Consider the following 40,514-nt stretch of genomic DNA (forward strand, 5'->3'; position numbering starts at 1 on the left):
TAAAGAGTCAGGAGTGGCGAATATATCCGTATCAAGTAACCAATGACTAAGCATAAAAATACCCTCATAATCAAAAGATGATAAGGATATTGTGAAGCAACCAAAAGATCGGTCAACCGATCAAAAACACCTTAACTGATCGGTGTTAGCCCAAGAGCGACTTTTAATATTTACTATATTTGAGCTATGAGCGCTTAAATGCAATTTCACCGTCGATATGAATATCACGCTGCGGAAAAGCAATCACTACATCATGCTTTTCAAATACAGCGTAAATACTAAAACGAATATCACTGCGTACTTTTCTAAGCATGGTTTCAGACTCGGCACATACCCAAAAAATAGCATTAAAGACGAGCGAGTTATCTGCAAAGTCATCAAACAATACCGACGATTTTGGATTAGTCAAAATAGCCTCATGGTCATCAAGTACTTGCTGAATTAACTTTTTAACCAGCAGCACGTCTGATCCATATGCAACGCCTACACTTACCGATGATCGTGCATTACCATCAATCAGTGTCCAATTTGTTACTGTGTTTTCTAAAAGCTGAGAGTTAGGTATAAGCATATGAACACCGTCATTTCGACGAATACGTGTAGAGCGTGTATTAATCGTCTCTACCACGCCTTTTGCATTGCCCACTTCTAAAAAGTCGCCAATACGTATTGGTCTCTCCCACATTAATATCCAGCCACTAATGAAGTTATTAATTATATTTTGCGCACCAAAGCCTACACCAATGGCTATTGCACCTGACACAAAAGCAAATGCAGTCAGCGGTATGCTTAATACCTCTAAAGATGTAAAAATTAAAATTGCGATACTTAAAATAAAGTAAATACGTGTGAATAAATGCACGGCATCTTGGCTTAATTTTTTTGCCAATAACGTTTTTGTTATTAGCTTGCCAACGCGTGTAACAATAAACCAAATAGCGAAAAGTATTAAAGGCACTTGAATAATTTTTGCTACGGTAATGTGTACATCGCTGTAACTAAATACAACAAAGGCAAGAATTTGGTTTATGTGTTCTAAGGTCATTTATTTTCCAAAACAAGCAAAGGAGCGCTTTAAATTTAAATCACTGTAAAGTAAAAGCGGTTCAGTGTTGGGTAAGTTTAGCAGTCATAATATAACTAAAACGCCAAGTTAATAAGTTCAAAATGCTTTTTATGAACAATTTATTAACTCTTTATTGCACCGAGTGCTATATAAATAGTGTACAAGCACTGGAGATCACATATGACACAACTTACTTTAAATCAAAGACTCGCTACTTTGCAGCCACAGGTAGACTTACATTTATTTGAGAGCAGCCTAGATTATCGAAATAAAATTTTGTGCCTTCTTGCAGAGCAAGAGCAAACATTGGCATCTATTAACAAAGAGTTTGGCCAACAACAACCTAGCAACTTTGGCTCTGAGAGAAAATTTGTACTTGGATATAATTAAGCAAATTATTACTCAACGACTTGATTAAGTAGCTCAAGTGTTTACTTTTAGAGCTACTTTTACCTCCCTTAAAGCTAAATATTAGCTAATTTGCGTTCAAATCCCGCTTAATACCGATAAACTTTATTGTATAAACCCCAAAATTTGATAAGTTAACTAGGTTTTTCGACTCGCAAAGCCTATTCCGGCTAATCTTTCTATGGAGTTATTATGCGTAAAACCCTGATCGCCACTACTATTGCTAGTGCTTTAATATTATCTGCCTGTTCATCTAACGATACACAAAACATGGCAAAAGAAGGCTCAGCACAAGTGCAAGACATGAACGCAAACAATGTTTTATTTAAGCCAAGCCCATTGCAGTATATGGCACCAGAATTTGATAAGTTTGGTACAAAAGATTACGAAGCTGCATTTGATGCAGGTATCGCTCAGCACACAGCACAAGTAAAAGCGATTGCTAACAACCCTGCTCCTGCAACATTTGAAAACACATTAGTTAAAATGGAGTTATCAGGTGAGCTATTAAATCGCGTATCAGCTGCGTTTTATAACTTATCTGGCTTAATTTCAGATGCTGAATACCAGCGTATTGATGAAAAAATGGCACCTGTATTATCTGCTCACTCAGATGATATTTACCTAAATGGTGCTTTATTCAAACGTGTACAAACAATTTACGACAACCAAGATAAATTAAACGCAGAAGACAAACGCCTAGTTGATTTTTACTACAAGCAATTTGTAAAAGCAGGTGCTAAATTAAACGACGCTGAAAAAGCTAAAATGCGTGAAATTAACTCAGAGCTAGCTCAGCTATCTACTGCGTTTTCACAAAACATTTTAAAATCGTTTAAAGAAGACGTTATTGTAGTTACAGATAAAAGTGAATTAGCGGGTCTTTCTGAAGGTGAAATTGCAGGCCTTGCAGCTTCGGCTAAAAAAGCGGGCAAAGACGGCTACATGATCACTTTGGTAAATACAACGCAACAACCAATTTTAAGTAGCCTTGAAAACCGTGACCTACGTGAGCGTATTTTTAAAGCCTCTGCAAACCGTGCAGCAAAAACTAACGGCCCTATTATTATTAAAGAAACCAACCTACGCGCTCAAAAAGCAGAGCTTTTAGGCTACAAAGATTGGGCTTCTTATGTAATGACTTCACGTATGGCACAAACAACTGATAACGTTTACGGCATCCTTGATGACCTAGCACCAAAAGCAGTTGAAAAAGCTAAAATTGAAGCTGCAGCAATTCAAAAAGTGATTAACGATTCAGGCGAGAGCTTTGAGCTTAAACCGTGGGATTGGACTTTTTATGCTGAAAAAGTACGTGCAGAAAAGTACAACTTAGACCCAGCACTTGTTAAACCATACTTTGAAATGCAATCGGTTATTCACGATGGCTTATTCTTTGCAATGAACAAACTGTACGGTATTACGTTTAAAGAACGTAAAGATCTTCCTGTTTATCATGAAGATGTAACCGTATACGAAGTATTTAACGCTGATGGCAGCGCTATTGGTTTATTTTACTTAGACCCATATGCACGTGAAGGCAAACGTGGCGGCGCATGGATGAGTGCATACGTTAGCGAAAGCGGCTTAAAAGGCACCAAACCTGTTATTTACAATGCGCAGAACATTCCAAAACCTGCTGCAGGCGAGCCTACGCTAATGACATTTGATGAAGTGTCTACTATGTTCCATGAATTTGGTCATGCTGCTCACGGTTTATTCTCAGATGTTAAATACCCAAGCCTAGCGGGTACTGCAACGGCGCGTGACTTTGTTGAATTTCCGTCACAAGCAAATGAAGATTGGATGATTGAACCAACAGTACTTGCAAACTATGCGAAACATTACAAAACAGGTGAGCCAATTCCACAAGCTTTACTTGATAAAGTACTTGAATCGCAAAAATTCAACCAAGGTTACGGCACTACTGAGTATTTAGCAGCAGCACTACTTGATATGGAATGGCATTCATTTGGTTCTGATAAGAAAATTACTGACGTTCAAAAGTTTGAGCAAGACGCGCTAGAAAAACACGGTATTGCTTACTACCCTGTTCCACCACGTTACAAATCAAACTTCTTTAGCCACACATTTGCAGGTGGTTATTCAGCGGGTTACTACGCGTACCTATGGACTGAAGTGTTTGCAGCAGACGCCTTTGCACATATGGAAAACAACGGCGGCTTAACACGTAAAAACGGTGATAAGTTCCGTAAAGAAATCCTATCAAAAGGTAACAGCCGCGACTTAATGCAAAGCTACATTGAGTTTAGAGGTCAAAAACCAACTACCGACGCACTACTTAAGCGCCGTGGTTTAGTTGAATAATTAATAACTTAGTTTATTAATTATTGCTTTATAAAAGCCCGCTTGCGGGCTTTTATTGTTTATACATTAATTTATAACAGATAAACTGCTGCCATTAATTATTTAGAGACGACGGCTATGCGGTACTTATTTGCAGTAACTTTACTTTGGGCATTTTCATTTAGTTTAATTGGCGTGTATTTAGCAGGTCAGGTTGACGCATGGTTTAGTGTGTTAATTCGCATAGCACTAGCAACCCTCGTATTTTTACCCTTTTTAAAGTTTAAACAAACACCTAAACCTTTAGCCTTAAAGCTCATGCTGATTGGCGCTATACAACTTGGTGTTATGTATAGCTTTTACTACCACTCCTTTTTATTTTTAAGCGTCCCCGAAGTACTGCTATTTACAGTAATGACTCCTTTGTACATTACCTTGCTAAATGATGCATTGAACAAACATTTTAACCCACGCTTTTTTATAGTCGCACTTATTGCTGTAATTGGTGCAATTACCATTCGTTACGAAAATCTAAATAGCAATTTCATAATTGGCTTATTATTAGTTCAAGGTGCGAACATAAGTTTTGCTGTAGGCCAAGTAACCTATAAACGCTTAATGATGAACAATAAGCTTGATGATAAAACCGTATTTGGATGGTTTTTTATAGGCGCACTTATTATTGCCACAATTTGTTATGCATTATTTGGTAATTCAAACAAATTACCAACCACTTCTACTCAGTGGGGCATACTGATTTATTTAGGGGTTGTTGCATCAGGCCTTGGTTACTTTATGTGGAATAAAGGCGCAACACTCGTCAACGTTGGAGCTCTGGCAGTCATGAATAACTTACTTATCCCAGCAGGGATTATTGTTAACGTGCTTATTTGGAACAGAGATGCTGACATAGTTAGGTTAAGTATTGGTGCAGCTATAATGTTAGGTGCATTATTAGTGAATCAAATGCTTAATAAAAAGTAAATTAATAAACTTGTAGCTAAATTGTCATTAATAATCATTAAGGTAGTACAAATTTTACTTTTTAAGGATAAACAATGAAACGTATTACCTTACTTACAGGCTGTATATTGTTAGCCACACTTGCTGGCTGCGACGACGATGTAGAAATAGTAGAAAAAGAAGTGGTTGTTACCAACACCGAAGTGGAAATTGTTGAAGTACCTACGCCCATTGTTGTAGAGGTTGCTGAAGGAGTAAATATTCAGCTAGGGACTCGCCCTGACTATTTAATTAACGATATGGCTCAAAGCACACTAAAAACAAAATTAGAGTCATGCAGCGAAGGTCCTTTTTACCGCACCGATTTTTCTATTGGTCATCGCGGTGCATCAATGCAATACCCAGAACACACTAAAGAAGCCTACATTGCTGCAGCTAGAATGGGCGCTGGCATTGTTGAATGCGATGTTACATTTACAAACGACAAAGAGCTTGTTTGTCGCCACTCTCAATGCGATTTGCATACCACAACTAATATTTTAGCCATTCCTGAACTTGCAGCTAAATGCAGTGTGCCATTTACACCAGCCAACCCTGCTAATGGTATTGCCGCTTCTGCAAAATGTTGTACCAGCGATATAAGCTTAGCGGAGTTTTTAACCCTTGAAGGTAAAATGGATGGTGCAAACACTGATGCAACGACCGTAGCCGATTACATGGATGGCACACCAAGTTGGCGCACTGATTTATATGCCACCAACGGCACATTGATGACCCATAAACAAAGCATTGCACTGTTTAATGAGCTAGGTGTAAAAATGACACCAGAGCTAAAATCGCCACAAGTAAGTATGCCATTTGATGGAATGACACAAGAACAATATGCGCAAAAAATGCTAGACGAGTACACGCAAATGGGTGTGCCAGCCTCAAAAGTTTATCCGCAATCATTTAACCTTGAAGACGTAAAATACTGGATTAACAATAACCCTGACTTTGCAGATAAAAGCGTTTACCTAGATGGACGTGACAGTGAAGCCGGATTTGATCCAAGTAACCCACAAACATGGCAACCGGGTATGGATGAGTTAGTGGCTGATGGGGTGAAAATTTTAGCTCCTCCAATTTGGATGATGCTAACAATAGATAACGAAAGTAATATTGTGCCATCGCAATACGCTATTGACGCAAAAGCAGCAGGTTTAAAGCTTATTGCATGGAGCCTTGAGCGCTCGGGCCCGCTTAATGAAGGTGGAGGTTATTACTATCAATCAATTGCTGATGTTATAGATAACGATGGCGACATGATGACAGTAGTCGACGTACTCGCAAAGGACGTGGGGGTAATGGGTATTTTTTCAGATTGGCCGGCTACGGTAAGTTACTACGCCAGTTGTAATAAAATGCCTGCCAGCATTTAAAAAACCATTTCAGCGGTCGTTTATTCTGCTGCGCTCAGTTACCATAAAGAAAGAGTCTAAACCTTTTTAACTGAGCGCTTTTATGATCATCCAACAACATAATGCTGACTTGCCAACACCGACAGGTTTAATGCGAACAACTGTATATCGCCCTCAAGCGCAAGGACAGTTCCCTGCTATCATTTTTTATTCTGAAATATTTCAGCAAACTGCCCCCATCGCACGCAGCGCAGCTATTTTAGCAAGCCATGGCTTTGTAGTGTTAGTGCCTGAAGTGTTTCATGAGTTAAACCCTATAGGCACTGTGCTTGCTTATGATGATACAGGTAAAGACAAAGGCAATGCCGACAAGTGGGCAAAGCCACTTGAGCACCACGACAGTGACACACAAACTATGATCGACTTCATTAGATTACAAAGCTATTGCACAGGCTCCGTCGGCGCAATGGGCGTATGTATTGGCGGTCACTTAGCTTACAGAGCGGCACTAAATCCTGAAATTAATGCGGCTTTTTGTTTATACGCAACTGATATTCACAGCAATACATTACCTGCGCAACCTGGAAATAACTCATTCGAGCGTATGGCTGATATACAAGGCGAAATTCACTTTATATGGGGCAAACAAGACCCGCATGTGCCAAAAGAAGGCCGCGCTAAAATATACCAGCAATGCGTAAGCACAGGCATCAATTACCAGTGGCAGGAAGTTAACGCACAGCATGCCTTTATGCGTGATGAAGGTGAGCGATACGATGCAGCCCTTGCGATAAATATGTATCAACAAGCGGTGGCATTATTTACCCGAACTTTATAAATGCTGTAAAAACTACTCATTAAGTACTTTTCAGCATACCTAAAGCGGTATGCTGTTTTACAAAGTATGCTTTTAAGTAATCAATAAACAATCGTAGCTTTTTAGAGCCCGCAGCCCCTGGCGGAAATACCCCGTAAAGCTCAATATCTTTGCTTTTATAATCATCTAATATTATTTCAAGCAGTCCAGCTTGCACTTTTGGCCACGCATCGTAAAGCGGAATACGCCCAATGCCATGCCCTGCTTCAACAAAAGCAGTACGAGCAGCGGCATTATTGGTGCTTAAGGCGCCTTGCATTGTAATATCGTGTTTTTTGCCATCTTTTTGAAGTGTTAATGTTTTACTGCCCAATTGATAAACGACCCATTGGTGCTCTGCTAGCTCTAAAGGCGTTTTAGGTTTACCAAAATGTGCAAAGTATTCAGGCGCGCCACAAATACAAGTGCTCATTGTAGTCAGCTTGGTTGCCTGCAAGTTGGAGTCACTCAGTGCCACGCCCCTAATTGCAAAATCAAACCCATTTTTAATAATATCAACCACATCGTCAGTAAGCTGTAAGTCTATTTGAATTTTAGGGTATTGGCGCTTAAACGTATTTATTGCAGGCACAATTAACTGCATTCCCACATTTACTGGGCAACTAATTTTAAGTAAACCTTGTGGCTCGCTCTTTATATTTTCTATTTGCTGATTAGCCGCATTAGCTTGTTCGGTAATTATTCTACAACGCTCATAATAAGCAATGCCTGCTTCAGTGAGCGCCATGGTACGGGTTGAGCGATTTAATAAAGTAACTTCAAGCTGCGTTTCTAATTTTTTTAAATGATAACTTGCAACTGCTCGCGTAAGCCCTAGCTGTTTGGCAGCAGCGGTTAAGCTGCCCTGCTCTACAATTTGTGCAAATACAACCATGCTCTTTAACTGCTCAAACGACACTTTCATAAATGCTCCGTAGTGTGTTTTAAATTCAACCTTTTTATTGTATCAATAATTAAATCAATAAAGTTAAATTTATCATCGTTGTTTAAAGCAGTGTTAGTGCATATAGTAATTGGTAAGCAAGATAAACTAATTCAAATCATCAGAAGGAATATATTCAATGTCTAAAAAAATACTTATGGTTCTTACATCTCACGCAGAACTTGGTAACACTGGCGAAAAAACAGGTTTTTGGGTAGAAGAATTTGCAGCCCCTTATTACGCATTTGTTGATGCAGGCGTTGAAGTAACATTAGCGTCTCCAGCTGGCGGCCAACCACCCATTGATCCGACAAGTACACTTGCCGATTTTCAAACAGATGCAACAAAACGTTACGACGCAGACAGCGCGGCGCAAACATTAATGGCAAACACTAAAGTGTTGAGTGAGGTTAAATCTAGCGATTTTGACGCTGTATTTTACCCAGGCGGTCACGGTCCATTATGGGACTTGGTTGACAACACAGATTCAATTTCACTTATCGAAAGCTTTGTAAAAGAGCAAAAACCTGTTGCTGCGGTATGCCATGCAAGTGCTGCATTTTTAAATGTTAAAGATGCGGATGGCAATGCATTAGTAGCGGGTAAAAAAGTAACTGGTTTTACTAACTCTGAAGAAGCTGCAGTGCAACTTACCGATATCGTGCCATTTTTAGTTGAAGACGAGCTAATTAAAAAAGGTGGTGATTATCAAAAAACTGACGACTGGGGTGTATTAGCGCTAGAAGACGGTTTAGTAATTACCGGCCAAAACCCAGCAAGCTCTGAACTAGCTGCAAAAAAACTATTAACTAAATTAGGTTAATAGTGAGTAATAATTAAAATTAAGCACAGCATTTTATGCTGTGCTTTTTTAATTGCTTTTCATTAGCAAATACAATTCCTATACTGGCAACTCTTAAAGTCAATTAGGGCGATTATATGGCAACCAAGCCAACCACACTGTCATTACTAACTAGTACCCGTTTCGCAATATTTAGTATTGTTGTTATTTGCTCCGTACTACAAGTGATCAATAGTCTACCTGGCATAAATCTTAATGGTTTAGGCATATATCCACGCAGTATCCAAGGATTAATTGGCATACTATGCGCACCTTTTTTACATGGTAGCTGGTGGCACTTTGCCAGTAATATGATCCCATTTGTAGTATTAAGTTGGCTAATTTGCCAGTACAGCGTAAAACGTTTTTATAACGTATTTATTTTTACCGCTCTAGTCGGTGGACTTTTAGTTTGGGCATTTGGGCGCAGTAACATACATGTTGGTTTAAGCGGTGTTATATATGGTTTATGGGGCTTTATTCTATGCTACGGCTTAGTAAGACGCTCATTAAAATCAATTATAATTGCAGTTGTAGTGGCTATACTTTATAGCGGTTTTATATGGGGTGTTTTACCTCAGCGCTATCATGTATCGTTTGAAAGCCATTTATTTGGAGCGCTAAGCGGGTTGTTTTTAGGTTATAGATTAGCAAAAGCCGATAAATTAAAAGGTCGGTAAATTAAATATTTAGGGCCTTTAATTAATTTTTTATGGCCACATTTATGAGTAAGTATTAAACATTTCCATTTAACATTGAGGTTATTTATGAGTGATCAAAACGAATACACGCCACCGAAAGTATGGACGTGGGAAAGTGAAAGTGGCGGTAAATTTGCCAGCATTAACCGCCCAATTGCAGGCGCGACTCATGACAAAACTCTACCTATTGGCGAGCACGCATTTCAGCTTTATTCTCTTGCTACGCCAAATGGCCAAAAAGCTACAATCATGTTTGAAGAGCTTTTACAGCTTGGTTGCACCGATGCAGACTATGACGCATATTTAATAAACATAGGTGATGGCGATCAGTTTGGATCTGACTTTGTTGATATTAATCCAAACTCAAAAATCCCAGCGCTAATGGATCATTCAACCACACCACCTACTCGCATCTTTGAATCAGGTTCTATTTTACAGTATTTGGCTGAAAAATTTGATGTACTCATCCCTAAGGATTTAAAAGCTAAAACAGAGTGTCGTAACTGGCTATTTTGGCAAATGGGCTCAGCGCCATACTTAGGTGGTGGGTTTGGTCACTTTTATAGTTACGCACCAAGTAAAATGCAATACCCTATTGATCGTTTTACTATGGAAACTAAACGCCAACTTGACGTGTTAAATCGTCATTTAAGCGAAAATGAATACATGGCGGGTGATGAATACTCAATTGCCGATATTGCAATTTGGCCCTGGTATGGCTCGCTTGTTTTAGGCGACTTATATGACGCAGCTGAATTTTTAGATGTTGCCTCATACACTCATGTTGTTCGTTGGGCAAAACAAGTTGCTGATCGCCCTGCTGTAAAGCGCGGCCGCCGCGTAAATCGCACATGGGGCCCTGAAGAAGAGCAAATGGCAGAGCGCCATAACGATAGCGATTTCGAAGGTTAAATCTATAGAACAGCGAGTAAAGTTCTTAAGACTTTAACCTGCTTGATAATTTTAAGGCTCAAAATGATTATTTATTATGAGCCTTTTTACTGTGCTAACTTTTTTTTTTGCTTTCATAAACTATATTTATTCTTATACTCAGGATTAGAGCCTAGCTAATCGATGTTTAATACGCTTTTGTTCATCTGAAATATTTGCTGTATTTCTTGAACGTTTCTCCATCGCTAGTTGGAGTGACTTTTGTATAAGGTTTTACTTAGTGCCATATAAAAATCTAAATAGTGAAGAACGCAGAGAAACCGTTAAAATTTTATACTCTAATGCCATCTCTGGTATTGCCATATCGACTGTAGTCAGTTTTATATTAGTGTTTGCTTTTGATTTAAATAACCAGAAAATATCCTACGAAAAAAGTATTTGGCTAAGCATTATGGTTGTCTTATTAGCAGCTCGCGCTATTGATGTAATATGGTTTTATAAAACCAAAAAGGATAGCCCGCTATTTAATGCTGACACATACTCAAAAAGATTTTCAACGGGGTGTATTTTAACTGCGCTATCGTGGTGTGGGTATGCACTTTGGTTTCATAGCACCTCATCAGCAATAGAGACGACAACCACGATTGCTATTTTATCTGCCTTTGCAGGAGGCTCTGCAAATCTGCTTTCAGGAAGTCGAGTAACCGCTGTACTCTATAGCATTATTTTACTGGCGCCCTACTCTTTTTTATTAACCTTTTCTAACGAAAACTACAACTCTGTCCTCGGTATTTTAGGCCTAGCATTTACTGCTATTATGGTGGCTTCATCGTACAAATCAGCCACATTTACACACAGCGCAATCAAGCTCAAAAACCAAAACAGAGAGCTGCTTAATGAAATGGAAAACAAGGTTGAGCAACGCACAGAAGAAATCTACCGTTTATCGAATACCGATCCACTTACAAATCTATTAAACCGAACCGCATTTTTAAAAAATGCAAACAGACAACTAGCAGACAACCCTCAAGAACCCTTTGCTTTATTATTCGTAGATTTAGATGGGTTTAAACAAATAAATGATTCGTTGGGTCATAAAGTAGGCGATAAAGTATTAAAAGAAATAGCACGAAGAATTAGTAATGTATGCAATCAACAGCTATTTAAATGCCGATGGGGCGGGGATGAGTTTTTAATTTTAGCAACGTATCAAAAACAAGCTGAGCTTATCGAGTTTGCAGATAGAGTACTTCAAAGCATTGGTGCCGAGCATGAAACATATAAATATCAAAAATGGGTATCTGCAACTATTGGTATTGCCATGTATCCTGAGCACGGGAGTGATTTTAATACTTTAATTCGCTCTGCTGATACTGCAATGTATCACCAAAAACGCATGGCGAAAGGTAATATCAATATTTATAACGATTCACTCAAATTAATACAAGAAAGAGAGTATCTTTTGAGTCAACGCTTAGCCAGTGCCATAGAAGAAAATAGTTTAAGGCTAGTATTTCAACCAATTGTTGATAGCAAAACCTCAAAAGTAACCTCTTTTGAATCATTATTACGCTGGCAACTAGATGGTGAAAATATTTTCCCTGATGAATTTATAGCTATTGCCGAGCAATACGGTTTAATAACCGAGTTAGGTATTTGGGTAATAGAACAGGCATGTATACAAGCAACAAAATTAAGTCACTTACAACCACAAATTGCTATAAGCGTAAACGTATCGGTTATTCAGCTACAAGATCCTGATTTTGTATCTAAAGTATTAAAAATAGTAAATCGCCACCAGGTAGAACCTAAAAACCTACACATAGAAATTACTGAGTCAGTATTTGCCGAGGATAAACTCACATTTTTGACAGCCGTTAAAGCACTACAAAAACAAGGCTTTTGTATTTCAATTGATGATTTTGGTACAGGCTACTCATCACTATCAAGCATGCTTGATATTGGTGTAGATATAGTAAAAATAGACAGAAGCTTTATTCAAAATATGGATAAAAGAGGGTTAAGTATTATTCATGCAATTGTACAAATGGCCTCTACTTTAGATTTTACTGTTGTTGCAGAAGGCGTTGAAACTATTGAGCAAGCAAACACACTCACTAAAATTGGTGTATCTCACCTACAAGGTTATTACTTTTCAAAACCGATGGAAGTAGGTTTTGTAGATGCTTATTTAAATGAGCAAAATAAGCAATGTAGTTAATAGCAAACACCTCTAAAAGCGCTTAGCTACCATATGAGTTATGCGCAACCTTTCTTATTAGGGCCTGTTTATTTTTTGAGGTTGAATTTGCAGTAGACTGTCTGGTATTTAAGCAAGGCAGAGCCTATGAAGTGTGGTTATTAACCATACATAGTTGATAACGTAGTATTAATGCCAAACATGCGCTGCCCAAAGGTTCTGCCTAGGGAGATAGACTCTTTGTTACTAGGTTACAAACCTCGCGCCGCGATTAAATCGTCCTTAGATTGAACAAATTTCAATCCTTAAAGGTCAACAGCCCCTTCCTAAAACATAATCTTACAATTGCTTACACCCAGTAAATAGTAATTAGCGTAGGCTAAATATAATCCAACTTACATATGTATATTACGTTTAAACGAAAAAGCCCCAGCGCTGGATAGTAGGCAAAATTATGCGCTGACGCTGCTTAAATAATAAAAACTTTAACGATACAACTAAATATAAAAAAGGAATTTGCATGATAAAACCACTTTGCTATTCACTCATCACTTTACTTACCCCCATAAGCGTTATAGCTCAAACAATGGCAATAAAAACAACGGATGAATTAGTATCAACCGATTCAGAGATTTTATTTGCATATAATAAAGAATCAAAACAATTAGAAGCCATCAATTTACTTACATCACTTAGTAGTGAACTTGCTTTACCAAAAAACGCCATCGGGTTTGATGTTGCAACACTTGCTAACATCACCGATAAACAAGCACTCGTACTAACAAGTGATGGCGTATATAAAGCCCAAGCAGGTAAACCAACATTGTTGTTTAATTATGAGTCGGTTCTTAATCAATTAAAAATAGATAAATTTGAAAAAGTAGACTTTGTTTTCGATGCTAACAACGATGGTCTAAGCGATATTTTTATCCCCGGGTTAGCAAGCAGTACTTTATACATTCAAAATAAAGATGGCAGCTTTAAGCCTAACAAATTTAAACAAACGCCTAAGTATGAAGGCCGCTTTTCAGGAAAAGGGCTTTCTTTAGAAGTTAATATTAACAATAAACCTGTGGTTATCGATTTTAACCACGACGGATTAAACGACCTGGTTTTTTCAAATGACTTTGGAGCAGATGTACTACTTGCTAATTCAGAGGGCTTAGAGCAAAAGCTTACCTCAATTGATTTTAACATTGAGCTAGGCGAGCTAAGCAATGGCGAGACTCGCAAAATAAAGCAAATTATTGATATTAATAACGACGGATTTCTAGATTTTACAACCAGACAGTTTAAGCCTACACAAGGTATGGATTCGTTAGATATAAAAATAGCACATACTTTGTACCTAGGGAGTGCTAAAGGTTTTACTAATACGCCCATTACCTTATTTGAAACACAGGGCCCTAGTGAGTTATTGCTCAAAACTGACTTTAATAATGATGGCTTAATTGATTTACAAAAAATGGACTTAGATATTGGCTTAGGTACTATCGCATCTATGGCATTAGGCGGTGGCAGTACTGATGTAGATTTAGAAATGAATCTTTATAAGCAGCAACCCGACGGCTCATTTGCCAATAAATCGAGTATTGAACTTGATTTAGAAATGGAAGTGGGGATGAATCAGAACCGGCTCTCTATTTAGGTGACATTAACGGCGACAGCTATATTGATGCGGTATACAAATACAGTAAAAAAACGCTGTATATTTATTATGGAGAGCAAGACTCACTGCTAAATGATAAATGCAAAAAATTAAAGCTAACGCTGCCTAAAAATAATAAAGATATTCTTCTGGTAGATATAAACCAAGACGGTAAAAAAGATTTTGTATTTAAATTTACCGAAGAAGATGGCACCAGCAAAATAGAAACACGGTTAAATTAAGCCAATAAAAAAGCCCAACAGAGTTAACCGTTGGGCTTTGGACTTAAGACTTTCGAGTAACAGTCAGCTTTACTCTAAGTTATAACACCTAAGCAGTTACATTTAGCAGCGAGTCGCCTTCACTTAAACCAAATTTCTCTTGCACTGATGCAAGGATTGATTCTTTATCTTCATCAGACAACTGGTTTGAATACTCAGTTAAGAGCTCATCTAAGTAGCTCACTACCTCGTCTGTATCGACTGATTCTAATGAGTTTTGTGGCGGTGGCGGCGGTCTTTGACCTTCAGCTCTTCCTGCATCACCAATGCTTTTAGCATCAAACTCGAGTTCGCCCATTAAATCAGCAAGCTCTTTTGTTGGTTCAATACCTTGTTCTTTAAATGCAGCTTGAATACTTTGCGCATCGTCGCTAGTTAAGTTTTCTGCATCAAACTGTGCAAGCGTTTCTTTAACAAAATCGCTTTGCTCTGTTGTTAATTTTGCAGCTTGACTACTTTGTTGCGGCATAAAACTCGCAGAGCTGCTGCCAATATTATTAATCATTTTAGTATCCTTTCAACGTTCACGGCGAGGTGGTTTATGATCGCTAAGCTCTTGTTCAGTAATTTCGCCATTACCATCGGCATCTATAGAATCAAAAATTGTTTGTGCATCACCGTGCGGCGGTTTTTTAGCACTAAACTCTTCAAAGCTAATTACGCCATCACCATCAGTATCAATAGTTGAAAAGTCAGGTTTTTCAGGAGGATTGTCACCGCCTCGAGCAGCTACATTAGCTGAAAAAGCAATAGATAATATTGCCACAGTGGCAAGAGTTGAAAAATGCTTCATAGTAATAACCTCGTATTTAAGAATTAAACTAAGCTTACGCTTTAAAAACGCAAACAATGTGCAAATAATGAGGAAGTAATAAATTATTTTTAATAAAAACTGATGATTCAAAAAAAGTTCTGGTTGATTGCTTTGCAATCAATATATAAGCTAATAAAATAATACGATTAATTACTCTCTGGCAGTAGTGTTACTGCCCTTAATTCTCAAAGCTGATATACTGCTTGAGCCAATTAAACAAACAAATACAGAGCACTTTCATAAATAATGATTAATAACCAACCCTACTTAGCAGGCAATCTGTGAAAATACCTAAACGCCTACAACCTCTTGTTGATGATGGCCTTATTGACGAAGTAATAAGCCGACTAATGAGCGGTAAAGAAGCCGATGTATTTATTGTGCGTTGTGGTGAACATATTCGCTGTGCGAAAGTGTATAAAGATGCGGTTAAACGTAGTTTTAAAAAGGCGGCACAATATCAAGAAGGCCGAAAAGTACGTGGTGGACGCCAAGCGCGTGCTATGGGTAAACGCTCTAGCTATGGCCGCCAATTAGAAGAAGAAATTTGGCAAAATGCCGAAGTTGATGCGTTATCTCGTTTAGCTAGCGTGGGTGTACGCGTTCCTGATACTTACTTTTGTATTGATGGCGTGCTGCTTATGGAGCTCGTCTCTGATGAAGATGGTAACGTAGCCCCTCAACTAGGACATGTCGTTTTTAGTGAAGAGCAAGCGATTGAGCAGTATAAACTCATGATACATTACATTAAGCTTATGCTTTGCGCTGGTATAATACACGGTGATTTATCTGAGTTTAATGTACTTGTAGATAATAACGGCCCTGTAATTATAGATTTACCGCAAGCCGTTAACGCTTCAGCAAATAACAGTGCACAAGCTATGTTTGCACGCGATGTAAATAACATACGCCGCTACTATGGTGAATTTGCGCCAAGCATACTAAAAACTCAATACGCTAAAGAAATGTGGGCACTATTTGAAGAGGCCAATTTAACGCCTAATTCAACGCTTACAGGTGAATTTGAAGACAGCGACGAACTTGCTGATGTAGATTCTATTCTTGATGAAATTCAAGCTGCCGAATACGAAGAGTTTGACCGTTTAGAGCGAATTAAAAATGCTGACGACGATGAGTAACTCATCGTCATAGCTCATTTCACCTTACTGTGGATGCACAAACCGGTAGCCAACCCCATAAACAGACTGGATAACACTTTCAGTTTGTGTCACTTCATCTAGTTTTTTACGCAACTTTTTAATATGGCTATCAATAGTACGATGGCTCACAATACGCTGATCGGCGTACATAGTGTCCATTAAGCTATCGCGCGAATAAATACGATTTGGGTTGTTAAACAAAGGTTTAAATAGTTGAAATTCAAAGTTCGTCAATTCTATACTGTTTGATTTAAATTTTACGCTGTAGCTGCTTTCGTCAAGCTTCATTGTTGACTCTGTAACGTCACTTGCGTTATTTAATCGCCTTAAAATAGCTTTTACGCGTGCCACCAGCTCAGCATAACTAAACGGCTTACAAATATAATCATCTGCACCTAATTCCAGCCCAAGCAGCCTATCTATTTCTTCTACTTTTGCCGATACCATAATAATAGGCACGTTTGAAAAGCGCCTAATTGCTTTACACAGTTCAATACCACTTTGGCCTGGTAACATTATGTCTAGCAAGATTACACTCGGCCTGTTAATTTCAAGCCAAGGTAATACTTCATCCCCGTGATGTATTTGATGTGTAATAAAGTGATGGCTACTTAAAAAGTCACTCATTAAGTTAGCTAGCTTTACTTCATCTTCCACAATCAGTATTTGTTCACTCATAGGCATCTCTGTAAGTAACCTCAACTTTATTTTTATAAATTAAATAGTTGGCAATCTAATAATAATAGCAAGGCCGCCTAAGCTGGCTTTTTCTGCAGCTATTTCACCTTTATGACCTTTAACTATATGCTGGCAAATAGATAAACCTAAGCCCGAACCGCCCTCTTGGCGATTACGCGAACTATCTACTCGATATAAATACTCAAACAAATGCGATAAATGCGACTGCTCTACACCTACACCATTATCTTCAATTATAAGCTCTAAATAAGTTTGCCCTTCAATACTTATATTTTTAGCTGTTAATGAAATAGTTGTACATTGTGCATAGTGCACGGCGTTCATTAAAATATTATCGAGTAGCTGCAAAAGGCGTGTTTTATCTGCTTGTACAGTTATGTGTTTAGCGCTATTTAGCAAGTATATTTTTATATTATGTTGTTCAAGCAAAACCTGATATTTTTGCTCAATAGTATTTAATAATAATGCCATATCAGTAGGTTGCATTGTGTAGTGCATACCTCCTAACTCTGCGCTATTGAGCATATGCAAGTCGTCTATTAAGCGTTTTAAATGCAAAGCTTCATCGTTAGCCGAACTTATATTTTTTGCGTTCGGTTCTCGTATACCAAGTAGCATAGCTTCAAGTTCACCGAGTAAAATACTCATTGGCGTCCTAAGCTCATGAGAAATATTAGCAAGCCAACGCTTACGTACTTGCTCATCTTTAGCGAGTGTAAATGCAAGCGTATTAAAATCTTCGCTCAACTGTCCTAGCTCGTCTTTTCGCTCAAGCGTGAGTTTGGTCTCGTAATTACCTTGCGTTAAACGATGCATACCGTTAGCAATTTGCTTTACAGGGCTTACTAGGTGACGAGACAATAAAAAAGTAACCATTAATGTTAGCAATACCGCAGCTAAAGCAATAAACCATAAGTAGTTAGTTTGCTGCTGTAAAAAATCAAGCTCATAGCCATCAACCAAGCTATCTCTTTTAGAAACTGCTAAGTAACCCACTATTTTATCGTTAACAATAATTGGGGTTGTTATATATTTTAAATCGCTGAGGTATCTACCCACTACTCGCTGTTTATTTTCGTCAAGCAAAGCGTAGTGAGCAATATTTTCTGGCGGTGGGCGGCGATCTTCCTCTAAACGAATATGATCTGGCGGCGGTCGTCGCATCATTCGCCCACGCGGACCTGAGCCTTCTTGTGGCCTAGGCAAAAACTGGCTATTTTCTAATTGCGATTCAACACGTTTTCTAAAGTTTTCGCTATCGCCAACAACTCGTTCCCATGAGGGTGTTTGTTCGTATTGCTTTGCAAGTTGCACAACAAGTGGTTCAAGCGCTTTTACTTCTTTTGCATTAACAAAATCAATTACGCCTTGCCCTATACTCCATTGTATAAGAACCACCAGCCCTGCAATAACACTAAAGGTAAAACTAAATAGTATTAAAAAAAGTTTATTATGAATTTTCATTAATGCGTGTTTTCAACCTTGCTAGGAAAGCTTTCAAATCGGTATGTTATAAACTCTTTGGTTTGGTCGTTAACATACAGCGTAGCAACTATTTTTTTACCTTGAGCGGTCCAATACATATGACCATGATTATTTAAAGTAACCGATACGGTATTTATACCCGTTTTAAATAAGTTAGCAGGTAAATGCAACGCTTGTCCGTAAATTCGCTGTATTTTAACCCCATTAATGTATAAATGAGCATGACCTTGTAAAAAACCGGTGTCTTGGTTTGTTGTCGCAACCATCATTTGTTGCATGTTCATCGTGCCCTCTGGCGGCACAGACAAATCATAACGCTGTGTATCTAAAATTAAGTTATAACCCGACATACTATCTTTTAATAACTTAAGGCTTAATGCCGGGATTGGCGTATCATTTGGCACAGCTATAGGCATATGGCTATGATCCATCATTTCCTGCTGCGCAAAGAGCTTGAAGCTCAATAGCGCAGCAGTTGTTAGGATCAATGCGTATTTAAAATAACGCATAGTTACTCCTTACATTCCTGGTGGTGGACCCATTGTTTCGCCCGTATCACAGCGACCAATTGAATTATCGGCTAATTGACCTTTAAAACGAGGCCCTATTTGATAAGGGAAAGAAGGCTGTAATTTACCATCGCTGTCTAGCGTTAGTGTTATATGGTAGTGATAACCCTTGCCATCGTTAGTATCGTGGCCGTTATGCTCATCTAATTGAGCACCGGTTACTGTTTTTTGTGCATAGTAGAAATCTTCAAAATAATAACCATCGTCGGCATTTAATGTATTACCAGAGAGCGTCGTTACTTGTGCGCCAATAGCAGGACCTGCATCACTTGTTTGTGTACCTTGGCTAACATCGTATTGATCAACTAAGGTACAGCTTCGCTCACCCTCAGTACCACACCCCCCTTCACTTGTAGGTGCACCATAATCTCGCATTTCCCAGCCACTTAATGCTAGTTGTCCGTTACTTTCATAAGGACCATAAAGTGGATAGCCATCAGCTGCAAACCCATAAATAGGTGAATGCGCATCGCCATCATCTTCAAGTAAATCAGCTAAGCAACTAGTGTAAAAATGGTGATGATATTCACCGTTAGCAGCATGTCCGCCACACACATCAACATCGTATTGCTCAGCAATGGGCGCTAATGTATACCAAATATTATTACCGTAGCTCATACCATCGCCCCAGTTAAATATACTGGTGCCATTAACCATTAAGCCAACTGTACCTAAACCTGTTTCACAAGTTTCAGTGTCAGATAAATCGGTAGGTGTTATCGGAAAATACGCTTCAACCGCTTGTTCTGTTGGGCAACCTGGTCCTGGAGGCCAATAGCCTGCACCGCCTGTGTCATCACAGTTTTCAGTGCTGCTGTTATAGCCAATATCTTCACCAAACGAAATGGTTTGCCCTACTACTGCAGAAGTTACACCGTTATAAAAATCGGTAGCTGCACGCGGGCGGTTATTTAACGCGTCTACTTGGTCTTGTGTAAGCGTTACATCATATTTAGGAATGTCAGTTGTTTGCACATACATGTATTCAACGTCAGCATCTTTCTCAGAAACAGTAACAACCTCAACTGATTGAACATCTTCAACCACTGCGCCATTGTTTTGTATATAAGTAGAGGTTGTATCGTTGTTAATTAACCAGCTGGTAAGTTTTGCACTATTATCAACTGTATCTGAGTCTGATGAAGCAATAACATTAACTATAACTGTATCTACAACGACATCGTTTGTGCCATCATCTGCACTGATTTCAAATACAAGTGCTTCATCGGTTAAAACTTCAGGTGCAACAAACTCAGTAGACGTTGCAGTACTTGAAGATAAACTAACGGTAGTGCCTGATGTTTGTGACCAGCTAACAGATACTTCGCCATCATCTTCAACTGTTGAAATTAAATAAACGGTATCGCCCGCATTAACAGTTTGGTCAATACCGGCGTCAACAGTTGGAGCACTATTACTGACCGTTTCGCCGTCTGTTGTAGTACTTGTAGAATCGCTATTACATGCGCTTAAAGCAATACAAAGCGCGCTTAACGCAAATAACTTAGTGGCATTAACGGCTTTTGTTTTAAGAAGTGTTTTCAATGCTTGAACCTTTACTTTAACGTTTAATAAAACAAAGTTAACAAGTAAAAGTGCAAACAATGTGCACAAACAAAGGAAGAATCTATATTAAAATTACAACTGTGGCCTTTTAAGCAAAAACTTATCTTTGGTTGTACTAAAGTAATCGCCGCCCATTTTGCCCACTGCATTTAATAATTCAGGGTCAATATAGCCACCACTCATCACTTCATCGTCTATACAAATACCCACTACATCCAGCAACATCATTGTTCCACCGCCAGGCTCATTTGAAATACTAATAACTTCGCGTAACTTACATTCAAACCGTACTTTTGAATCGGCAACGCTTGGCGCGTTAACTAACTTACTTGGAGCTTGGGCAATGTTAGCTGCATCAAACTCGCTTATATCACTAGGATAATTTGCACAACTTTGGTTCATTTTTTCAACTAGCTCTTGGCTGACAATATTAACCACACATTCTTTAGTTGCCATTAGATTACTAAGCGTATCTTTATTCGTTTTATCACTAGGGTTTACTTGCGTAACACTTAAAACAGCTGGCTTGCAACTAGCCACAGTAAAAAATGAATAAGGCGCAATATTTGCACTACCTTCGCTATTTAATGTACTTATCCATGCGATAGGCCTTGGGCTGATACCGCCTACTAAGTAAGAGTAAACATTTTGGTTGGTATTTTCGGTGAGATCTAAAAACATATTTTTTCAACTAAATAAGAATATCAACATGCCTAATATCTTAATCCGATGAAGGTTGGGGTTAAAGAAGATTTACAAATGAGAAAAGTTAAAAAGTAAAACCGAGCCTTCAGGCTCGGTTTTCAATCCATTTAGCAAGGCGCTACATTATTGAATACTCTGACTTTTGTTTTTAAATCAAATGCAGCATAAGCTGCAACAATAATAAAACACCCCGCAGGCACAACATAAGAAAACGCGACACTGTATGTATCAATAAACACAGCTTGGAATACAGGAACTATCGCTCCACCTAAAATAGCCATTACTAAACCAGCAGCACCTAGTTTTGCATCATCGCCTAACCCATGTAGTGAAATCGCGTAAATAGTTGGAAACATTAACGACAAGCAAGCCGATATACTTACCAGCGCCCATACGCCACTTATATTTGGCATTTTCACCATATAAAAACACAGCAGCATTGCAATAATAGAGGTTGCCATTAACAGTTTGGCAGGACGAATAAATCCCATAAGCCAGGTCATTACAAATCGAGAAACTAAAAAGGTGATCATACTGTATTGTAAAATACTTCCCCCAGTAACTTCATTTGTATCGAGTGCCTCCATTACGTACTGGATGGTAAATGTCCATACACAAGTTTGCGCCGCAACATTAAAAAACTGGGCGATAACACCAAAGCGGTAATGGGTATTTTTAAACAAGCGCTTTAACGTTGCACTAAATTCTACATGCTTAGAGACTTTTTTTTGCTTACAAAAATTAGGTGTTTTAGTAAACGCAATTGCCAACCAAATAAAAACCAACACACAAGCCATACCAACATAAGGCACCATAACTGCATCAAGTTCTGCGCTTATAATGCTAGTTAATTGCTCACTATTCATATTAGTGCGCTCACCAGAGGTTGCTGTATTGAGCTTTGGTAAAATAAGGGTGGCGGCTAAAAAAACACCAATGTTAGTACCGACAGGGTTAAATGATTGCGCCAAATTCAACCTGCGAGTTGCACCTTGTTGGGTGCCCATTCCCATTACATAAGGGTTTGCTGATGTCTCTAAAATAGATAAGCCTCCAGCTAACACAAACAAAGCCACTAAAAAAAAACCATAAGTCATTGCTTGGCTGGCGGGATAAAACAAAAATGCTCCGATTGCAGCCATCCCTAAACCGGTTAACACACCTGTTTTATACGAAAAGCGTTTATTGATATATGCCGCCGGAATAGCTAAGCAAAAGTAAGCTCCATAGTAGCTAAATTGTACCAATGCAGACTGCACTGACGACATAGTAAAAATTTTACTAAACACTTTTACTAGCGGATCAGTCATGTTTGCCGCAGCTCCCCATGCAGCAAAGCACAGAACAAGTAAAATAAAGGGAACCACCATCTCCTTGGAGACAAGAGGTGTTTGTGTGTGTGTGTGTGTGGTCATTGCCGTGTCTCAGTTGTTAATGTTAAGTAAAGCATTTAACCAGTTAAATATCATTCCGTCAATAAATCAACTATAGTTATTTATTGACCTCCTGTGACTTATTTATACTCTGTCGTAAATTTAATAATAAGAAATGAACCCGGCAATAAAGCTAATATAGTCGCCAATTACACACACTCGGTGTACAATTAATCAGGTTATTCAAGATAATAACAACTAGGTAGGAATAATTATCAAATCTAAAAACCCTCGACTCTCTTTACAAGAAGGCCGAAGCCAATCTGGCCTGCGTGCTCATAATGAACGCCGAATTATGTCATTAATTCGCCAACACGGTAGTGCTCCAAAAGCTGAAATTGCACAAAAAACAGGGCTTTCAGCACAGGCCGTCACAGTAATTATCAATAGTTTAGAAGCCGAATCGTTATTAATACGGAAAGACCCTCAGCGTGGCAAGGTTGGCCAACCAACCATCCCATTTGCGTTAAATCCAAATGGTGCATTTGGAATTGGCTTAAAAGTAGGTCGTCGCAGTTTTGATTTAACCTTGATTGACTTAGTAGGAAATATACGCGCAACTTTGCACGAAAACTGCGCTTACCCCACAGTACAGAGCTTGCTAACCTTTTTAGAGAAAGGGATCAGCGTACTTAAAATGAGCTTAAGTGACGAATTAGCCAAGCGTATCTTAGGTGTGGGTGTTGCAACCCCTTACGAAATTTGGAACTGGACAGAAGAAGCCGGCGCTCCAAAAACAGTATTGAATGAATGGAAGTCTTTTGATTTTAAAGAAAAAATAAATCAAATTGTACACCTTCCCGTGTATGTATGTAATGATGATACCGCGGCTTGTTCAGCTGAATTAAGCTTTGGTAATCCTGCTCGTTTTAGCGATTTTTTATATATTTTTATTGGTACTTTTATTGGTGGTGGAGTTGTTATAAACGAAACCTTATTTACTGGTAAAAAAGGTAATGCCGGCGCTATAGGTTCATTACCTAGGCCTATGCTTAATAGAGAAGGACAACTAACCTCCCAACAACTTATTATGCAATCATCACTGTATATTCTCGAAAAAATGCTCAAAGGTGATGGCTACAATACTGACATACTATGGAGTTCAAAAGAGTATTGGGGAGACTTAGGCCCCGTACTCGATAAGTGGATAGACCAAGTTGCAGATGGCCTCGCCTACGCGGCATTGTGTTCTTTAGCTATTTTTGATTTTGAGGCAATTGTCATTGATGGCGCCATTCCTATCAATGTCAGAGAAAAAATAGTTTTGGCAACAAAGTTAAAATTGAGCCAGGCTGATCATCGCGGTATTAATCGCTGTGAAGTACAAAGTGGCTCTATTGGCGCCAAGGCTCAATCAGTAGGCTGCGCTAACCTACCGTTACTTATCAACTTTTCTCAAGATCACGCAAGCCTTTCACACCACTAATATACTTTAAAGTTAAAAAGCAGCCATCGGTAACGTTGGCTGCTTATTTATTTTTTATCAGAGGTAAAAAATTCACTCAAACAATCAAAAAGCTGTACAAAAAATAATAAATAATAATAGTTGATTTATTATTTTAAGTTCTCTACATTCTATTTACAAATTTGATAACACTGACATGTTTGATTAATAAAACCGCAAATTTGTATACACACACAACGAAGAGAGAACAGAAAAATGAAAGTATCAGCAAAAATGACTCTAATTGCAGTCGCTGTAGGTCTATCCATATCCCCTAACGTCTTGTCACAAGAGCAACAAGAAGCAAAAAGTGATTTAGGGTTTGAGCGCATCATTGTAACGGGAACATCTCGGCCAAAAGAGAAAATCGAATCAACTAATGCAATAACTACCTTTAACGAAGCAAAGTTAGAGCAATTGGCTCCGCACAGTGTTGCTGAATTAGTGCGAAGTATTCCTGGTTTTCATGCCGAAGACACCGGTGGAGAAACCGGTAACAACGTAGCCCCACGAGGCTTTCCGTTATCAACGCAAACAGAGTTTACAGCACTACTTCGTGATGGTATGACCGTGTTTTATAATCAAGATATTTTATTTACTCAAAATGATCGCTTTACCCGTTTGTCTAATTTTGTTGGCAGCGTTGAAGCTATTCGTGGTGGTGCCTCGTCAATTTTTGTTGGTAGCGCGCCAGCTGGGTTTATTAATTTTATTTCTCGTGAAGGCTCCGATGATACCCAAGGTGATGTGTTTTTTGAAACCAACAGCAACAACCGCCTAGGTGGACAAGGTTGGGTTAGCGGATCAATAGACGATCAGACAACCTATGCAGTTGGCGCTTGGTATCGCAAGGATGACTCCGCACGCGATCCGGGGTATACAGCTAACCAAGGTGGTGAACTTAATGGCAATATTAAGCACTTTTTTAAAGATGGCAGCGGCTTTACCCGCTTTGAGTTTAATAAACAAAACGATAGATCATTCTTTTTTATTCCTCAGCCATTAATAGGCTCAACCACCAATGCTAAAACAATCCCAGGCGGGATGGATATCAGAGATGGCACCACCGGTAACTCAGCAGGTGCGCGTTTATTAACTCTTAATAACACCCCAAGCGGCGACATTGATTTGGATATTGCAGATGGTAACTACGCTAATGTGACCTACTTTGGCAATACAACCGAAATTGAAATCAACGAAAACTTAGTCTTTTCAAATCAAATGCGTTATACCGATATGCTAACAACCTTTACCGGCATCATTAACGTAGGTAACGCCGAATCGTTAGCTAGTAAAGCACAAGCTATATATGCTGCAAATACTGATGTCCTTGCAGGTGCCATGGTTGATGGTAACCTAAGTTACGATATACGCGATGCAGGAAACGGCTTTGTATTGGCTGATTCAAGCAACGTAAATACCTACAACACCAATGGATACGGAATAAACGCAGGCTTTTGGCATAGACGTTTTGAAGGCGATAACTTTCAAAACGAAACCAGATTCAACTACACCTTTGATGATGTAGGCGAAGGGACTCTTTATGCTAATTTTGGCTTATTCTTCTCTAATATTAATGGCCATGTTACCGACTATCGAATTAATACACTGCAATCAGTAGAGCCCCTGCCGCAGCGCTTAGATGTTGTATTTACAGATGCACAAGGTCTTGACATTGCCAGCGGTACTTACAAAGGTATTCAGGCTGGATCACATGGTTTTGCCGATATTGTTTATAGTGAAAATACCCTGGCGCCCTTTGCTGACTTTGAATACGAGCTTGAAGATGTGTCGTTTAATCTGGGCCTAAGGTACGAAACCCTCAAAGCAGATGGGGAAGCGCAAAACCAAGCTAATTACACAATTGACAGTTTTGCCAGCGATACTGATACCGTCAATGGGAATATTACCCTGCCCTTTGGTGATGGGACTTACCGAAACTTTAATGTTGAATACAACGAAATGGCATGGACAGTTGCAGCTAACTACAAATTTAACGACGACTTAGCGGTATTCACTCGATATGCAGATGGTTTTCGTATGCCTGATGTAGATAAATACATGGCGATTACCAACCTAACTAGTCAAGAGGAAATTAATCAATTTAATAACTCTGAGAGACGTGAAACACAACCAGCTTCAACGGTAATGGCCGAGGTGGGCATTAAATATAACGAAGGTGATGTCGCAGCATTTGTAACCGGTTACTTCGCCGCTGCGGATGATTTATTCTTTAATGTACCTACTGTTGAAAATGGTCAAGTAGTGCAACGTCAAGCCTTTAGAAACACAGAAACCTTAGGTGTAGAAGCCGAATTTAACCTGCAAATCACCCAAGACTGGCGCATTGGTGTATCTGCAACGTACCAATCACCCGAATTTGTAAACACACCAGCGGCGCAATACTTGGATGCTAATGGAAGCTCTGCCTCTATTGATATAAACGGCAACTTACCTGTACGTGTGCCTAAGCACTTTGGCCAATTAACTAGTAGCTATCAGTTTGAAGATTTTTCGTGGGGTATGGCAGCTATTCATGGTAGCTACTCTTGGAGCGGTAAACGTTATGCCGACGACGCCAACACAGCAGAACTGCCTATGTATGGCATGTTAAACCTTGGTTTATCCCTTGAAAACGAAGACGGTTATTACCTTCGTGCCGATGTTAAAAACCTAAATAACTCAGAAGGCTTATCAGAGGGAGATCCTCGCGCAGGTGAAACGGTAGCAGGTCAAGCAACTACATTTAATGCGCGCGTTGTCTTACCTCGTACCTTTAGCCTTACTATTGGTAAGCGTTTTTAATTTTACTCTAATCTAGGGTATCTTCATGCAAAGCGATACCCTCGCAATTTTTAGGAAAATATAATGGAAGTAGTTGCAATTGGTGAAGCTTTAATAGATATACTCTCACATGACTGCATGCACAATAAGGCATCAAATAGCGAACTAGACTTCACACAGTTTGCCGGAGGCGCACCCGCTAATGTTGCTGTAGCCGTAGCAAAGCTTGGTGGTTCAAGTTATTTGCTTGGTAAAGTAGGCAATGATAAATTTGGTCGCTTTTTAATAAATGCACTCAAAATGTATAATGTAAACACATCTTATGTTGGCTTTTCAAAAAAAGGGAAGACGGCACTCGCGTTCGTATCGTTGGATGAAAACGGTGAACGTACATTTGAATTTTACGATAAAGATGCTGCACATTACGATTTACAAATAACCGATTTAGAGCCCTCTTTATTTTCAACACCTAAAATTGTGAGTTTTTGTTCAGGCTCTTTTGCAAAACCTTTAGTATTAAATACAACCTTACATGCGCTAAAACACTTTAAAGAATCAGGCTCAGTTACATGCTTTGACATTAACTTTCGTTCAGCCTTCTGGGATGAACCACTCACAGCTAAATCTGTTATTGAGGATGTTGCTAAAACAGTTGATGTTATTAAAGCGAGTAAAGATGAGCTGATCTCGCTTTATGGAATAGAGCATATTGATACCACCATTAGAAGTTGGGTAGATAGTGGCGTAGCTTTAGTTTTAATGACCGATGGTGGCGAGCCTATTACTTTTTCATCTAGCTCATTTAGTGGTACTTATCCTTGCCCTCAGGCATATGTTGTGGATACCACAGCTGCAGGCGATGCGTTTGTAGGTGGTTTTTTATATCAAATATCTTCGCTAGTGAGTAATAAAACAGAATTTACTGACTGGGCAAGTAACTTTACTAACGTTTCAAAGGCTATCGACTTTGCTACTAAGTGCGGAGCCAAAACAGTAGCAACGTTTGGAGCCTTTGATGCCCTACCTACATTCCATGATATCTCGGCGAGTACCCTTAAATCTTCGTGTCGATGTTAAAAACCTAAATAACTCAGGAAACTTATCAGAGGGAAGTTTCACTCAGGTGAAACGGTAGCAGATCAATCAACTATATTTAATGCGCGCGTTGTCTTATCTCGTGTCTTTAGCTTTACTATTGGTAAGCGTTTTTAATTTCACCCTAACTGAGGGTATCGTTATACAAAGCGATACCCCCGCAAGTTTTAGGAAAAGATAATGGAAGTAGTTGCAATTGGTGAAGCTTTAATAGGTGTACTCTCACATGACTGTAAGTGCCAAAATTGCTTAAGTATCACGGTAATTCTCCCTATTTATAATACTTCTTTTATTGGCGACTCATTTTAGTATCACCTTAACATGAGTTGCCTATATCAAAATCGTTTTTACACTAGTCTTCTTTTACATTTAATACGTATTGGTTTTGTCTTATTATTTATAATGCCACGGTTTTAATATTGCCAGTATGAAAGAAAAAATAAACATCGTGTGGTTTAAACGTGATTTACGTCTTAGCGATCATCAACCATTAAAAAATGCATTTAGTAATGGCTTACCGACCCTGTTACTTTATAACTTTGAGCCATTACTGCTCGAAGATGCACACTACAATGAGCGGCACTGGCGCTTTGTGTATCAATCAATAGTTGAGTTAAATAATCAGCTAGCGCGTTTTAACGCCTGTGTTTATATATTTAATTTAAATATGAACGATTTACTTGAATCGTTAAAGATGCAGTTTGAAATAGTTAATATTTTTAGCCATCAAGAAATAGGCTTAAACAACACCTTTGAGCGCGATAAGGCAATAAAAGCATGGTGCCAGCATAACCACATTAATTGGCAAGAGTCGCAAACAGGCGCGGTAATTCGCGGCAAAAAAAATCGTAATAATTGGAACGAACGCTGGCAGCAAACAATGCAAGCACCTATTGCTGTTCCTAATTGGAAGAGTATAAAAACAATTACCCTTAATAACTATCAAGCGCCTGAGCTGCCTAGCGCTTACACTCAAGATCATGACAGCTTTCAACAAGGTGGCCCACTGCATGCGCGAACTGTAATGCAGAGCTTTTTTGCCGAGCGCGGTAAAGGTTATCAAAAAGGAATATCGAGCCCAAGTTTAAGCCAAACCCACTGCTCTCGGCTTTCGCCCTATCTAGCATGGGGGAATATTAGCCTTAGGCAAGTGTATCAAATGGCCATTGATGAATATCATTCAAAACACCCTGACAAAAGAGGCTGGAAACGCCCACTAGCAGCGTTTGTATCGCGCTTGCATTGGCACTGCCATTTTATGCAAAAGTTTGAGAGCGAGTGCTCTATGGAATTTTTAGCCCTTAATCCAGGCTACCATGTATTTCCGTATCGCGATGATGAACATGTTAAAAACGATATTGAACGCTGGGCGCAAGGTCAAACTGGTATTCCCATTATTGACGCTTGCATGCGCTGCTTAAAAGCCACCGGTTATATCAACTTTAGAATGCGCGCCATGCTTGTAAGCTTTGTCACGCATCATTTAAATATAAGTTGGCAGCAAGCAAGCTTTCCGCTCGCTAATTACTTTTTAGATTTTGAGCCCGGAATTCACTATCCGCAAATTCAAATGCAAGCCTCGGTCACAGGTATTAATACCATTAGGCACTACAACCCAATTAAACAATCAGAAGTTCAAGACCCAACAGGTTCGTTTATTAAAAAGTGGTGCCCCGAGCTTGAAAAACTCCCTATTGAATATTTACATCAGCCTTGGGAGCAAACTCCAATGGAAGCACTCTTTAACGACTTTAAGCTAGGGGAGGATTATCCCGAACCGATGCTTGATTTAACAGCAGCCTCAAAAGAAGCACGCGAACGCTTATGGCAATACCGTGAGCGAGCCGATGTTAAACGCGCCATAGGGAGGATTCTTAAAAAGCACGTTGGGGGTACTCAAAAAGTTACTTGAACAAAAAGTAAAACGGATACTAAAAGTAACAGCAAGGCTAAGTAAGCATGGCACACAAAAAACTAAACTTACCTCAAAAAATATGTCCTATTTGTAATAAACCTTTTACATGGCGTAAAAAATGGCAGCGCGACTGGGATAACGTTATTTTCTGTTCAGAGCGCTGCAGGCGTAATAAATAAGAGTAATAATTAACTGGCGTCTATTTTGCAGCATCATCAGTAATTAGTGCTTTTAAGGCTTTATATAAGCTTATTTTGTAAATAAGGCTTAGATAACCTGAAAAGCTTACACTCAAGCAAGGAGAAGATGATGACGATTAAAAAAACGGCTAGTTCAACATGGTCTGGCGACATTAAAACAGGCAAAGGTAGCATATCAACTCAAAGTGGCGCGCTTAATAAACAACCATATGGTTTTAATACCCGCTTTGAAGATGAGGCAGGCTCAAACCCTGAAGAATTAGTAGGTGCAGCGCATAGTGCATGTTTTAGTATGGCGCTTTCACTTGCATTAGGTGATGCAGGCTTTACCGCAGATAAAATTGATACTAAAGCCACTGTAAGCCTTGATGAAGTAGATGATGGTTTTTCGGTGACGCATATTGCCCTTGAGGTAAAAGCACGTATTGATGATATTCAAAACGAGCAGTTTCAAGCCTTATGTGAGCAAACCAAAAAGAGCTGCCCTATTTCAAAACTCTTAAATACCGAAATATCACTAGATGCGACACTTCAATCAGCGTTTTAAATATTCAGGTTTAGGCTATTGTAAGTAGAACACATTAAATTAAAGCCAAGTAAATTATTACTTGGCTTACTAATCATCAAGATACCTTTTTAGAGCTGCTTATACCTAAGATTTCAGACAATAAAGCGATCCCCATGTTGGTGATGTAATTAAATTAATTAATCCTAAAAACACTAAAGCAACTGCATACTGTTTAAAACTTTGAAATATTGTTGTTGATGTATTCATGTTTATCCTCCTGTTAATGTATAAATCTATTTTTATATAAAAAAGAAATACAAACCCCTGCCAAATGTCATTAAATAGCATGACATTAGTCATCATACTACTCACATATAAATAATTACTTATTACGTTAAAAAATATAAACTAATACTTTAATCTGATTTTGTTAGGATCTACCCTCAACTAACTTTAAAAATAAACATAAGAGGATGAACTAAGTGATCGAAAAATCAAAAGATTGTGAAAAAGTGACATGTAGTAATTGTGCTGACGCCAACGATCTTGAATTTGATTTTTCTATGGCTTTTCAACCGATTATAAACTGTAAAACTCGCCTAATTTATGGCTATGAAGCATTGGTTAGAGGTTTAAATGGCGAGTCTGCTTATTCAATTATTTCAAAAGTGAATGAAGACAACCGCTATGCATTTGATCAGCTTTGTCGTATTAAAGCCATTCAACTAGCCGCAAAGCTGGGCATAACATCAATGCTAAGCATTAACTTTTTACCTAATGCTATTTATAAACCAGAGCGATGTATACGCACCACACTAGAAGCTGCAAAAAAGTATAACTTCCCAATTCAAAATATTACGTTTGAATTTACTGAAGTTGAAAAAATTGAAGACACCGCACACATTAAACGCATTGTTGATTACTATCAGTCTCTCGGATTTAAAACCGCCACTGATGACTTTGGTGCAGGTTATTCTGGTTTAAATCTATTGGCTGACTTTCAAACAGATATTATCAAGCTTGATATGGCGCTCATGCGCGATATTAACAACGACAAAAAACGCCAACTAATAGTAACTCATTGCTTAAATATGTTTCGCGATTTAAACATAACCGCACTAGCTGAAGGCATTGAAACAGTAGAAGAATATAAGTGGCTTAAAAACGCAGGTGTTGAGCTTATGCAAGGGTATTTATTTGCCAAACCAAGCTTTGAAAACTTGCCTGAGGTAAATTTTAAGGACATAGGTGCTGATTAGTACTCAACACCTATTATTAAACCTTATTGAATTTAAGTAAGGCTTAAACTACATATTACCTAGCTCTATCATCATTGCTGTGTACATACGTAAATTCAGTTCAAGTTGCTCAAGTGTCATAAATTCATGCTCGGAGTGACCTGTATAGCGCTTACCTGGCATTGAAGGGCCAAACGATACCGCATTATCAAACAGCTTTGCGTTAGTGCCACCACCTATTGATACAAAGTCAGCTTTTTCGTCGCCCGTAAAATGCTTGAAAATATCAAGCAGCTTTTGCGCGTGTGGCGCGCCATCAAGTAGCATAGGTGTGCCAATAATTGTTTCTATGTTAGCAAGTGTTACATTGTTAGTAGCTTGCCAATTAGCGAGTGCATCATCAATTTGCTTTTGTAATACAGCTTCGTCTTTACCCATTGGACGACGTGCATTTACAGCAAGTGTTAGCGCATTACCATCGCGCTCAATAACTGTTGGTGCCACTGTCATTGGGCCCATAAAGTCGTGCTTGTAAGCTATTTCGCCAAATTGTTTACCGTGAATGTCTAAACCAATTAACTGATTCACAAAGTCGATTAGCTCGCCGTCACTGTTATTTTCAAGCTTCACACCTTTAAATAACTCAGCTAAATAAGCAATAGCATTTATACCCGACTCCGGCTCAGATGAATGCGCCGACATACCTTTAACGCTTATTGCTAAACCATTACTTTTTTCACTAAAGTTAAATTCAACTTTATTTAATGTTTTAGCTTTTGCTTTTAATGTATTAATAAGTGCCGCGTCTGCATTGTGAAGCACTAAGCTGGCGTCTTCTGGAATTTGGCTTCTAAACGCACCGCCAGTTACATCCTTTACATATAAACCCGTTTGTGGTGATGTTGCATTAAAAGTAGGTGCAATTAAGCTCCAGCCTTTCTCGGCAACCACTACAGGGTATGATGCATCAATCGTTACTGCATATTTTGGTTGTTCATACGTTTTCATAAATTGAGTAAGCGGACCCCAATCAGACTCCTCAGCAAGGTAAATCATAAGCTCAATACGGTTATTAAGGGTTATGCCTTTATCTTTAATTGCTTTCATGGCGTAAAGCGCTGTTGCTATTGCACCTTTGTCGTCCTCAGTACCACGACCAACTAATTTACCCGGTTCAGATGTATCAATAATAAAAGGGCTTTGTTTCCATTTACTTGCATTAGCAGGTTGCACGTCGCCGTGGGTTACTACCGTTACTTTTTCGCTTTGCTCGCCCATACCAATTAAGACGGTGTAGCCTAAATCTTGGTAGTCAAAACCAAGCTCTGCGGCTTTCATTTTTAAAAGTGCTTTAAAGCCAATAAAATCGGGATTTTGAGGAGTGCTAATGTCGCTTTTATTAACCGTCGGAAAAGCCACTAAGTTAGTTAGTGTGTGTATTTGAGCATTTTGGTAGGTATTTACTGCGTAATCGGCAACGCTATCAATATTTTTATTTAACTGCGCATGTGCGCCAAATGCAAATAAAGCAATACTGGCTAAAGCTAACTTTTTCAAAACAATTCCCATTTAATTAATAGCTAAGAGCGGTAATTATAACGCTATGAGTTACTTACTTATAGCTCTTTACGCCAAACGCGCAGATTACTTAAGGCAAATATTTATATAGCAGCTTTTATGAGGATGACTGTATAATGCGCGACTTAAAATTAAGGGAGTATTTAATTGTGAACCGTCGTAAAAAAATCGTCACTAAATTTCAAAAAAAAGATAAACGCACTAACGCTAAACTACATAAAAGCAACAAACCCTCTTATGTATCAAAAGCTGAGCGCGAAAAACTAGCTGAACAAGAAAGTAATGAGCCACAGGTAATCCAAGAGTAGCTTTACGTTACCTGTTGCTTTGATAATTTAAAGAGGCAAAAGTACCAACCACTTACATAACATACCACTGCCGTGGCAACTATAAGTTCAAACTTAGCTAAGTAATTAACTGTATCTACATATGGCATTGCGAGGTTTATACTTTGCATCCAATCAGCCATTTTAAATAATGCAGTTGCCCCAATAACCATTGGAAATGTAAAAGCAGCGTAGCTCGGCGTAAAAGGTCTGCTTAATAACTTTATAAATAACACATAAACAATCAGTGTTTTTATTATCGCTAATATAAATAATGCCCCTACTATAACAAGTGACGGATTAGCTAAAACATGAAAATACCCCACTAATGTTAAACTGGCTGGTGCTGCTAAAATGGCGAGTGTTGGCTGTATTTCGTAGTCACTTTTTAATGCTAATAAAAAACGATAAAACATAATTGGCAGTATTATAGCGTACGTTGATATACCAATAACTAATGCACTATAAGCTAACCACGCTAATGTCGGATTTCCCGAAAAAGTAACATCTGCAATAATTATCCCCACTGGTGGCACAAACCAGCTAGGCGCCATATCTTCAAAATTAAACTTTTTTGCTCGCTGGTATAAAAAACTCACCAAAAAGGTTAGATGCAACACAAAAGCTAAAACCCACATAATGTCGCCAGCCAATGGGTTAAATTGCCCAACTGAGTTTGAAATAACAAGATTAGCCATTGCAAATGTAGGGATCACACTTCCTGCAACTGGGTGTGCTAAATCGGCTTTTAATAAATGAGGGTGTAGTAAAAACTTAGCAGCCAAAAGTAAAACTAATACGCCAGCTAATACCGCTCCCAAAAATTGCCCTTGGGAGTTTAAATTAAAAGCGTTTTCCCATGTCCATCCCATACTAGCAATACCCAAAGCTAAACCGGCCATAGCTGTTGGCGCACCCATCACTTTATTTTTAAATTGCTTAAACACTGTACTTCCTAATCATTGGGTGATGAACAAGTTACTGCTTTTTACTGCATTGCCTTAAAATAACGCTGTGAAATTAGTACAAGCGTGCTTAATAGAACGCTTTTTGCGTACAAATATTTCATAAAAATAAGTTTACGGCTTACATATTAAAGCGTATGAAAAAAGCCATAACACAGTTATGGCTTTTACTTTATTTTAAAATTTAATTTAGTTAAAACGCGTAACTAATGCTTACATTAAATGAACGACCCTGCCCAGCAGGTTGTTCAAACCCGTTGCTGCTATCTTGTTTAAGTGCTGCAATACTTACGCCGCCTAGTGGGAGTTGGTAGTACTCATCAAACACGTTACTCACTTCTGCGCTTAGCGTTAATGAATCCCATGTGGCTTTAGAGCTTAAATTAACCAAGCTGTAGCTGTCTGTTTGGTTTTCAAAACGATTATTATCTACACGGCTTTTATTATCGACCCACTGCCAAGATAATGCGTTTTCAAACCGACCCATTTGCTGGCTAATACCTAGCTGGGTCTGCAGTGGTTTAATTTGATAAAGCGGCTGGTTAGTATCGTCGCGCTTGCCTCTCGTATTAGTAACATTAGCGTGTAACTGCCAGTTACCTAAATCCTTAGATTCATAAATGTTGGCTGTTAAATCTATTTTTGCACCATATAAAATGGCATCTACATTAGTAAACTGCAAAATATTACGCGCTGTGTTGTCCAAGTCATAACTATTGAAGCTTCTTACAATATCAGCATCAATATAATCATTCACATCTGTATACCAAACATTGGTGCTTAAACGCCAACGGTCATCTTTAGCCGATTTAATATAAGTAGCACTTAAAGTATGCGCTGTTTCAACGTCTAAATCAGGGTTACCAATATAGCCATTACCATCGCCATACCAGCCAATCATGGTGGTTGCCATATTACTTACGCCCCAGCTGTATCGCTCGTATAAATTAGGCGCGCGGTTTTTACGGGCAAGACCAAATTGCAGCTCATCATAATTTGTTATTTGGTAGTTAATTAAAAAGTTAGCATCAACTATAGTGTCGGTTTTATCTCTGTCGCCAGCATTAAAGTTCTGTGCAGCAATGCTATTATCTGTAGACGTATCGCTCATGGTCATACTTTCCATACCCCCCATGTCGCTCATATCGCCCATATTCATCATGCTCATACCGTCGTTGTAAGGCTGAACCTCACCTACTTGGGTATTAACACTTTCAATACGTACGCCTGCGTTTAACAATAACTTGGTATTTATTTGGCTCTCAAATTCAGCAAATGCCGCTATGCGCTCTCGTTTACCGTTATTTATATTTACGTAATCGTCTGGTCCCATCATGGTTGAGCCTTCAATACCTGGCCACCAATCATCAATGCTGTAATTGTAATATTCTTGAGCGAGTAAAATACTGCTGTTTTTATTAAGCGCAATACGCCATTTAAGCTGCGTACTTATATCTTGTGCATCGGTTTTCATTGGCATCATGCCTGTTTTTTCTTCACTGAAAAAACCCATTTCGTGCTTTACGCTATGCCAGTTAACTTGCCCTTCAAGCTCGCTGTTTTCAAAGGAGCGTTTGTATTGAGCTATTGCACCGTAGCTGGTGTTATCGGTCATATCCATATACTGATTTGCAAATCCCTGATATGGGATTTTTTGATGCGTTAGCTTTATAACTAATTGCTGTTTATCATCGCGCATAGCTGCGGTTAAACTATGATTTTGTGCTCGATACAATGTATCTAATACTACATCGCCGTTACCGTCTTCATAACTATCTGCGTCACTAAACGAACCCTGATAATTAAGGCTAAGCGTGTCACTTGCTAAACGTGCACCAACGCCAAGTTTACGTCCGTTATCAACGCTACTGTACTTTGCTGACACATAACCTGAGTGCCAACCTAATTCATTGCTATCGCTATACTGTGGTGAAATAGAATTAACGCTTATTACACCGGCAATATTATCGCCGCCCGCGCTTACTGGCGACACGCCTGCAACCACATTGTAAGACGTAATTTGATTAGCCGAGATATACGAAAGTGGGGGGTTCATATGATTAGCGCATGCAGCGGTTACATCTGCACCATCAATTAACACTTTAACTCTGTCGCCCATTAAACCATTTAAAATAGGTAAGTTAGATACGCCGCCCGCTGCTGAAAAATCGACACCTAAATCACTTAATAACGATTCTGACGAACCAAGTGCTAAATGCTTATTTTGAGCATGTCCTTGTACTTCAATCACTTCTAAAGACGTATCGTCGGCAAATGCAAAAGGAGATAGCACACCGCTAATAAAAAGTGCGACAGGGGAAAGTAAGTAAGTTTTTTTAGTTTTGCTTTTATAAACCATTGTTAATTTATGCCACAGTAATAATTGGCGTAATTATAGTGTGAACTGCAAAAGCAAAAGCGCGACATATTGTCGCACTTTATCAATTTAAAATGTTGTTAGGTGTGTTTAATTTAAAAGGTCATATAATAAATTAAGTATTTAACTCAGCGACTGTTTGAGAAACAATATCAGCCCCTCGCTCAATCTCTTTAATAACCTCAGATACATTCGCAATAAGCTCTCGCCCTTGCTCTGAAGAGTCTGAAACCGACGTAATTTGCCTTGATATATCATTAGTAAGCTCTTGGTTATTTTTAACAACGGTCGCTATTTCATTAGTTGAACTACTCGTACTGGCTGCAAGTTGCCTTACTTCGTCAGCTACTACAGCAAAACCTCGACCGTATTCACCAGCACGTGCAGCTTCAATAGCAGCATTGAGTGCAAGTAAATTAGTTTGGTCAGCAATGCTGCTTATTGTAGAAACAATGGAGCCTATTACAGCTGATTGTTCATTAAGATTTTTAATTAAATCAACTGACTTAAGAACTTGGCTTACAATGGCATCTGAGTTTGCAACAGAACTTTGTAGTATCTCAGAACCTTTTTTAGCGGTTTGCGCTGTAGCTACCGCCGATTCATACGCGATTGCAGCGGCTTCAGTCACTGCATTATTATTGTGTATACGATCAGTAATATTTGATGCAAACTTAATTATTTTAATTACATTACCTTTGCTATCTAATATTGGGTTATAAGTAGCTTCTAGCCAAATTTCTGAACCGTCGGCGGCAATACGTTTAAATTTTCCTGACTTAAACTGCCCCTGCGCTAATTCATTCCAGAAGTGTGGGTTTTTCTCATAAAACACTTCAGTACAAAACATTTTATGATGTTTACCTACAATATCTTTTAAGCTGTAGCCTACTGTCGCTAAAAAGTTTTGATTTGCGCTTAAAATATTACCTTGTGGGGTAAACTCTATTGTAGCCAATGCTTTATCGAGTGCACTAGCTATCGCTTCTTGTGCCTTTCGTTGTATATAACTAGTCGTAATATCAGAGGCTATTTTAATCACTTTAGTGACTACGCCATGCTCTTCTACAGGAAAGTAAGTTGCCTCAAGCCAAAGCTTATCGCCATTAGCTTTGTATCTTAAAAACGATCCTGATTTAGAATCTCCGGTTTTTAATGCTTGCCAAAATTGGCTATATTCGTCTGACTTTGCATATTCAGGTTCGCAAAACATGCGATGATGTTTGCCAATTATTTGCTCTTTGCTGTAGCCCACAGTAGCTAGAAATAACTGATTTGCGTCTAATATTATTCCTTCAGGTGTAAACTCTATATAAGCCACATGCTTGTTAATTGCCGACAAGATAGACTGTTTTTGAATTAATTGAAGCTCCATTTCTTCAATTTTTGCGTTTCTTTTAGAAATACCAAACATATAAAAACCTTAAGGGGTAAATTAGTAAAACATTAGCAGAATAACGTTAAACAAATATGTAATTATACTGTAAATATAAGCTCTAAATAACCTTTCGGCGAATATTTAACACCTTATAGATGCATGCTTTATAAGTAGTTTTTATATTTTATAAATTTTAAGTAGTATTTTCTTCTAGTTAACATTTTAAAAACCTAACAAAAACACTAATTTATGCATGACTCTGTACTTTTTTTAACTTAAAATAGCACTCTCACAGACTACCCTCTCACACCAAAATTTAAGCATACATATAATATTTTCTATTCAGAATTTATTGTGCTGTTTCACTTTTAAAATTAAATCTTAAGGGATCATCTATGACATCAGATGTAACGTCGGCATCTAGTCAACTTAACAGAACCGCTATTTTACTCGTATTAGCACTTGGCACATTTATTTTAGGATTATCTGAGTTTTCGATGATGCCTATGCTGCCACTAATTAGCGAAACATTTGGCTCAACGCCCTCACAAAGTGGTTACGCAATTAGTGCTTACGCCATTGGTGTTGTAGTTGGCGCCCCTATTTTAATGCTCACTACAGCTAATATGAGAAAGCGCAAAGCATTGCTCATTTTTATAAGCTTAATGTTTATCTCAAACGGGTTAAGCGCGATGGCAACATCGCTTGAGCAGCTTGTAATATTTAGATTTTTAAGTGGCTTACCTCATGGTGCATATTTTGGTGCTGCTATTTTATTAGCATCGGATATTGCCCCAAAAGGTAAGCGTGCTAGCTTTATGTCTAAGGTGTTTATGGGTTTAACTGTAGCTACTATTGTTGGCGTGCCTATAGTTACACTTGTAGGTCAAAATTTAAGTTGGCGTTATTGTTTAGCTGGCGCTGCAGTACTGGCCTTTATTGCTTTTGTTTTTGTTTATAAAGTAGTGCCTAATATCGATAACGCTAAGCCTTCTAACTTACTAAACGAGTTTGGCGTACTTAAAAATAAACTGGTTTGGTCCATTTTGGGTATTGTAATTATTGGCTTTGGCGGGGTGTTTTGTATTTATACTTACATTGCCGACACCATATTAGTGGTAACAAAAACAGCCCCCTATACTATTTCTATCGCAATGGTAATGTTTGGTATCGGTTGTACACTCGGTAACTATGTACTGGGTAAAGCTGCCGATAAATCAGCAATTAAAACGACTGGCCTTGCGCTTGTATGTACTATTGTATTTGCCTTTGCATATGTAACGGCAAGCCATAATATTTGGGCTCTTTACGCGGTGATCTTCTTTATTGGTTGCAGTGTGGGCTTGGCTACGCTGATTCAAACGCTTTTAATGGACGTTGCGCCCGAAGGCCACGCTATGATTGGTGCCTTAGTACAGTGCGCATTTAATACTGCCAATGCTATAGGTCCTTGGGTTGGCGGAATTGCAATAGCGCAAGGTGCCGCACCTAATCAAACAGGTTACGTAGCAGCTGCATTGTTTTTAGGTGGTTTGGGTATGTGGCTATTAAGTTACTTACAACTAAACAAACAGCAACCAACAGCGCAAGCAACTAATTAACTGAGTCCTGGTTAATTTAAAATACAAAAAGAGCTGCTAATTAGCTAACACCATTCAGTTAAGCATGCTTTGACTTAATGGTGTACCGAGTTTTTGAAATTCGAACGGTCCTACTTTTGGGCCGTTTTCTTTTTTCTGGAAGAATATAACGTTTCACTCGTTCTCGCAT

At 38.6% G+C, this 40,514-nt stretch carries 34 protein-coding genes; 20 read left to right on the forward strand and 14 right to left on the reverse strand.

The window, feature by feature from the left end; translation table 11 throughout:
- Nucleotides 1-184: 184 nt before the first annotated feature.
- Entirely contained in the window at nucleotides 185-1,045 is an 861-nt protein-coding gene (locus H4J63_RS12275) for a mechanosensitive ion channel family protein (protein WP_024604667.1), read from the reverse strand.
- A gap of 201 nt (nucleotides 1,046-1,246) precedes the next feature.
- Here H4J63_RS12275 and H4J63_RS12280 point away from each other — a divergent pair, with 201 nt between their 5' ends.
- From H4J63_RS12280 to H4J63_RS12300, 5 genes are all read left to right on the forward strand, one after another.
- Nucleotides 1,247-1,456 carry a hypothetical protein gene (locus H4J63_RS12280; RefSeq protein WP_024590275.1) on the forward strand — a complete coding sequence of 70 codons (210 nt, stop codon included), beginning with the start codon at nucleotides 1,247-1,249 and terminating at the stop codon, nucleotides 1,454-1,456.
- A gap of 210 nt (nucleotides 1,457-1,666) precedes the next feature.
- Nucleotides 1,667-3,802, forward strand: a complete 2,136-nt coding sequence (locus tag H4J63_RS12285) for a M3 family metallopeptidase (RefSeq protein WP_182196855.1) — start codon at nucleotides 1,667-1,669, stop codon at nucleotides 3,800-3,802.
- A 117-nt stretch (nucleotides 3,803-3,919) separates the two neighbouring features.
- Nucleotides 3,920-4,765, forward strand: coding sequence for a carboxylate/amino acid/amine transporter (locus H4J63_RS12290; protein ID WP_024604670.1), 846 nt, complete (start codon nucleotides 3,920-3,922; stop codon nucleotides 4,763-4,765).
- A gap of 74 nt (nucleotides 4,766-4,839) precedes the next feature.
- Entirely contained in the window at nucleotides 4,840-6,165 is a 1,326-nt protein-coding gene (locus H4J63_RS12295; protein WP_024604671.1) for a glycerophosphodiester phosphodiesterase family protein, read from the forward strand.
- Between the two features lie 82 nt (nucleotides 6,166-6,247).
- The gene (locus H4J63_RS12300) at nucleotides 6,248-6,982 is read left to right on the forward strand and encodes a dienelactone hydrolase family protein (protein ID WP_024604672.1); all 735 of its coding nucleotides are present in this window, start codon (nucleotides 6,248-6,250) and stop codon (nucleotides 6,980-6,982) included.
- 19 nt (nucleotides 6,983-7,001) lie between these two features.
- Here the strand turns inward: H4J63_RS12300 and H4J63_RS12305 are convergent, their stop codons facing one another.
- Nucleotides 7,002-7,925, reverse strand: coding sequence for a LysR family transcriptional regulator (locus H4J63_RS12305; RefSeq protein ID WP_024597041.1), 924 nt, complete (start codon nucleotides 7,923-7,925; stop codon nucleotides 7,002-7,004).
- Between the two features lie 157 nt (nucleotides 7,926-8,082).
- Between H4J63_RS12305 and H4J63_RS12310 the strand changes: the two genes are divergently transcribed.
- The 5 genes from H4J63_RS12310 to H4J63_RS12330 all read left to right on the forward strand — a co-directional run bounded on the left by H4J63_RS12310 (nucleotide 8,083) and on the right by H4J63_RS12330 (nucleotide 14,224).
- Entirely contained in the window at nucleotides 8,083-8,766 is a 684-nt protein-coding gene (locus H4J63_RS12310) for a type 1 glutamine amidotransferase domain-containing protein (RefSeq protein ID WP_182196857.1), read from the forward strand.
- 116 nt (nucleotides 8,767-8,882) lie between these two features.
- Complete coding sequence (locus tag H4J63_RS12315) at nucleotides 8,883-9,464, forward strand: rhomboid family intramembrane serine protease (RefSeq protein ID WP_182196859.1); 582 nt, start codon at nucleotides 8,883-8,885, stop codon at nucleotides 9,462-9,464.
- Between the two features lie 87 nt (nucleotides 9,465-9,551).
- Nucleotides 9,552-10,397: a glutathione-dependent disulfide-bond oxidoreductase gene (gene yghU / locus H4J63_RS12320; RefSeq protein ID WP_024604673.1), complete on the forward strand. Its 846-nt coding sequence runs from the start codon at nucleotides 9,552-9,554 to the stop codon at nucleotides 10,395-10,397.
- 259 nt (nucleotides 10,398-10,656) lie between these two features.
- Nucleotides 10,657-12,597 (forward strand): bifunctional diguanylate cyclase/phosphodiesterase, encoded by a 1,941-nt coding sequence (locus H4J63_RS12325; RefSeq protein ID WP_024604674.1) that lies wholly within the window; start codon nucleotides 10,657-10,659, stop codon nucleotides 12,595-12,597.
- Between the two features lie 499 nt (nucleotides 12,598-13,096).
- Nucleotides 13,097-14,224, forward strand: coding sequence for a VCBS repeat-containing protein (locus tag H4J63_RS12330; RefSeq protein WP_259365645.1), 1,128 nt, complete (start codon nucleotides 13,097-13,099; stop codon nucleotides 14,222-14,224).
- Nucleotides 14,225-14,554: 330 nt separating this feature from the next.
- Here H4J63_RS12330 and H4J63_RS12335 read toward each other — a convergent pair whose 3' ends face one another.
- Nucleotides 14,555-15,010, reverse strand: a complete 456-nt coding sequence (locus H4J63_RS12335) for a hypothetical protein (protein WP_182196861.1) — start codon at nucleotides 15,008-15,010, stop codon at nucleotides 14,555-14,557.
- 12 nt (nucleotides 15,011-15,022) lie between these two features.
- Nucleotides 15,023-15,298 carry an EF-hand domain-containing protein gene (locus H4J63_RS12340; RefSeq protein WP_182196862.1) on the reverse strand — a complete coding sequence of 92 codons (276 nt, stop codon included), beginning with the start codon at nucleotides 15,296-15,298 and terminating at the stop codon, nucleotides 15,023-15,025.
- A gap of 302 nt (nucleotides 15,299-15,600) precedes the next feature.
- Between H4J63_RS12340 and H4J63_RS12345 the strand changes: the two genes are divergently transcribed.
- Nucleotides 15,601-16,458: a PA4780 family RIO1-like protein kinase gene (locus H4J63_RS12345; protein WP_182196864.1), complete on the forward strand. Its 858-nt coding sequence runs from the start codon at nucleotides 15,601-15,603 to the stop codon at nucleotides 16,456-16,458.
- A 24-nt stretch (nucleotides 16,459-16,482) separates the two neighbouring features.
- Here H4J63_RS12345 and H4J63_RS12350 read toward each other — a convergent pair whose 3' ends face one another.
- The 6 genes from H4J63_RS12350 to fucP form a co-directional block, all read right to left on the reverse strand.
- A complete protein-coding gene (locus H4J63_RS12350) occupies nucleotides 16,483-17,157 on the reverse strand; it encodes a response regulator (RefSeq protein ID WP_165744078.1) in 675 nt (224 codons plus the stop codon).
- Between the two features lie 39 nt (nucleotides 17,158-17,196).
- Nucleotides 17,197-18,642, reverse strand: coding sequence for an ATP-binding protein (locus tag H4J63_RS12355; RefSeq protein WP_182196865.1), 1,446 nt, complete (start codon nucleotides 18,640-18,642; stop codon nucleotides 17,197-17,199).
- Nucleotides 18,642-19,172: a hypothetical protein gene (locus H4J63_RS12360; RefSeq protein ID WP_165744368.1), complete on the reverse strand. Its 531-nt coding sequence runs from the start codon at nucleotides 19,170-19,172 to the stop codon at nucleotides 18,642-18,644. Before H4J63_RS12360 ends, H4J63_RS12355 begins: the two co-directional genes overlap by 1 nt.
- 9 nt (nucleotides 19,173-19,181) lie before the next feature.
- Nucleotides 19,182-20,837 carry a YHYH protein gene (locus H4J63_RS12365; protein WP_182196867.1) on the reverse strand — a complete coding sequence of 552 codons (1,656 nt, stop codon included), beginning with the start codon at nucleotides 20,835-20,837 and terminating at the stop codon, nucleotides 19,182-19,184.
- A 33-nt stretch (nucleotides 20,838-20,870) separates the two neighbouring features.
- A complete protein-coding gene (locus H4J63_RS12370) occupies nucleotides 20,871-21,479 on the reverse strand; it encodes a flavin reductase family protein (protein WP_165744370.1) in 609 nt (202 codons plus the stop codon).
- Nucleotides 21,480-21,610: 131 nt separating this feature from the next.
- On the reverse strand, nucleotides 21,611-22,918 hold the full coding sequence (gene fucP / locus H4J63_RS12375; RefSeq protein ID WP_182196869.1) for an L-fucose:H+ symporter permease: 1,308 nt from the start codon (nucleotides 22,916-22,918) through the stop codon (nucleotides 21,611-21,613).
- A 286-nt stretch (nucleotides 22,919-23,204) separates the two neighbouring features.
- Here fucP and H4J63_RS12380 point away from each other — a divergent pair, with 286 nt between their 5' ends.
- The 7 genes from H4J63_RS12380 to H4J63_RS12410 all read left to right on the forward strand — a co-directional run bounded on the left by H4J63_RS12380 (nucleotide 23,205) and on the right by H4J63_RS12410 (nucleotide 32,141).
- Nucleotides 23,205-24,362: an ROK family transcriptional regulator gene (locus H4J63_RS12380; RefSeq protein ID WP_220467209.1), complete on the forward strand. Its 1,158-nt coding sequence runs from the start codon at nucleotides 23,205-23,207 to the stop codon at nucleotides 24,360-24,362.
- 234 nt (nucleotides 24,363-24,596) lie between these two features.
- Nucleotides 24,597-27,185 (forward strand): TonB-dependent receptor, encoded by a 2,589-nt coding sequence (locus H4J63_RS12385; RefSeq protein WP_182196871.1) that lies wholly within the window; start codon nucleotides 24,597-24,599, stop codon nucleotides 27,183-27,185.
- 63 nt (nucleotides 27,186-27,248) lie between these two features.
- On the forward strand, nucleotides 27,249-28,241 hold the full coding sequence (locus H4J63_RS12390; protein WP_002958156.1) for a carbohydrate kinase: 993 nt from the start codon (nucleotides 27,249-27,251) through the stop codon (nucleotides 28,239-28,241).
- 445 nt (nucleotides 28,242-28,686) lie between these two features.
- Nucleotides 28,687-30,171, forward strand: coding sequence for a cryptochrome/deoxyribodipyrimidine photo-lyase family protein (locus H4J63_RS12395; protein ID WP_182196873.1), 1,485 nt, complete (start codon nucleotides 28,687-28,689; stop codon nucleotides 30,169-30,171).
- Nucleotides 30,172-30,218: 47 nt separating this feature from the next.
- Nucleotides 30,219-30,353, forward strand: coding sequence for a DUF2256 domain-containing protein (locus H4J63_RS12400; protein WP_076916399.1), 135 nt, complete (start codon nucleotides 30,219-30,221; stop codon nucleotides 30,351-30,353).
- A 130-nt stretch (nucleotides 30,354-30,483) separates the two neighbouring features.
- Entirely contained in the window at nucleotides 30,484-30,921 is a 438-nt protein-coding gene (locus tag H4J63_RS12405; protein ID WP_024593544.1) for an OsmC family protein, read from the forward strand.
- 443 nt (nucleotides 30,922-31,364) lie between these two features.
- Entirely contained in the window at nucleotides 31,365-32,141 is a 777-nt protein-coding gene (locus tag H4J63_RS12410; protein ID WP_182196874.1) for an EAL domain-containing protein, read from the forward strand.
- A 48-nt stretch (nucleotides 32,142-32,189) separates the two neighbouring features.
- Here H4J63_RS12410 and H4J63_RS12415 read toward each other — a convergent pair whose 3' ends face one another.
- Entirely contained in the window at nucleotides 32,190-33,677 is a 1,488-nt protein-coding gene (locus H4J63_RS12415) for a dipeptidase (protein WP_182196875.1), read from the reverse strand.
- A gap of 137 nt (nucleotides 33,678-33,814) precedes the next feature.
- Here H4J63_RS12415 and H4J63_RS12420 point away from each other — a divergent pair, with 137 nt between their 5' ends.
- Nucleotides 33,815-34,006, forward strand: coding sequence for a DUF2986 domain-containing protein (locus H4J63_RS12420; RefSeq protein WP_039487197.1), 192 nt, complete (start codon nucleotides 33,815-33,817; stop codon nucleotides 34,004-34,006).
- Nucleotides 34,007-34,008: 2 nt separating this feature from the next.
- Here the strand turns inward: H4J63_RS12420 and H4J63_RS12425 are convergent, their stop codons facing one another.
- The 3 genes from H4J63_RS12425 to H4J63_RS12435 all read right to left on the reverse strand — a co-directional run bounded on the left by H4J63_RS12425 (nucleotide 34,009) and on the right by H4J63_RS12435 (nucleotide 38,780).
- Nucleotides 34,009-34,971, reverse strand: coding sequence for a TDT family transporter (locus tag H4J63_RS12425; protein ID WP_182196876.1), 963 nt, complete (start codon nucleotides 34,969-34,971; stop codon nucleotides 34,009-34,011).
- Between the two features lie 211 nt (nucleotides 34,972-35,182).
- Nucleotides 35,183-37,348: a TonB-dependent receptor gene (locus H4J63_RS12430; RefSeq protein WP_182196877.1), complete on the reverse strand. Its 2,166-nt coding sequence runs from the start codon at nucleotides 37,346-37,348 to the stop codon at nucleotides 35,183-35,185.
- A 133-nt stretch (nucleotides 37,349-37,481) separates the two neighbouring features.
- Complete coding sequence (locus tag H4J63_RS12435) at nucleotides 37,482-38,780, reverse strand: PAS domain-containing methyl-accepting chemotaxis protein (RefSeq protein ID WP_182196878.1); 1,299 nt, start codon at nucleotides 38,778-38,780, stop codon at nucleotides 37,482-37,484.
- 359 nt (nucleotides 38,781-39,139) lie between these two features.
- Here H4J63_RS12435 and H4J63_RS12440 point away from each other — a divergent pair, with 359 nt between their 5' ends.
- Nucleotides 39,140-40,345, forward strand: a complete 1,206-nt coding sequence (locus H4J63_RS12440) for an MFS transporter (protein WP_154903362.1) — start codon at nucleotides 39,140-39,142, stop codon at nucleotides 40,343-40,345.
- The last annotated feature ends 169 nt before the right edge of the window (nucleotides 40,346-40,514 follow it).

The sequence above is a fragment of the Pseudoalteromonas sp. 5Ae-yellow genome, from assembly GCF_014077565.1.
Taxonomy (GTDB): domain Bacteria; phylum Pseudomonadota; class Gammaproteobacteria; order Enterobacterales; family Alteromonadaceae; genus Pseudoalteromonas.

Bases quoted from the DNA above. Each gene is read 5' to 3' on its own strand.
- H4J63_RS12275 (WP_024604667.1), bottom strand. From the start codon at position 1,045: ATGACCTTAGAACACATAAACCAAATTCTTGCCTTTGTTGTATTTAGT.
- H4J63_RS12280 (WP_024590275.1), top strand. From the start codon at position 1,247: ATGACACAACTTACTTTAAATCAAAGACTCGCTACTTTGCAGCCACAG.
- H4J63_RS12285 (WP_182196855.1), top strand. From the start codon at position 1,667: ATGCGTAAAACCCTGATCGCCACTACTATTGCTAGTGCTTTAATATTA.
- H4J63_RS12290 (WP_024604670.1), top strand. From the start codon at position 3,920: ATGCGGTACTTATTTGCAGTAACTTTACTTTGGGCATTTTCATTTAGT.
- H4J63_RS12295 (WP_024604671.1), top strand. From the start codon at position 4,840: ATGAAACGTATTACCTTACTTACAGGCTGTATATTGTTAGCCACACTT.
- H4J63_RS12300 (WP_024604672.1), top strand. From the start codon at position 6,248: ATGATCATCCAACAACATAATGCTGACTTGCCAACACCGACAGGTTTA.
- H4J63_RS12305 (WP_024597041.1), bottom strand. From the start codon at position 7,925: ATGAAAGTGTCGTTTGAGCAGTTAAAGAGCATGGTTGTATTTGCACAA.
- H4J63_RS12310 (WP_182196857.1), top strand. From the start codon at position 8,083: ATGTCTAAAAAAATACTTATGGTTCTTACATCTCACGCAGAACTTGGT.
- H4J63_RS12315 (WP_182196859.1), top strand. From the start codon at position 8,883: ATGGCAACCAAGCCAACCACACTGTCATTACTAACTAGTACCCGTTTC.
- yghU (WP_024604673.1), top strand. From the start codon at position 9,552: ATGAGTGATCAAAACGAATACACGCCACCGAAAGTATGGACGTGGGAA.
- H4J63_RS12330 (WP_259365645.1), top strand. From the start codon at position 13,097: ATGATAAAACCACTTTGCTATTCACTCATCACTTTACTTACCCCCATA.
- H4J63_RS12335 (WP_182196861.1), bottom strand. From the start codon at position 15,010: ATGATTAATAATATTGGCAGCAGCTCTGCGAGTTTTATGCCGCAACAA.
- H4J63_RS12340 (WP_182196862.1), bottom strand. From the start codon at position 15,298: ATGAAGCATTTTTCAACTCTTGCCACTGTGGCAATATTATCTATTGCT.
- H4J63_RS12350 (WP_165744078.1), bottom strand. From the start codon at position 17,157: ATGAGTGAACAAATACTGATTGTGGAAGATGAAGTAAAGCTAGCTAAC.
- H4J63_RS12355 (WP_182196865.1), bottom strand. From the start codon at position 18,642: ATGAAAATTCATAATAAACTTTTTTTAATACTATTTAGTTTTACCTTT.
- H4J63_RS12360 (WP_165744368.1), bottom strand. From the start codon at position 19,172: ATGCGTTATTTTAAATACGCATTGATCCTAACAACTGCTGCGCTATTG.
- H4J63_RS12370 (WP_165744370.1), bottom strand. From the start codon at position 21,479: ATGTTTTTAGATCTCACCGAAAATACCAACCAAAATGTTTACTCTTAC.
- fucP (WP_182196869.1), bottom strand. From the start codon at position 22,918: ATGACCACACACACACACACACAAACACCTCTTGTCTCCAAGGAGATG.
- H4J63_RS12385 (WP_182196871.1), top strand. From the start codon at position 24,597: ATGAAAGTATCAGCAAAAATGACTCTAATTGCAGTCGCTGTAGGTCTA.
- H4J63_RS12390 (WP_002958156.1), top strand. From the start codon at position 27,249: ATGGAAGTAGTTGCAATTGGTGAAGCTTTAATAGATATACTCTCACAT.
- H4J63_RS12395 (WP_182196873.1), top strand. From the start codon at position 28,687: ATGAAAGAAAAAATAAACATCGTGTGGTTTAAACGTGATTTACGTCTT.
- H4J63_RS12400 (WP_076916399.1), top strand. From the start codon at position 30,219: ATGGCACACAAAAAACTAAACTTACCTCAAAAAATATGTCCTATTTGT.
- H4J63_RS12405 (WP_024593544.1), top strand. From the start codon at position 30,484: ATGACGATTAAAAAAACGGCTAGTTCAACATGGTCTGGCGACATTAAA.
- H4J63_RS12420 (WP_039487197.1), top strand. From the start codon at position 33,815: ATGCGCGACTTAAAATTAAGGGAGTATTTAATTGTGAACCGTCGTAAA.
- H4J63_RS12430 (WP_182196877.1), bottom strand. From the start codon at position 37,348: ATGGTTTATAAAAGCAAAACTAAAAAAACTTACTTACTTTCCCCTGTC.
- H4J63_RS12435 (WP_182196878.1), bottom strand. From the start codon at position 38,780: ATGTTTGGTATTTCTAAAAGAAACGCAAAAATTGAAGAAATGGAGCTT.
- H4J63_RS12440 (WP_154903362.1), top strand. From the start codon at position 39,140: ATGACATCAGATGTAACGTCGGCATCTAGTCAACTTAACAGAACCGCT.